The following is a 46,508-nucleotide window of genomic DNA, read 5'->3' as shown; positions in this document are numbered from 1 at the left end:
TTCCCGTGGAGGACATGCCGTTCATGCCCGATGGCACCCCGGTCGACATCATCCTGAACACCCACGGCGTGCCGCGTCGTATGAACATCGGCCAGGTGCTGGAAACCCATCTGGGTTACATCGCCAAGACCGGCTGGCAGGTCGAGGGCGCCCCGGACTGGGCCAAGAATCTCCCCGAGGAGATGCTCGGCCAGGAAGCCGACACCAATATCGCCACCCCGGTGTTCGACGGTGCGCGTGAGGACGAGCTGACCGGTCTGCTGGGTTCCACCCTGCCGAACCGCGACGGCGAGCGGATGATCAACGACGACGGCAAGGCGGTGCTGCTCGACGGCCGCTCCGGCGAGCCGTTCCCGTACCCGGTGGCCGTGGGCTACATGTACATCCTGAAGCTGCACCACCTGGTCGACGACAAGATCCACGCGCGTTCGACCGGCCCGTACTCCATGATCACGCAGCAGCCGCTGGGTGGTAAGGCGCAGTTCGGTGGTCAGCGCTTCGGTGAAATGGAATGTTGGGCCATGCAGGCCTACGGCGCGGCTTACACGCTGCAGGAACTGCTCACCATCAAGTCCGATGACGTGGTCGGCCGCGTGAAGGTCTACGAGGCCATCGTCAAGGGCGAGAACATTCCGGAGCCGGGTATTCCGGAGTCGTTCAAGGTGCTCTTGAAGGAGCTTCAGTCGCTGTGCCTCAACGTGGAGGTGCTGTCCTCGGACGGCGCGGCCATCGAGATGCGCGACGGCGACGACGAAGACCTCGAGCGTGCTGCGGCGAACCTGGGTATCAACCTGTCCCGCAACGAGGCTGCGACGGTCGACGACCTGGCGCAGTAGAGCGATCGGTCCGGGAACGCCGAGGGGCGTTCCCGGGCAACGGATTTAGCGAACTTTTGCTCATACTCAACCCGAACAGGGGAAAGGAAGTTACGTGCTAGACGTCAACTTCTTCGATGAACTCCGGATCGGCCTGGCCACCGCTGAAGACATCCGCAACTGGTCTTTCGGTGAGGTCAAGAAGCCGGAGACCATCAACTACCGCACGCTGAAGCCGGAGAAGGACGGCCTCTTCTGCGAGAAGATCTTCGGTCCCACCCGGGACTGGGAGTGCTACTGCGGTAAGTACAAGCGCGTCCGCTTCAAGGGCATCATCTGTGAGCGCTGTGGCGTCGAGGTGACCCGCGCCAAGGTGCGCCGTGAGCGGATGGGCCACATCGAGCTGGCCGCGCCGGTCACTCACATCTGGTACTTCAAGGGCGTCCCGTCGCGCCTGGGCTACCTGCTCGACCTGGCTCCCAAGGATCTGGAAAAGATCATCTACTTCGCCGCCTACGTGATCGTGGGCGTCGACGACGAGCTGCGCCACAACGAGCTCTCCACTCTCGAGGCCGAGATGGAGGTCGAGAAGAAGCAGGTCGCCGACCAGCGTGACGCCGACCTCGAGGCGCGTGCGCAGAAGCTGGAAGCCGATCTGGCCGAGCTGGAGGCCGAGGGCGCCAAGTCCGACGTGCGCCGCAAGGTCAAGGACGGCGGCGAGCGCGAAATGCGTCAGCTGCGCGACCGCGCCCAGCGCGAGCTGGATCGTCTCGACGAGATCTGGACCACCTTCACCAAGCTGTCGGTGAAGCAGCTCATCGTCGACGAGGTGCTCTACCGCGAGCTGCAGGACCGCTACGGCGAGTACTTCACCGGCGCCATGGGTGCCGAAGCCATCCAGAAGCTCATGGAGAACTTCGACATCGAGGCCGAGGCCGAGAACCTGCGCGAGACCATTCGCACGGGCAAGGGCCAGAAGAAGCTGCGCGCCCTCAAGCGCCTGAAGGTCGTCGCCGCGTTCCAGACCAACGGCAACTCGCCGATGGGCATGGTCCTCGACGCCGTGCCGGTGATCCCGCCGGAGCTGCGCCCGATGGTGCAGCTGGACGGTGGCCGCTTCGCGACCTCCGACCTGAACGACCTGTACCGCCGCGTCATCAACCGCAACAACCGCCTCAAGCGACTGATCGATCTGGGTGCGCCCGAGATCATCGTCAACAACGAGAAGCGGATGCTGCAGGAGTCGGTGGACGCGCTGTTCGACAACGGCCGTCGTGGTCGCCCGGTCACCGGTCCGGGTAACCGCCCGCTGAAGTCGCTGAGCGATCTGCTCAAGGGCAAGCAGGGTCGTTTCCGTCAGAACCTGCTCGGCAAGCGTGTCGACTACTCGGGCCGTTCGGTCATCGTGGTCGGTCCGCAGCTGAAGCTGCACCAGTGCGGTCTGCCCAAGCTGATGGCGCTCGAGCTGTTCAAGCCGTTCGTCATGAAGCGCCTGGTGGATCTCAACCACGCGCAGAACATCAAGTCCGCCAAGCGGATGGTCGAGCGGCAGCGTCCCCAGGTGTGGGATGTCCTCGAAGAGGTCATCGCCGAGCACCCGGTGCTGCTGAACCGCGCGCCCACCCTGCACCGCCTGGGTATCCAGGCCTTCGAGCCGCTGCTGGTCGAAGGCAAGGCCATCCAGCTGCACCCGCTGGTGTGTGAGGCGTTCAACGCCGACTTCGACGGTGACCAGATGGCCGTGCACCTGCCGCTGTCGGCGGAGGCGCAGGCCGAGGCGCGCATTCTCATGCTGTCCTCGAACAACATCCTGTCGCCGGCCTCGGGTCGTCCGCTCGCCATGCCGCGTCTGGACATGGTGACCGGTCTGTACTACCTGACCCGCCTGGAAGAGGGCGCCAAGGGCGAGTACCGCGCGGCCACCAAGGACGAGGCCGAGTTCGGCGTCTACTCCTCGCCCGCCGAGGCGCAGATGGCCGTGGACCGCGGTGAGCTCACCGTGCGTTCGCTGATCAAGGTCCGCCTGACCGATCAGCGCCCGCCCAAGGACGTCGAGGCCGAGCTGTTCCCGAATGGCTGGCAGCGCGGCGATGCGTGGACCACCAAGACCACGCTGGGCCGCGTGCTCTTCAACGATCTGCTCCCCGGTGACTACGCGTTCATCGACGAGCCGATGCCGAAGAAGCGCCAGGCCGCGATCATCAACGATCTCGCCGAGCGCTATCCGATGATCGTCGTCGCGCAGACCGTCGACAAGCTGAAGGACGCGGGCTTCTACTGGGCCACCCGTTCCGGCGTCACCGTCTCCATGTCGGACGTGCTCGTTCCGCCGGAGAAGGCGGAGATCATGGAGCGCTACGAGGCGCAGTCGGATCAGATCGAGAAGAAGTACCAGCGTGGTGCGCTCGATCACCAGGAGCGCAACAACGCCCTGGTCAAGATCTGGCAGGAAGCGACCGAAGAGGTCGGTAAGGCGCTGCGCGCGCACTACCCGGCCGACAACCCGATCATTACGATCGTCGACTCGGGCGCGACCGGTAACTTCACCCAGACTCGTACCCTCGCCGGTATGAAGGGTCTGGTCACCAACCCGAAGGGTGAGTTCATCCCGCGGCCGATCAAGTCCTCCTTCCGTGAGGGCCTGACGGTTCTGGAGTACTTCATCAACACCCACGGTGCGCGAAAGGGTCTGGCCGACACCGCGCTTCGCACCGCCGACTCGGGTTACCTGACCCGTCGTCTGGTGGACGTGTCGCAGGACGTCATCGTGCGCGAGACCGACTGTGGCACCGAGCGTGGCATTGTCGTCCCGATCGCGGAGAAGCTGGCCGACGGCACCATCATTCGTGATGCGCACGTCGAAACCTCCACGTACGCACGTACTCTCGCGGCCGACGCGGTCGACGCGAACGGCAACGTGGTGGTCGAGAAGGGCCACGACCTGGGCGATCCCGCCCTGGAGGCGCTGCTCGACGCCGGCATCACCGAGGTGAAGGTCCGCTCCGTGCTGACCTGCACCACCGGCACCGGCGTCTGCGCCACCTGCTACGGCCGCTCCATGGCGACCGGCAAGCTGGTCGACATCGGTGAGGCCGTCGGTATCGTCGCCGCGCAGTCCATCGGTGAGCCCGGTACCCAGCTGACCATGCGTACCTTCCACCAGGGTGGTGTCGCGGGTGACGACATCACGGGTGGTCTGCCCCGCGTGCAGGAGCTCTTCGAGGCTCGTGTGCCCAAGGGCAAGGCCCCCATCGCCGAGGTGTCGGGTCGCGTGCGCCTGGAAGACGACGATCGCTTCTACAAGATCACGATCATTCCGGACGACGGTTCGGACGAGGTCGTGTACGACAAGCTGTCGAAGCGTCAGCGTCTGCGGGTGTTCAAGCACGAGGACGGTTCCGAGCGTCTGCTCGCCGACGGCGATCACGTGGATGTCGGCCAGCAGCTGCTGGAGGGCTCCGCCGATCCGCACGAGGTGCTGCGCGTCATGGGTCCGCGTCAGGTGCAGATCCACCTGGTCCACGAGGTCCAGGAGGTGTACCGCTCGCAGGGTGTGTCCATCCACGACAAGCACATCGAGGTGATCGTCCGCCAGATGCTGCGCCGGGTCACCATCATCGATTCGGGTGCGACCGAGTTCCTCCCGGGTTCGCTGGTGGAGCGCGCCGAGTTCGAGGGCTCGAACCGTCGCGTGGTGTCCGAGGGCGGCGAGCCGGCCTCGGGTCGCCCGGTCCTCATGGGTATCACCAAGGCGTCGCTCGCGACCGATTCGTGGCTGTCGGCGGCCTCCTTCCAGGAGACCACCCGCGTGCTCACGGACGCCGCGATCAACTGCCGCTCCGACAAGCTGATCGGCCTGAAGGAGAACGTGATCATCGGTAAGCTGATCCCGGCCGGTACCGGTATCAACCGCTACCGCAACATCCAGGTCCAGCCCACCGAGGAAGCCCGCCAGGCCGCGTACGCGGTGCCGTCCTACGACGACACCTACTACACGCCGGACGGCTTCGGCACCACCACCGGTGCCGCGGTGCCGCTCGACGACTACGGCTTCAGCGACTACCGCTAAGCCTTAGCGAAGCAAGAAACATTCGGCCCCCGCTCCTGAACGGAGCGGGGGCCGAATGCTTTTGGGGGAGGGGGTGGCACGGCCGCCGCGGGGTCGAGTGCGGTGGCGGCCGCAGTGGGTGAGTGCGGTGCGGCCGTAACCGGGGTGCGGCGATCCGGCCGTGGCTGGGTGAGTGCGGTAGCGGCTGTGGCTGGGGTGGGGCGGTCCGGCTGTGGCTGGGGTGAGTGGGGTGGCGGCCGTAGTGGCGGAGGGTGTGTTCGGGTGTTGCCGGATCGCCGGACCGGGTGTGGTTGGTGGGTTACGCTCCTGCTATGAACGCAGCTCAGCGGGTGTTCGTGATGGTGGCGTGTGGTCTGGCGGCGGTGGGGTCGGCGACCTTGCCCGCGGCGGCGACACCGGCGGATACCGAGCTGGGCGGGTGTTTTCGCGGTGGCGTGATGACGGCGGAGCGGGTGCCGGGGACCGGGAGTGCGGGGCAGAGCATTCGGCGGACGGCCGAGGTGTGGGAGTGTTCGAGTCCGCTGCTGCCGGGGATTGTCTCGGGGCGGTTCGAAGCCGAATTGCCTTGGCGCGGTGATGTGGTGCTCACGTCGGGGCGGTTCGAGTGGTCGGACGGGAGCGTGAGTTTGGTGACCGGGCTGCCGAATACGTTGTGGGAGATCTATTCCGGCCCGGGGAGTGGGCATGTGTTGCAGTTCGAGCTCGCCATGGCGATGAATGGGAATTGGTATTACTCCGACAACGCCATGGCGATCGACTCGCTGGGGTTCGTGCGCTAGCGCGGCTGGGGTTCCGGGAGGGCTTCGAAGGCCGGGCGGATGGCATTGGCCGCGCCGGGGACGAGGGATTCGGCGTAGGTGAGGGCGGCGTCCACGGCGGGCTGGCCGCCGGACTGCTGGAGGCCGACGAACGCGCCGATGATCGCGCCCACGGTGGTGGTGATCGGGATGGTGATGAAGTCCAGGACGAACAGGCCCGCGGGGAAGCCGAGGACGAAGCCGATCGCGCCGCCGATGGCCGCGCCGGTGAGGACGCCGGGCAGGTTGGCCTGGACGACGTCGAAGAACTGCTGCTGGGCGTTGATGTCGCGCAGCGGGGTCTCGGACTGGTTGGCGGGAGTCAGGGTGAGGCGGCGGCCGCCGTCCTCGATGGCCGGGGCCAGGTCGAGAGTCTTGCCGGCTACCTCGTATTTCAAAGGCAGCGTGGCGACTTCGAGACCGGCGTCGTCGGTGACGAGCACTGCTTCGCCGTCCCAGGTGGCGAGGAAGCGGCCTGCCTGCAGCGTGCTGACGGCGGCGCGCTTGTCCTCGGTCAGCGCCACCTGGTAGGCGATTGCGTGATCGGTGCCCTCGACCTTCAAGGCCGGTTGTTCCGGGGCGGGTGCGGCGGTCGCGGTGCCCGTGGTGATCGCGGCCATCACGCAAAGGAGCGCGGGCGCAATCGTTTTGGTGAATCCCATGCTGGTTTCTCTCCCGTTGCGGGCCTGCGGACCCGTGGTTTGCCGATGAAGGTACCCGTATCCGGGGGAGATCGAAAGTCGCGCGGCGCATATGCGCACCCGGGGACAGCGGCCGGATTGCACCGGTGGCCCGCACGAGACGGCCGGTCCACCCGCACACGGGGGGACCGGCCGCGGGTCACGCGGCGGCGGGGTCGCTGACCGGTGCGGTTTCCGCTGTGGCCGTGGTGGTTTCGGCGGGCTCGCCCAGCTTGACGACCACGACGCCGATGAGAATCAGTGCGCCGCCGAGCAGTTGGATCGGCCGGGGAGTCTGGCCGAGCAGCGCCCAGGCGAAGACGATGGCCGCCAGCACCTCGGTGAGGGCGACGAAGGAGGCCAGACGGGAGCCGAGCCTGCGGGCGCCGGCGATGCCGGTCATGTAGGACAGCGAGGCCGTCACCACGCCCAGTGTGAGCACCGGAACCCACCATTGCGTGGTGAAGCCCTGGAAGCTCACCTCCGCCGCAGCGGTGCGCATGGGCACGACTCCGACCAGTCCGGCCGCCAGGATGGCCAGGCCGCCGATGAGCAGACCGCTGGTGGCCAGCACGGATCCGGGCACCTCGGTGTCGCCGCGGGCGGAGAGGATGAAGTACGCGGAGGCGCCGACCATGGCGCCCAGTGACCAGGCGATGCCGATCCAGCTGGTGTCGACGCCGGAGATCAGGTCCAGCACGAGGATCAGGCCGACGACGGCGATGAGCGCGCCGAGCACGGTGACCCGGCCGGGCCGCTGCTGGTGGCGCAGCCACAACCAGACGATGACCGCGACGGGCGCGGTGTATTCGACGAGCAGCGCGACGCCGACATCCATGTGCGCGACGGCGTTGAAGTAGGCGAGCTGGGCGCCCGCGACGGCGAGCAGGCCGTAGCCGAGCAGCAGGGATACGTTGCGGCGCAGCAGATTCCAGTTGCCGCGCAGCTGGTACAGGGCGATCGGCAGCAGCACGAGCCCGCCGAGCAGGACGCGCACGGTGACCACGGCCGCCGGGCTCCAGCCCGCGTTCATGAGCCCGCGCGCCAGCGGACCGGACAGTCCGAACGACGACGCCGACAGCAGGGCGAAGAGCAGCCCGGCTCGAAGGTGGTTCCGAACCGGCGTGTCATGAGTCATCGTCGTCATGACTAATGACGCTAAGGCCGCCGGGTGTAATATGTCAACATGTCTTTTACCCATGACACCGGTGCGGCGCTGGCCGCCGCGGTGGAGCTGGTGAACTCGGCCGAGGATCCGGACACCATGACCGAAACCGGCCAGCTGAAAGACTTTTTCGTGCGGCACGGCTATACCGGCGCCCGCACCGGCGATGCCGCGGAGCTGGCCGCCGTGCGCGCCCAGCGCGCCCCCATGCGCCGGCTGCTCACCGCCGACCGGGATACCGCGGTCGTCCTGGTGAACGACATCCTGGCCGCGCACCGCGCGGTGCCGCGGCTGGTGCGCCACGACGATCTCGACTATCACATTCACGCGGTCCCGCCGGAGGCCCCGCTGGATGTCCGCATTGCCGTCGAAACCGCCATGGCGATGATCGATTTGATTCGCGCCGACGAGCTCAGCCGCCTGTCCGTCTGTGCGGACAGCGCGTGCGAGGGCATTGTGCTGGACTTGTCCCGCAACCGTTCTCGCCGCTATTGCAGCACCGCCTGCGGTAATCGTAACGCCGTCGCGGCTTATCGCGCCCGCAAGAAGTAGTGCGAAAACTCCTGCCCTACAACGATTTCAGATCCTCGATCCGATCGCTGAACCCGTCCAGCAGAATCGTCAGCCCGAACTCGAAACTGCGGTCGGGCGCGGCGTTGTAGTCGGTGGCCGCCGCACGTTCGATGCGGGTGCGCAGTCGTGGGAACTGCCTGGCGACCGCGGTGGCCTCGGCCATGGCCTCGTTCATCCGCGCCTCGGCATTCGCGCCGTCCCGGCTCAGTTTGCGGTTGAGCGATACGTTCGCCGCCGCGCCCACCGCATTGCCGAGTACGAACATGAAGATGCTCGCGGCCGCCTGATCGGCTTCGATCTCGTCGAATCCCGCGCGTTCGAACAGATCCAGCACCAGATCGTCGTGCCGGGACTTGTTGGGCCCGTAGAGCAGATACCCGGACAGCGCCTGCACGATCCACGGGTGCCGCATGATCATCTCGTACATGCCGTAGGCGACGGCTTCCGCGGCGGTGCGCCATTCCAGGAAGTCGATATCCGGTAGTTCGATCTCCCCCCAGACCTCGTCGGTGGCCAGCCGGACCAGGTTGTCCTTGTTCTTCACATGCCAGTACATGGCGGTCGCCGCCGCGTCCAGGCGCTTGCCCAGGCTGCGCATATTGAGCCCGTCCAGCCCCTCCGCATCGAGCAGCTCGATGGCGGTGCGGACGATCTGTTCCTTGGTCAGGGTATCCCGTGCCATGCCCCCACCATAGGCCCTCACCAGGCACTTTCACAAAGTTCAAGAAATCGCTTGCACTTAGTTCAAGTCATGGGTTACGGTACTTGCACAAAGTTCAAGACGGATCGGGGAGCCCGGGCCGCAGCAGAGAAGAGAATGAAATGAACGCCGTCATCGCCGCCATCGAGATCGCCGCCGCCGCCGCTTTCCTGAGCATGCCGTTCGTCCGCAATCGCTACGGCGCCCACGCCATGGCCGTCGCCGAGGGCGAACTGGCCCGCCAGGGCGTGCGCACCACCGCCCTGCGCGAGAACGGCATGCGCTTCGACGCCAGCGGCCACGAGTGGTGGGCCCCGGGCGGCATCGCCACCCTGCTGGTCGTCTTCGCCGGGCTGAACCTGGCCGGTTTCGACTGGCTGCGCCCGGTGAACTACGCGGTGCTCACGCTGCTGCTCCTGGCCAACTGCGTCATCGTCTACAGCAATCTGACCGCCGTGCAGTCGGTGACCGCGGCCTTCGCCCGCAAGAACGATCCGGAGCTGGCCCGCATCGACGTCCCGACGCTGATCGCGGCGGCCGAGGGCGGCTTCCCGGCCTGGACCTGGACCCTGCAGACCGTCCGCAACACCGTGGTCTTCGCCGGCGCCATCCTCGGCCTGGTGCTGCTGGTCATCGCCTGAACCTTTTGTCCCACACTGCCGTTCGGCCCACCTATCATCCCCGGGAGACTCGAGATGCCCGCCGCCGTCACCGCAGCCGCCGTCCTGCAACTGCTGCTCGCCGCCACCATGATCGTCATCCCCGTGCTCGTCGCCGCCACCGGTCGCCGGGCCCAGCAAGCCGCCGAAGCGGAGGTCTCCAGGCAGGGGCACAACCCGGATGTGCTGGCCCGTCACGGCATTCGATTCAACGAAGCGGTGTGGGAGTTCGCCTTCGCCATGGGCATTGCCGCCGGCCTGGCCGTCATGGCCGCGCTGACCCTCACCGGCACCGCCCGCCCGGTCGTGCTGATCGCCGAAGCGCTGGTGCTGCTGGTGGTCGGCTTCATTACCGCCAGCCAGGTCTTCGCGGTCCGGTACACCCGTGCCGCCCTGGACAAGTCCGCCGATCCGCAGGCTCGCGCCATCGACGCGACCGCGGTGATCGCCGCGGCGAGCGCCGGCTACAGCCGCTGGGTGCGCCCGCTGGTGCTGGTCCGCTTCCCGCTCGCCACCGTCGGCGCCGTGGCCGCCATCGTCCTGCTGCTGACCCCCGCCGCCACCGCCTACTTCGGCTGACCCACCCCGCTCCAGCGAGAGCCCCGCCGGTTATCCGGCGGGGCTCTCGCGGTGTATCGGCGGGGCGGCGCGGGTATCTGGATCCTGTTAGCGTGCCCCTACGCTGTACGAATCCTACGGGGGTCTGAAGAACCATGACGACCAAGACGCAGCCGACCGCGCGGCCCTATGATGTGGCGCTGGTCGGCGGCGGGATTATGAGTGCCACGCTCGGGATTCTGCTCCGGCATCTCGAACCGACCTGGTCGATCGCGGTGTTCGAACGACTGCCCGAAGTGGCGCAGGAGGCTTCGGCGGCCTGGCACAATGCGGGCACCGGACATGCCGGATTGTGTGAGCTCAACTACACCCCGGAAAAGCCGGACGGCGCTATCGATATCGCGAAGGCGATCACCGTCAATGAGCAGTTCCAGTTGAGCCGGCAGTTGTGGGCGACGCTGGTGGAGGCCGGAATCCTGCGCAAGCCGGAGTCTTTCATCAATCCGGTGCCGCACATGACCTTCGTGCAGGGCGCGGAGGAGGTGAACTTTCTGCGCAAGCGGCACGAAACGCTCTCCGCGCACCCCTTGTTCGCGTCCATGCGGTTCAGCGACAAGGTCGAGCGGATCGGGGACTGGGCGCCGCTGCTGACCGAGGAGCGCACGGGCGGCGAGCCCATTGCCGCCACGCACGACATCACCGGCAGTGATATCGATTTCGGGACGCTGACCGATCAGATGATCCACTACCTCGAACGATCCGGTGTCGCGGTGCATCGGCGCAATGAGGTGTGGGGGATGCGCAAGAACAATGACGGCTCCTGGCTGTTGAAGGTTCACCATTGGACGGATCGGGATCGCTTCACCTACAAGGTGGATGCTCGTTTCGTCTTCGCGGGGACCGGCGGCTGGGCGCTGAAGCTGTTGCAGAAGGCGGGGATTCCGGAGGCGCGCGGTTACGGGCTGTTGCCGGTCAGCGGGCGTTTTCTGCGCTGTGATGTTCCGGAGGTGGTGGAACGCCACAATGCCAAGGTCTACGGCAAGGCTCCGGTGGGTGCGCCGCCGATGTCCATGCCGCACTTGGATACTCGTATCGTCGACGGCAAGCGGTCCGTGCTCTTCGGCCCGTACGCCGGAATCAATCCGCGATTCCTGAAGAACGGTTCGCTGCTCGATGCACCGGCCTCGCTGCGCCCGCACAATCTGGGCCCGCTCGCCGGGATGATGAAGGACAATCTCGACCTGATCTGGCTGCTGGCGTCCCAGGTGGCGGCCACGCGCCACAAGAAGCTGGCCACCCTGCGCGAATTCGCGCCGGCCGCGAGCCTCGACGACTGGACCATGATCACCGCCGGTCAGCGCGCCCAGATCGTCAAGCGCGATCCGGCCACCGGTAAGGGCGCGCTGCAATTCGGCACCGAAGTCATTACCGCACAGGACGGTTCGATCGCGGCCGTGCTCGGGGCCTCGCCCGGCGCCTCCACCGCCCCGGCCATCCTGCTGGATCTGCTGGAACGCAGTTTCCCGCACCGCTGGCACTACTGGACCACCATCCTGCGCGAGCTCATCCCGACCTTCGGCCGCCCGCTGGCCGCCGATCCCAAATTCGCGCGCTACACCATGACTCGCACCGCGGAGACGCTCGGCCTGGCCGCACCCGTCTCCGGCTGACCATGGACAAAGCCCTCCCGTAGCCGGTATGAAATTTAGAACACGTTTCAATTTCTCGGGCTGCAGGAGATGCGATGGATAGCGCCACCATGGGTGATCTGGTGATGGCCGGCTTCAAGAAGCTGGGGTTCATCCAGTACACCGGCATCGAGGCGGTGGAGTTCGCCAGCGGCCGCAATCTGGTGAACATCGCTCCGAAGCCGGAGCACCTCAACCACAATGGCGACCTGCACGCCGCGGTGCTCTTCGGCCTCGCCGAGACCGCCGCCATGGGCGCGTCCATCTCCGGCATCGTGGACCTGATGGGCGAGACCTTCATCGTGGCGCGCGACGGCAAGATTGAATACCTGGCGCGCGCCAAGGGCGAGAACGGGCCGTTCCTGGCCACCTCGGAGCTGACGGCGGAGACCATCGCCAAGACCCGCGCGGATATCGAGTCCCGCACCGAGATCGAACTCGTGGTGCCGGTGCGCATTACCGACAACACCGGAAAGGCCGTCGCGGCAGCCGCGTTCACCGCGGTGATCCGCCCCCGCAGAAAGTAGACGACCGGAATGCGGACCCGGTGCGTGGGGAAGCGCACCGGGTCGCTCAGTGCGTTGCGCAGGTGACTGCTGATCTCGTGCCGCCAGGGGTACCTCGCCGGGTACGGCCGAATTCGGCTTGGCGCTCGACCGCCGCTACGCGTACTCGACTCGCTACGGCTCCCGAGCCGTGCGCTGAAGATCCGGGGAGGCGGGGGAGCGCTCGCTGTCGAGCATTGCCATCTGCGCGGTGGCGTAGCGCTCGCCGGCGACCCGGTCCGCGGGCGCGGCGGCCTCGATGGCGGCCAGTTCCGCCTCGGTGAGCCGGATATCCAGTGCGCCAACGGCTTCGGTCCAGCGTTCGGGACGTCGCGCGCCGATGATCGGCACGATGTCCGCGCCCCGCGACAGTGCCCAGGCAATGGCCAGCTGCGCCACGCTGACGCCGTGCCGGGCCGCGATCTCGGCGAGCGCGTCGACGAGTCGCAGGTTGGCGGTGAGGTTCTCGCCTTGGAAGCGCGGGCTGTGGGCGCGGAAATCGTTGGCGGCCAAGGGCTGCCCGGTGCGCAGTGAATCGCTCAGCAGGCCCCGCGAGAGCACGCCGTAGGCGGTGATGCCGATCCCGAGTTCCCGTGCGGCAGGCAGGATCTCGGCTTCGATACCGCGCGAGATGAGCGAGTACTCGATCTGCAGATCGGCGATCGGATGCACGGCGGCGGCCCGCCGCAGCGTCTCCGCGCCGACTTCGGAGAGCCCGATGTGCCGCACGTATCCGGCCTTCACCATCTCGGCGATCGCGCCGACGGTCTCCTCGATGGGCACGGCCGGGTCCAGCCGGGCGGGCCGGTAGATGTCGATGTGGTCCACACCGAGCCGCTGCAGCGAATAGGCGAGGAAGTTGCGCACCGCCTCCGGCCGGGTGTCCACGCCGCCGAAGCTGTCATCGGGTCCGCGCAGCGCCCCGAACTTCACGCTGAGCTGGTAGTCCTCGCGCTCGCGCTGGGCCAGCGCCCGCCGCAGCAGCCATTCGTTGTGGCCCATGCCGTAGAAGTCCCCGGTGTCGATCAGGGTCGCCCCGGAGTCGAGCGCGGCGTGCACGGTGGCGATCGAGACGGCGTCGTCGCTGTCGCCGTACATGCCGGACATGCCCATCGCGCCGAGGCCGATACGGGATACCGCGGGCCCGGTCGCGCCGAGCGCGACGGTGGTGAGGGAGTTGGTCATGGCCTCCACCCTGCGCCGTCCCGATGGGAAATAGCAGGTACAGCCCATCGGGGGATCGCCAATCCCTGGATCGCGGGCCCGCGCTGCGGGACAGTGGAACGGTGAACCGCGACGAACTAGCCGACTTCCTGCGCCGCCGCCGCGAAGCCCTGCAACCGGCCGCCGTGGGCCTGCCGCCCGGGCTGCGCCGCCGCACGCCGGGCCTGCGCCGCGACGAGGTGGCCATGCTCGCCGGCATGTCGACCGACTACTACACGCGCCTGGAACAGGCCCGCGGCCCGCGCCCGTCGACCCAGGTGCTGGCCGCCCTGGCCCGCACCCTGCGCCTGACCGACACCGAACGCGATCACCTCTATCACCTGAGCGGCCAGCAGCCGCCCGCCCACGGGGACACCCATGTCGGGCCCGGCATCCTGCACGTGCTGGCCAAACTCGACGACACCCCGGCCTGCGTCATCTCCGATATGGGCGAGGTCCTGGTGCAGAACCGCATGCACATCCTGCTGTCCGGCGATTTCACCCACGCCCGCGGTCTGGACCGCTGCATCCCCTGGCTCTGGTTCACCAGACCCGAAGGGCGCCTGCGCTTCCCGGAATCCGACCGGGAACTGCTCGCCCACAAGCACGTGGCCGACCTGCGCGCCACCGCCGCCCGCCGCGCCGGCGACGCCGACATCACCGAGCTCGTCGCCCGATTGCGTTCCGCCAGCCCGGAATTCGACGAACTCTGGCAGCGGCACGAGGTCGGCGACCGCACCGGGCTGCACAAGCGCGTGATCCATCCGGAAGTCGGTCTGCTGGAACTGATCTGCGAGCCGCTGCTCACCGCGAGCGCCACCCGCCATCTGCTGGTCTACTACCCGAAGCCCGGTACCGACACCCAGGAGAAGCTCGACCTGCTGCGAGTCATCGGCACCCAATCGCTGACGTCGTAGCCCTGATCGCGACTCCGAACCGCCGGGATGACTAGGTGTTGCGGAGGTCGTTGGAGTTGTTGCTGCTCAGCAGCGCCGTTTGCGCGGCTTCAGGTGGAGGCCCGGCAATGGCGGCGCGGGTATGCGCTGCTCGGGAGTGTGCCCGGCGATATCGGGGAACCGATCGAGATCATGGTTCTCCCAGTCGTTGCGGGCCGCCTCGATCTCCTCGTGGCTGCGGGCCACGAAGTTCCACCACATCACCAGATCCTCGCCGAACGGCTCGCCGCCCAGGAACAGCAGGTGCGCGCCCGCGGCGCTGGTGAGATGGATTTCGGGCCGGTCGCCGCCCAGATAGAGCAGCGACTCGGGCTCGGCGGGCGTGCCGTCGGCGGTGATCGCGCCGTCGACCACCAGCAGGGCGTGCTCGAACTCCGGGTTCAGCGGAATCGATACCGCCGCACCCGCTTCGAGACGCAGGTCCGCGCCGACGATGGGGGTGTAGGCGGTGGCCGGTGACTTCGCCCCGGCCAGTTCGCCGATGAGCACGGTGCCGTGCACACCGGGCAGATCGAAGGTCGGCAGGTCCCGGTGCTGTTCGAAATGCGGTGCCACGTCCCGGCTTTCACCGGGCAGCGCGATCCACAGCTGCAGGCCGCGACCGGACTGGTGCCCTTCGACCCGGTACTCCGAATGCGCGATACCGCGCCCGGAGGTCATGATGTTGAGCTGGCCGGGCCAGATCTCCACATCCGATCCGACGCTGTCGCGGTGCCGGATGCGGCCGTCCAAAGGCCATGTGACGGTCTGCAATCCGATGTGCGGATGCGGATCGATATCGTGCCCTCGGGGTTTGGCGGGGGAGTCGGAGCCGAAGTTGTCCAGGAAGCACCACGCGCCCACCGTGGGCAGATCCCGCTGTGGCAGCGACCGGTGCACGGTCACCCCGCGCACCCCGCCCAGCGGCACCTCGCGCGCCGGGAAGAACACCGTGCGCGGCCCGGGCCTGCCGGAGGATTCGCACAGCGATTCCTCCGGCTTCAGCTCCAGGTCGCTCACCTTTTGATGCCCTTGCCGACGACGTGCTCGTCGAATTCGGGATGCTTGTCCAGCCAGCTCTTGATGAACGGGCAGCGCGGCACGATGGCGCGCCCGCGGGCGATCACATCGGTAATCGCGTCGTGGGCGAGCAGGGAACCGAGTCCTTTTCCGCCGAAGGCATTGTCCACCTCGGTATGGACGAACACGGTGTCGTCATCATCGCGCTCACGATATTCGGCGAAGCCGGCGAGCGAGTTTCCGTACCACACCTCGTATCGGTGTTGCGCGTCGTTACGAACGACGGCGGCCGCCACGGCCTGTTCGCTCATGGTTCAATTCTCCTTCCGCACCCGCACCGGATGTTTGCTCAAAATCGACACGCGATTGAACGCGCCGATCGTGGTCGCGGCCCAGATGAGGACAGACATCTGGTCATCCGACAAGTGTTGCCGCGCAGCAGCATACTCATGCTCGAGGATTCCCTCATCGGGAAGCGCGGTGACGGCTTCGGCCAGAGTCAGCGCCGCCTGTTCCTGTTCGGAATACAGGTTCGGGCTGCGCCGCCAGGCGTCCAGCACGGCCAGTTGCTGCGATGTGACTCCGGCGTCGAGGGCGGCCCGGTGGTGCACATCCAGGCAGAAGGCGCAGCCAGGCAGAAGGCGCAGCCATTCAGCTGGGATACGCGCACATTCACCAGTTCCATCACCGCCCGCCCCAAATCGACTCCGGCGGCGGCAGTGCGTACCGCCAGCGCGACATTGTTGAGCGCGTGGAAGACCTCGGGCGTCTGCTTGTCCAACCAGATCCGGTCGTGCATTACGGTCGACTGCATAGTGGACGCATAGTAAGCCGAGAAAACGAACCGTGCCCTCCGGATTGCGAACAGCGGGGCGGAACGGCTGCTAAACGACCTGCAAAACGATTTTCCCGCGGGCGCGGCCGGTCTCGCCATAGGCGTGCGCCTTCGCCGCCTCGGCCAGCGGCAGCACGGTGTCGATCTCGGCGCGCAGCTCGCCCTTGTCGACCAGATCCGCGATGGCGCGCAGGCCCGCCGAATCGACTTCGACGACCGTCCAGCCGATGTGCACGCCCCGCGCCGCCGCCTGCTCGGCATCGGGCACGTCATCGGCGGTGGGCAGCGACACGAGATGACCGCCGCGGCGCACCAGCGGTAGCGAACGGACGCCGTAGTCACCGCCGATGGCGTCCAGCACCACGTCGACCTGGCCGGCCACCGCGGCGAAATCGGTTGTGCTGTAGTCGATGACCTCATCCGCGCCGAGACTCCGCAGGAACTCGTGCTTCTCGGCGCGGGCGGTGCCGATCACGTGGGCGCCGTGCGCCTTTGCGATCTGCACCGCGAGATGCCCCACGCCGCCCGCCGCGGCATGAATCAGCACACGCTGCCCGTGCCGCAGGCCCGCGGTGTCGATCAAACCCTGCCAGGCGGTGAGCGCCGCCAGCGGCAGCGCGGCCGCCTGCACATGATCGATCCGCTCGGGCTTGGCCGCGAAGTGCCGCGTCGGCGCGGTCACGTACTCGGCGTAACCGCCCGCCTGCTGCGGGAAGCGCGGCATCCCGAACACCTCGTCACCGGGCCGGAACACGGTGACGCCCGGGCCGACGGCGGCGACGGTGCCGGAGACGTCCCAGCCCACGATCGGAATCTCGCCCCAGCCGATGAGCGCTCCGCTGGCACGCGTCTTCCAGTCCACCGGATTCACCCCCGCCGCATGCACCCGCACCAGGATTTCCCCGAAACCGGGCTCGGGCCGCTCGATCTCGGCCAGGGTGAGCGTCTCCGGCCCGCCCCATTCCCGGACGACAATGGCGCGCATGGTTTCTCCGCTGGTCACAGTGGTTTCCTTCCTCCGATGAGCCGGCCCGGTCGGGCGAGCGGAGACCAGATTGCCGTCCGGCGAACCCCGCCGGTACTGACCATTTGGACAACATATGACAGGATCTGGCCATGCCCGTTCTGCCGCATCGCGTCGTCGTGCTCGCGCTCGAAACCTCGCCCGTCTTCGAACTCGGCATTCCGAAGCGGGTTTTCGGGTTCGCCAACGACGACGACCCGCTCTACGAGGTCCAGGTGTGCAGCGTCGACGGGCGGCCGGTGCGCACCTATGACGGGATGCTGGTGGCCGTCGACCACGGCCCCGACATCCTGGCCACCGCGGACACGGTGATCGTGCCGCCCGTCGAGGAACTCGGCGACCTGCAGACCGGCGGTCCGCTGCCCGCGCCGCTCGCCGCGGCGTTCGCCCGCATCCGGCCGGGCACGCGCCTGGTGTCCTTCTGCACCGGCAGCTATGTGCTGGCCGCCGCGGGGCTGCTCGACGGTCTACCGGCCACCACGCATTGGATGCGATCCGAGGAATTCCGCCGGGCCTATCCCCGCGTGCGCCTGGACGAGGATGTGCTGTTCGTGGACAGCGGTGATGTCCTCACCGCCGCCGGGGTCGCGGCGGGCGTGGACCTGTGCCTGTATCTGGTGCGCCGCGATCACGGCACGGCCGTCGCCAACCGCGCCGCCCGCCGCATGGTGGTCCCGCCCTGGCGCGACGGCGGTCAGGCGCAGTTCATCGAACGCCCCGTCCCCGCACCCTCCGCCGCCTCGACGGCCCCCACCCGGGCCTGGGTCCTCGATCGGCTCGAGGAGCCGATCACCTTGGAGGACATGGCATCCCACGCCCGGGTGAGCGTGCGCACCTTCACCCGCCGCTTCCGCGACGAGGTCGGCACCACCCCCGGCCGCTGGCTGACCGCCCAGCGCCTGGACCGCGCCCGCGATCTGCTGGAGAACTCCGATCTGAGCATCGACCTGGTCGCGCATCGTTCCGGCTTCGGCACCGGCAATTCGCTGCGCCAGCACATGCGCGCGGTCCTGGGCACCTCGCCGAATTCCTATCGCCGCACCTTCCGGGTGGCCTGAGTCACCGCGGGACGCCGGTCACAGCGCCGCGGGGGAATAACCGCTCGCACCACCTGGTTCGGTGTTGATCAGTACGGTTCCCTGCGATTCGGAGCAGCCATGAGCCTCTCTTCTGCCGACGCGAGTGTGCGCACCCGCGTGCAGATCCCATTGACCTTCGCCGACGGTTACACGACCACCGCCCGGGCGGTCACCTTCGACGGCCTGGCCGACGGCCGCGAACACCTCGCCCTGATCCTCGGCGATCCCGGCGCGACGCCGCTGGTCCGGCTGCACTCCGAATGTCTGACCGGCGATGTCTTCGGCTCCGCCCGCTGCGATTGCGGCCCGCAGTTGCGCGAGGCCGTGGAACGCATTGCCGAAGCCGGCGGCATCCTGCTCTATCTGCGCCAGGAGGGCCGCGATATCGGGCTCTACAACAAGCTGGACGCGTACGCGCTCCAGGACTCCGGCCTCGACACCTACCAGGCCAATACCGCCCTGGGCCTGCCGGAGGACGCCCGCGACTACACCGCGGCCGCCCAAATGCTCGCGGCCCTGGGCGTTTCCGAGCTGGATCTGCTCACCAACAATCCGGACAAGCCGCGCCAGCTGACCGGGCACGGCCTGACCGTGCGCGACATCGTGCCCACCGGAGTGCATTCCACGCCGGACAACCTGCGCTACCTGCGCGCGAAGGCCGAGCACACCGGCCACACCATCAGCCTGGCCGGTTAGCTTCGTTGCGGCACGGCGCTATTCGCGCCCGGCCTGGGTGAAGTTCATATCGGCGTAGCGGTCGCCGCGCACCTGCGCGGCGATCGGTTCCAGGGTGGCGAGCTCGTCGCCGGTGAGGGTCACGGTCGCCGCCGCGACATTCTCCGCGAGCCGGGTGCGGCTGCGGGTGCCCGGAATCGGCGCCACCGACAGGCCGTGCACCCCGGCGCGGGCGTGCACCCAGGCCAGCGCGACCTGGGCGAGGGTGCGGCCGCGCGCCTCCGCAATGGCGCGCAGCGGCGCCAGCAGTTCGGTGTTGCGGACGGCGTTCTCGCCACTCAGGCGCGGAAAGCCCCGGCGCACATCGCCTTCCGGCGGCACGCTGTCGGCGGTGATGGTTCCGGTGAGGAAGCCGCGGCCGAGCGGGGAGTACGGCACGAAGGTGATGCCGAGCTCCGCGGCGGCCGGGACGACGGTGCGCTCCACATCGCGGGAGAACAGCGACCACTCCGACTGCACCGCCGCGATCGGGTGCACGGCGTGCGCCGCCCGCAGCTCCGCGCCGGTCACCTCGGACAGCCCGAGTTGCCGGACCTTGCCCTGCCGCACCAGTTCCGCCATGACGCCGACGGTCTCCTCGACCGGCACGCCGTCCTGCTTGCGGTGCATGTAGTACAGGTCGATGACGTCGATGCCGAGCCGCGTCAGGCTGGCGTCGACCGCGCGGCGGATGTACTCCGGCGAGTTGTCGATGCCCCGGTAGCGTGGATCCTCCGCCTTGCGCACCAGCCCGAATTTCGTTGCCAGCACCACGTTCTCGCGATTGGCGCGCACGAATTCGCCGAGGAATTCCTCATTGTGCCCGCTGCCGTACATATCCGAGGTGTCGAAGAGCGTGACGCCCAGTTCGAGCGCCTTGTCCAGGGTGGCCCGGCATTCGGTGAGATCGCTGGCCCCGTAGAACTCGCTGATCCCCATTGCCCCGAAGCCTTGCACACCGACGCGGGTGCCGTCCGCGCCCAGCGCGGTGGTGGGCAGAACCTGTGTGGTCGTCATGTCTGAATCCCTTCGCCGGCACGTCTTTTCACCACGGCCCGCCAATCTACCGCCGGATTGCCCTCGTAGTTGGCGATCTTGCAGTCGAGTACGGCCACGGTTTCCTGCAGTTCCTCGATCTGGGCGAGCACCTCGGCGCGGGTCTTGCGGAACATGTCCAGCCGTTGCGGGAAGGTGTGGTCGCCGGCCCGGACCAGTTCCGCGTAGACCACCATGTCGGCCACCGACATGCGGGTCCGGCGCAGTTTCCCGATCAGCTCCAGCCAATCCAGATCCCGGTCGCTGAACCGCCGCTGCCCGGAATGATCCCGGCCGACGTAGTCCATCAACCCGATGCGCTCGTACCAGCGCAGCGTGTCGCGGGTGAGCCCGCACCGATCGGAGACCTCTCCGATCGAATACCGCGGCCGCTCGTACTCCGCCCCCCGCTGCACTGGTGCGTTCACCGATCTCGCCCTTTCTGTGGAACGGCAATGACGCTAGCCACCTGGAGTGCACTCCAAGCAAGACCTATTCTGCCGCCACGACCGCCGGGGCCCGCCGGGCGCGGTCCACGAGCATGAACGGGACGGCCGCCGCGGCCAGGACCGCGCCGATCAGGCACACCGAGGTGAGCGCGGCATCGCGGGTGAGAGCGACGGCCGCCAGCACCGGGGTGATGCTGATCCCCAGCTGGAAGGCCGAAACGGTGGTGGCGCCCGCCAGCATCGGCGCATCGCCCGCGAGGGCGAACACGCGCCCGTAGATCGCCGGGTTCAGCACGAACGCCGCAATGCCGAGCAGGAAGACGACGGGCACCGCGGCCCACGCCGACTCGATCGCGAAAACCAGGACCACGGAAAGGATTACGATCGCCACCGCGCCGGTGATCAGCGCGAAGTGCGGACGTCGATCGGAGATCCGCCCGCCGACGGACAGCCCGGCGAACGCGCCGATGCCGAAGAGCGCGAGCACGGCCGGAATCCAGACCTCGCCCAGGCCGGTGTTGTCGGCGAGCATGGCCGCCAGGAAGTTGAACGTGATCATGTATCCCGCCGTGGTCAGGATGGTGATCGCGTAGACGCCCCAGAGCAGCGGTTTCCGCATGGTGGCGAGCTCCCGCGACACGCTCGGCCGGGCCGCCCGCTCGGCCGCCGGTTCGGCGGCCGGTTCGGCGGCGGGCAGACCCAGGCGGCAGCCGATCATGCCGGCGGCCGTGAGCGCCACCACCGCCCAGAAGCCACCGCGCCAATCGGTGAAATGGCTCAGCAGGGTGCCCGCCGGGCCGCCCGCGACCATGGCGACGCTGAGCCCGCTGACCACCACGCCGGACGCGCGGGCATTGCGATCCGGCGTCACCAGGCCGATCGCCGTCACCGACGCGACCGCGAAGAATCCCGCATAGGCGATCCCCGAGATCACCCGGGTGACCAGCAGGACCCGGTAGTCGCCGAACAGCCCGACCACAATGCTGAGCGCGAAGACGGCCTGGGTCACCACCAGCGCGGTGCGGCGCGGCCAGCGCAGGCTCAGCACCGCGAACGGCGGCCCGCCGAGCACCACGCCCAGCGCGAACGCGGTGATCAGCATCCCGGCCGCGGAGAGCGTGGTGTCCAGATCGGTGGCCACCGCCGGCAGGACGCCGGCCAGCAGGAATTCCGCGCTGCCCATGGCGAACAGGCTGAACCCCAGCAGATACACCCCGATGGGCAGCCGCCCGCCGGGGCCGTTGCGCGCCCTCTCGCTCTCCTGCGCCGCCGGCGCAACTCGATTCACCGCATCCGTTGTCGTCGTGTCCACTCGGATCACCTCCGACCGAAGAATCCGGCCGGGCAACCGATTTCGACAAGCAACGTTGCTGATTCGGCAAACGCGGAATATTCAGTGCGACAACGCGGTTGGAGACGCGGCGCCGATGATCAGAAGCGCTCCGGCAGCTCCTGGACGGCCCACTTGTTGCCGTCCGGATCGGCGAAGTAGGTGAACAGGCCCCAGCCCTCGTCCTTGACGGGGGTGGCTTCGACGCCGGCCGCCACCAGTTGCTGGTAGGCCTGTTCGGCGCTGCCGACGACCATCTGCATGCCCTCCACGCTGCCGGGGGCGGCCTGGGTGATGCCGGTGCCGATACAGATGGAACAACCGGAGCCGGGCGGGGTCAGCTGGACGAAACGAATGCCTTCGCTGGGGGAGGCGTCGTGATCGGCATTGAAGCCGATCTTGGTGTAGAAATCCTTGGCGCGGTCCACATCGGTGACGGGGATGGCGACGAGCTCGATTTTCCAGTCCATCGCCACAGCCTGCCACTCGACACCGACCGGAATGCCCGGTTCGTATCCACATTTCGCGCCTACTCTGGTGTTCATGCCAGGAAAAGACATCGATCGGGTCCGGGCTCGCTCGGCACTCGAGACGGTTCGGGAAAACCCGGTCATCGCCGCCATCGCCGCACTGCCGATTCTCGTGGTGTTCGGGGTCGTGTGGGCGGTCGCCGGTTTCGGCTGGGCCCTGCTGCTGCTCCTGCTGGGCGGCGGCGTGCTCGCGTGGCGGGTGCTGAAGTAGCGTCCGCCGGTTCAGCGCGGCACGTGGAACCGCACCAGGTCGCCCGTGCCCGGATCCGCGTCGGCCCACGGCCGGTCGAATTCGAGCACCGCCAGCGCCGAGGTGGGGAATTTGCGGCTGAGTTCCTCGGCCGCCGTGGAGCCGCGGTTGCTCGCCAGTTCCCATGCCGTCCACGGCATTCCGGGGGAGTGGCCGATGAGCAGCAGCGTCGCCACGGCCGGGTCGGTGAGCTGGACCAGTTCGATGAGGGTGTGCGGTGACGCCTCGTAGATGCCCTTCTCGAAGGTCACCGGTGCGGTGATGCCGGTGGCCGCGAGCGTTTCGCGGGTGCGTGTCGCGGTGGAGCAGAGCACGGCGTCGATCGCCGGCTGGGTCTCGCGCAGCCAGTCGCCCGCCAGTCCGGCCTCGCGCTGTCCGCGCGGCGCCAGCGGCCTGTCGTGGTCCGCCACGCCTTCCGGGTAGCCGGATTTGCCGTGCCGCATCAAGATGAGGGTCCGCACCATAGGTATTACGGTAAGCGTCACATCGATGCCGACAGGAGACCGGCCTCACACTCGAGGCACACTTGAAGAGGGCGGGGCGCCGCAGTACCACCGGTGCGGGACTACCGCTAAATTAGAACGTGTTCTAATCACCCGACTCACGCCCGAGCGGAGTGAGCACCACGCGACTGTTTCGAGGATCTGCGAGATATGGCCTATGTGATCACGCAGCGTTGTTGCAACGACGCCAGCTGCGTACCCGAATGTCCGGTCGATTGCATTCGTCCCACCCCGGAGCAACCGGAGTTCGCGACCACCGAAATGCTCTACATCGATCCGGACACCTGTATCGACTGCGGTGCCTGCGTCGACGCCTGCCCGGTGGACGCCATCTTCTCCGAGGACGACCTGACCGCGTCCCTGGCGAGATTCCGTGACATCAACGCGCAGTACTTCGAGCGCCACCCGCTCGAATCCAACTTCGAGCCGCTGATCGCGCCCAGCCGTGCGCCCAAGGAACTGGGCACCCTGCGCGTCGCCATCGTCGGCGCCGGCCCGGCCGCCTGCTACGCGGCCGAGGAGTTGCTGCGCCGCGCCGATGTGGAGGTGGAGCTGTTCGACCGGCTGCCCACCCCGTACGGCCTGGTGCGCGCCGGCGTCGCCCCCGACCACCCGGGCACCAAATCGGTGGCGGGCCTGTTCGAATCGGCCTTCCGGCGCGAGGCGCTGCAGTACCGGCTCAATGTGGAAGTCGGCAAGCACATCTCGCACGAGGAGCTGCTGGCCCACCACCACGCGGTGCTCTACGCGCACGGCGCCGCCACCGACCGCAAGCTCGATGTGCCCGGTGAAGACCTGCCCGGCAGCTGGTCCGCCACCGAGTTCGTGGCCTGGTACAACGGGCATCCGGACTTCGCCGACCGGCACTTCGACCTCTCCGGCGAGCGCGCCGTCATCGTCGGCAACGGCAATGTGGCGCTGGACGTGGCCCGCGTGCTCACCGTCGATCCCGACGAACTGGCCAAGACCGATATCGCCGACCACGCCCTGGACGCGCTGCGCGCCAGCAATATCCGGGAGGTCGTGGTGCTGGGTCGCCGCGGCCCGCTGCAGGCCGCCTACAGCTCGCCGGAGTTCCTGGCGCTGGCGCACCTGAAGGGCGTGGACGTCGTCATCGATCCCGCCGAGCTGGAGCTCGACGCGGCGAGCCGGGCCGAGCTCGACGATCCCGAGATCGAGCCGTCGCTGCGGCTCAAGTACACCCTCGCGCAGGAATACGCGGCCACCACCCCGACCCCGGGCAACAAGCGAATCGTCTTCCGCTACCTGGTGTCCCCGACCGCGCTCACCGGCGACGGCAAGGTGGAGACCGTCGAGTACGTGCACAACGAGCTCGTCGAGGAGAACGGCCGCACCGTGGCTCGCGCCTCGGACCGCACCGGCACCCTGGAGGCCTCGCTGGTGCTGCGTTCCATCGGCTACCGCGGTGCGGCGCTCGCCGGAATCCCGTTCGACGAGAACCGGGGCGTCATCCCCAATGCCAAGGGCCGGGTCGTCGACGCCGAGGGCGCGCCGGTGCCGGGCGTGTACGTCTCGGGTTGGATCAAGCGCGGTCCGCGCGGTGTGATCGGTTCCAACCGGGTCGATTCGCAGGAGACCGTGGACCAGCTCGTCGAGGACTTCGTGCAGGGCAGGCTGACCGCCCCGCAAGGCAATCGCGCGGCGCTGGACGCCCTGCTCGCCGAGCGGCAGCCGGATATGGTCGGCCGCGAGGGCTGGAAGGCCATCGATCAGGCCGAGCGCACCGCGGGCAAGGCCGCGGGCCGCCCGCGGGTGAAGTTCACCAGCCTGGAGGACCTGCTCAAGGCCGCCAAGGGCTGAGTCGGCGAAAAAGCAGGCGGCCCCATCCGGATTCGGATGGGGCCGCTTCGCGCAGCGGGTCAGTTGGCGAGCAGGTTGATGAGCAGGCCGTCCTTGGCGCACATGGACGGCACCGCGGCATCGGGCTGCGCATTGCACGACCACCCGTCGATGGTGGCCACATCGGTATCGCTGATGGTCTGCACGTATTCCGTTGCGACATTGATGGCTTCGGTGCACCCGACCCGCCCGGTCGGCGTGCCCACCGCGATGACGGTGCGGGTGCCGCCGCCGGCGTCGGTGACCGGACCGCAGTTGACGTCCGCGATCGGTTCCGGCGCGGGCGTGGTCGTCGGCGGTGGGGGCGGTGCGGTGGTGGTCGGCGCCGGCGGGGCGGGCGGTGCGGTGGTGGGCGGCGGCGCGGGCGCCGGGGCGCTGGTGCTCACGGGCGCCGGCGCGCTGGTACCGGTCACCGGCGCGGAACTGCGCGCGGCCGGGGTGGTCGTGCCGCTGGTGGAATCCGAGGAATTGCCGCAGGCGACCAGCCCGGCGATCAGCACGGGCGTTGCCGCGATCAGGGTGATGTGCGCGAGTCTCATTCCGGCGATCTCCTGTTCTCGATCACCGCTTGGTGATCGGCCCGCTGCCGAGTCTGCCAGGCTAATCTCCAGCGAATGTCACATTCGCTGGGAATGTCGATGGAACAGGCGAATTCGATCAACCCGGGGAGTGCCCCGATTCAGCCCGGGAGCGGACCGATCCGCACCGTCGTGGTGGTGATGCCGCCGACCACGAACCACAGCCGCAGCGCGGGGTGCCCGGTGCGGTCGCCCGGCTCGTAGCGGCTGCGCACGCTGATGTGCTGGCGCGCCCACACCGGCGCGATGTACTCGATGACCGCCCGGTGCGGTCCGGCCACCAGCTTCGGATAATCCACCAGGTACTGCTCCACCGCCTGCCAGTAGGCCGCATTGTTGACGTGGTTGTACTGGTCGATATCGGTGGCGCGCACCGGAAACGGGAGATCGGTGTCGTTCTCCGGCGGCGTGTGGTCGGTCAGCCAGGGCCGCCAGCGCAGCCGGTGCTCATCGGTGGTGCGGGCCAGTTCGGCCAGCCCCTCGTCGCTGATCCGGGTCGGCATATTGGTGGATTCGTTGATATTGATCCAGAAGCCCTCGGTCTCGATCAGACCGCCGTCCTCGCTGGTGATTCGCACCCGCATATTCGTCCACCGGGTGGACATGGCCGAACACCAGCGCCGCAGCTCCACCCGATCCGGCCAGTGGATGGGCCGCACCACGTCCACCACGGTGCGGCGCACGATCCACGCGGGATCGGTGCGGTGGAAGAATCCGGAATGCATTTCCTCCCAGGCGATATCCTGCAAATAGCGGGCTATCGCGTCGAAGCGCAGCCGGTGGTAGGGATCCACATCGCCGGCCCGGACGGGCCACGCGGCAGCGAAGCCCATGCCCTCCTGGGGAAGCGGGGCGAGTGGCTGATCGACTGACACTGGTGCTCCTCGCGCTGCACGGTGTGCCGCGTTTCGTGCGGTGCTTGCTGTGACATGACTTTACGGTGCGTACGTCACACACTCGCGTCGAGTCACCTCTACTTCTGTTTGATACTTCCAGGGGCATGACAGTCGCGCTCGCAGGCCCGTAGCCTTTCGGTGTGTGATTCCAGCGCAGGGGAGGCGACATCAGTGAGCGCAGGGGCGCGCGCCGGAACTCGGTTCGGTCAGTACGAATTGCGCCGCCTGATCGGGGTCGGCGGCATGGGCGAGGTGTACGAGGCCTACGACACCGTCCGCGACCGCGTGGTGGCGGTGAAGCTGCTCGATGTCGAATTGGCCCGCTCGCCCGCCTATGTGGAGCGCTTCCGCCGCGAATCCCGCACCGCCGCACGCCTGCAGGAGCCGCACGTCATCCCGGTGCACGACTGGGGCGAGGTGGACGGCGTCCTGTTCATCGATATGCGCCTGGTCCGCGGCCGCGACCTCAAGGCGTACCTGCACGACGAGGGCCCGCTGCCGCCCGCGCACGCGGTCACCGTGGTGGAGCAGATCGCCGCCGCCCTGGACGCCGCGCACGACATCGGCCTGGTGCACCGCGATATCAAGCCCGCCAATATCCTGCTGACCGGCGAATTGTTCGCCTACCTGGTCGATTTCGGCATCGCGCACACCGCCTCGGACGCGCAGCTGACCTCCACCGGCAGCGCCATCGGCTCGTTCGCCTATATGGCCCCCGAACGTTTCGAGCACAGCGCCGGCGTCTCCGCCTCCGCCGATGTCTACGCCCTGGCCTGCGTGCTCTACGAATGCCTCACCGGCGAGGTCCCGTTCCGGACCGACAGCAATCTGGCCACCATTCGCGCCCACATGATGACCCCGCCGCCGCGCCCCAGCGCCCGCCCCGGCGTACCGCACACCCTCGACCAGGTGGTGGCGGTGGGCATGGCCAAGGATCCGCAGCGCCGCTACGCCTCCGCCGGCCAGCTGGCCCGCTCCGCGCGCGCCGCCCTGATGCGCGCCGAACACGGCGAGCAGACCCGCACCACCGTCCCGCCCGCCCCGCCGACCGTGGTGTATCCGCCGGCTTCCCAGCATTTTCCGGCCGGCGACCGCACGCTCCGCCCCGAACACCCCTCCGGCCCCGTCGACTTCACCCCGCCCCCGCACACCCGCGCGCCCGGCTACTCGCAATCGCAGCCCACCTACATCGGCGGCCCGCAGCGCGAACACCCTTCCGCCCCACTGCCCTTGCCGCCGCCGCGCGATCGCAATTCGGTGGGCCTGCTGATCGGTGCGCTGCTCGGCGTCGTCCTCCTGCTGGCCGCCGTCCTCGGCTGGGTCCTGGTGTCCGGCAACGAGTCCGGCGGCGGCGATGCGGGCGGCACCACCTCGCCCATCACCGTCCAGCCGACGATCACCACGGGACCGCGCACCACCCCGAACACCACCGCCGCGACCACCGCACCCCCGATCACCACCCTCCCCCCGCTGACCGGTTCCGTAACCGGCACGGACGCACAGGGTTTCATCGGCGCCGCCGGCGCCCGCTGCAATGCCGACAACCCCGCCATGGCCATCGGCCGCAGCTCCTCCTCCCGCATCGTGGTCTGCCGCACCGGCGTCGGCCGCTACTACTACAAGGGCATCCGCATCAGCGACGGCGCGGGCATAGAACTCGACGACCCGATCCCAGACGGCACCGGCGGTTTCACCGTCACCAACCCCACCGACGGAACCCAATACCGCATCACCGCCGCAGCCCTCACCATCACCAAGGGCGGCAATGTCCTCGCCGACGAACCCATGATCGAGTACGCCTACCGCTGAGCTGATCAGTGCTGGCCAGTGACTCGGTGATCGGTTACGTTCGCTTGGTATCCATTTGTGGATTGATCGGAGTATTGGTGTGCGTGCAGCGGTTGTGAGCAAGCTGGAAGGGCCCGAGGCCATCGAGGTGCTCGAGGTGCCGGAGCCCGCCGGATATCCGGGCGGGGTCGTCATCGATGTGCACGCGGCCGGGATCGCCTTCCCCGACGTGCTCATGACGCGCGGGCTCTACCAGATGAAACCGCAGCTGCCCTACATCGTCGGATGCGAGATCGCGGGCATCGTGCGCGAGGCGCCCGAAGGCGCGCACGTCCGCGCGGGCGACCGGGTGGTGGCGCTGACGCTGCTCGGCAATGCGGTCGCCGACGTGGCCGTGACGCCCGCCGAAATGGTGTTCGAGCTGCCCGACAATGTGTCGCTGGAATCCGGTGCGGGTGTGCTGTTCAACGACCTGACCGTGCACTTCTGCCTGACCAAGCGCGGCCGGCTGGCGCCGGGGGAGACCGTGCTGGTGCACGGGGCCGCCGGCGGTATCGGCACCTCCACGCTGCGGCTGGCGCAGGCGCTGGGCGCGGCCCGGGTGATCGCCGTGGTGAGCACCGAGGAGAAGGCCGAGGTGGCCCGGGCCAACGGGGCCACCGATGTGGTGCTGACCGACGGCTGGCTGGACGCGGTCAAGGAGATCACCGGCGGGCGCGGGGTGGACATCGTCCTCGATCCGGTCGGCGGCGACCGCTTCACCGACAGCGTCCGCTCGCTGGCCTCGGGCGGCCGGCTGCTCGTGGTGGGCTTCACCGCCGGCGAGATCCCCACCGTCAAGGTCAATCGCCTGCTGCTCAAGAACGTCGAGGTGATCGGCGCCGCCTGGGGCGAATGGGCCATGACCCATCCCGGCTATCTGCAGGAACAGTGGGCCGAGGTGGCCCCGCTGCTCGCCGACGGCAAGATCGTCCCGCCGGAACCCGTCCTCTACACCCTCGCGCACACCGCCGAGGCCGTCTCCGCGCTGGACAAGCGCACCGCCACCGGCAAGGTCGTGGTCACCCTCCGCTGAACGCCCGATCCCGGAGGTGGGTGCATCGTGAAGTTGTCCAACCGGGTCCTGAACCGGACCCTGCTCGCCCGCCAGCACTTGCTGGAACGTTGCGCGCTCACCGTGCCGCAACTGTGCGATCACCTGATCGGCCTGCAGGCGCAGGACATGCTGCCGCCGTTCGTCGCCGCGTGGAGCCGGCTCGCGGATTTCGACCCCGAGACCGTCTCCGCCGGACTCGACGATCGCTCGCTGGTGCGAATCACCTTGATGCGCGGCACCATTCACCTGGTGACCCCGCCCGATGCGCTGCGCATCGCCCCGCACATCCAGCCGGAGCTCGAAAAGGTGCCCTTCCGTAAGGGATTCAACTACGGCGCCATGGTCGGCCTGGATCCGGAGGAGGTGCGCGCCAACGGCGAGAAGGTCCTCGGCGACATTCCCACCCCCGCGGCCGAACTGCGCGCCCACGCCGCCGCGCTCTACCCCGACCGCGATCCGGGCGCGGTCCTGCAGACCTGGCTCTACCAGCTGCCGGTCCTGCAGACCCCGCCCCGCGGGCGCTGGGGCGACAGCAGCCGCCCGGTCTGGTCGCGCGTCGAACCCTGGCTCGGCGCACCCCTGGACCCGGACTATCCCCTCGAAGAGCTGCTGCTGCGCTACCTGCGCGCCTTCGGCCCGGCCACCACCATGGACATGCAGACCTGGTCCAAGCTCACCGGCATGAAACCCGCCGTGGACCGCCTCGGCGATCGCGTCCGCACCTATATCGACGATCGCGGCCGCACCCTCTACGACGCCGCCGACGCCGAGCTCGCCGACCCGGACCTCCCGGCCCCGGTGCGCTTGCTGGGCTGGTACGACAATGCGCTGCTGTCCCATCAGGACCGCTCCCGCATCATTGCCGACGGCGCGGCTCCGCCCTTGCGCGCCTTCGCGAATCAGGTCTCGGCCATCCTGGTCGACGGCTATCTCGCCGGCGTCTACAAGGTCTTCCCGAAGGGCGACACCGCGCGGCTGCGCATCAGCCCGCGCACGGCCTGGACCCCGGCCGATCGCGCGGCGGTGGAAGCGGAAGCCCACTCCCTACTCGGTTTCCTGGAGCCAGATCGCACGCCGAGCGTCGAAATCATCGCTCCCGGAGCCGATCTCCGCCCCTGATCTGAAGTCTCCGTCATTCCGGCGCGCTTTTGGCCGGAATCCACCACGTTGTTCGAGATCCCGGCCAAAAGCATGCCGGGATGACGAGGTCCGGCTCGCGCGCTCGGTTCAGTGCGCGTTGCGGTACGCGGGAGCTTTGCTGGAGCCCGACGGCGTCAAGGTGCGCAGCAGCGGCAGCGTGCGGCGCGGCACCACGGTGGACAGCACGATGACGCTGTGCGACCGCACCACCGAGGCGCTGCGATCGATGCTGAGCAGCACGGTCTGCAGGCCGGCGTGCGAATCGGCCCCGATCCGGCACAGCACGTCCCCCGAACCGGTGGTCGCATACGCCTCGAGCACGCCGGGGATGCCCTCCAGATCGGCGGCCACCGCCTCCAGCGCACCCTGGGAGATCTCCAGCGTCACGAAGGCTTCCACATCGAAACCCGCTGCGGTCACGTCGATCTGGGGATCATAGGAAGCGATGACCCCCGCCTCCTCCATGCGCGCGATCCGCGATTGCACGGTGGCCCGGGCGACGCGGGTGCGCCGGGACAACTCCAGGATTCCGGCCTTCTGGAACTCGTGCATGGCGGTCAGGATCGCCAGATCGAGTTCATCCAGTTTGGCGGGCGTGCGGGCCACGGCTGTACCTCCGCTCGGCGGTGCTCTGTTCTATTCAAATTGTCCAGCACTCCGGGGCATAAGGTGGCGTAATTCACCAGGATGTCTAACGAATTTCGGCGATATTGCCCAATGCCTGCCGCGGCGATTTGCTGGATCCATGAGTATCGAGATCACCGGCTCGAGAAGCGATGACACCGTGGTCCGGCAGCCGATCGACCTGCCGGAAAACGAGGAACTACGACGGCTGATCGGCCTCGTCGATCATGACGAGACCACCGACCCCTTCCCCGTCATCGGCTGGGATGCCCTGGTCTGGGCCGTGGGCAATGCCGTGCAGACCGCCCACTTCCTGGAATCCGCCTTCGGCATGCGCCTGGAGGCGTACTCCGGTCCCGAGACCGGCAATCGAGATCACAAGGCGTACGTATTGCGCAGCGGCGGGGCCCGTTTCGTGGTGTGCGGCGCGGTGGACCCGGCGAGTCCGCTTGTCGCGCACCATGATCGGCACGGCGACGGTGTCACCGACATCGCTCTCGAGGTGCCCGACGTGGACCGCTGCATCGAATGGGCCCGCACCCACGGCGCCACCGTCCTGGTCGAACCCCATGATGTGACAGACGAATTCGGCACCGTCCGCACCGCCGCCATCGCCACCTACGGCGAGACCCGCCACACCCTGGTCGACCGCTCCCGCTACGACGGCCCCTATCTGCCCGGCTTCGTCGCCCGCAAGTCCGCCTTCACCCCGCGCGATGGCGCCCCCAAGCGCATCTTCCAGGCGATCGACCACGTGGTCGGCAATGTGGAGCTGGGCCAGATGGACGAATGGGTCGAGTTCTACCGCCGCGTCATGGGTTTCGAGAATATGGCCGAGTTCGTCGGCGACGATATCGCCACCGAGTACTCCGCTCTCATGAGCAAGGTGGTGGCCAGCGGCAACCACCGCGTCAAGTTCCCGCTCAACGAGCCGGCCCCCAGCCGCAAGCGCTCGCAGATCGACGAGTACCTGGAGTTCTATCAGGGCCCGGGCGTGCAGCACATCGCCCTGGCGACCGGCGACATCCTCACCGCGGTGGACGTGCTGCGCCGGGAGGGCATCGAATTCCTCGACACCCCCGACTCCTACTACGAGGACCCGGAACTGCGCGCCCGCATCGGCCACGTGCGCGTCCCGGTGGAGGAATTGCAGAGCCGCGGCATCCTGGTCGACCGCGACGAGGACGGCTACCTGCTGCAGATCTTCTGCAAGCCCATCACCGACCGCCCCACGGTGTTCTTCGAACTCATCGAACGCCACGGCTCCCTGGGCTTCGGCAAGGGCAACTTCAAGGCCCTCTTCCAAGCCATCGAGCGCGAGCAGGAGGCGCGCGGAAACCTCTGAGCAAGGGATGGGGCTCAGCCCTAAGGGGGTTCGGGGGCTCAGCCCCCGCCTCTCATCTCCAGCCTAAGGGGGTTTCGGGGGCTTAGCCCCCGCCTCTCATCCCCGGCCGCATGGGGCAAATCTATTAGGCTCGGCGGCATGCGAATGACGTCGGCGATTGTCACGGGGTCGATCCTCGCGCTGCTGCTGTCGGCGTGTGGGGGGACGGACGATTCGGGAGACACCCCGGGCTTGCGGCCGCCACCGAAGGTGGCGACCCTGGGCCCGTTCGTCGGCGAATGCGGTCACCTCACCGACGACGAGGTACGCGATATCGGCGGGCTCGGCACCGTGAGCGCGGTATTCAAGAATTCGGTCGGCTGCAACTGGCAGGGCGGCGGAATCGGCGGGGCGAGCGTCACTTTCGCGTCCTACCGGGGCAGCCCGATCGATCGCGAGAAGGCGTGGGTGGCCAGCGTCGGCCGCAATCCGGAGACCATCGAGGTGGGCGGCCGCACCGGCTTCCAGGCCCTGGACCCGTCCAACCGGGTGTGCGATCTGGCCGTCCAGCTCGACGACGACTTCTTCGAGTGGTCCATGTCCTACGGCATCTTCGGCGGCGACAATCTCGGCAATCCGTGCGATCGCACCCGCAAGATGGCCGAGCTGACCGTGCAGCGGCTCGGATGAGGAGGATGCGCGATATGCGAAAGAGCGCTGTCGTGCTCGCCGTGCTGGCCGTCACGGCCGCGCTGGGCGGCTGCGGCAAGACCGTCGACGGCACCGCCCTGCCCGCCGGCGGCACCACCTCCGAGGGCGGCGGCCGCATCAACACCAACTTCGACAAGCTGCTGCGCGAGTGCGAGGTGGTCTCGCTCGAGGACATCGGCAAGGTGGTCGGCGAGGGCACCTATGTGAGTCCGTCGTTCAACGGCGCGGTGTGCATGTGGGATCTGGAGGGCGGCACCGCCGGCAGCGGCATGGCGACCCTCAGTTGGTACGAGGAGGGTTCGCTCGCCAACGAGAAGACGAATAACGATCGGCTCGGCTATGTGACCAATGACATAAACGTGCAAGGCCGGCGTTCGCTGGAGGTGCGCCGCCCCAATGACGCCGATTCGTGCGGTGTGTTCGCACCGGCCGCGGACGCGGGAATCGTTGGCTGGTGGGTGAATTACCGTTCCGGCTCCTCGCACGGCGACCCGTGCGCGGCCGCCGGGAAGCTGGTCGAGCTGACCTTGAACCTGGCCCGATAGCCCCTCTACCAGCCGCGCTCGAGGGACCCCTTTTTGCCCCCCGAAAAAGGTCCGGGTATCGTGGACCGCTGTGCCCGGAAGCATGCGGGCAGGTTTGTGCGCAGTACGTAGGCCAGCGAGAGCGGCTGACCGTTCCAGCGTGCCCGGATTCCGGGCTACGCGCTGAGCACGACACGCCCGACCTCGTGGCAAGGAAATGCCGTGAGAACTGGGCGGAAAGCTCGAATGACAAAGACATGAAGTTCCAGACACCTGGTTACTAAAAGGAAAGCCGGTCTATGCCAACCATCAACCAGCTGGTCCGCAAGGGTCGCCGCGACAAGGTCGCGAAGACCAAGACTGCGGCCCTCAAGGGGAGCCCGCAGCGTCGTGGCGTGTGCACCCGCGTGTACACCACGACCCCGAAGAAGCCGAACTCCGCGCTGCGTAAGGTCGCGCGTGTTCGCCTGACCAGCGCGGTCGAGGTCACGGCCTACATCCCCGGTGAGGGTCACAACCTGCAGGAGCACTCGATGGTGCTCGTCCGCGGCGGTCGTGTGAAGGACCTCCCGGGTGTGCGCTACAAGATCATCCGCGGCTCCCTCGACACCCAGGGTGTCAAGAACCGCAAGCAGGCCCGCAGCCGCTACGGCGCCAAGAAGGAGAAGAGCTAATGCCGCGCAAGGGCCCCGCTCCCAAGCGTCCCCTGATCAATGACCCGGTCTACGGCTCGCCCCTGGTGACGCAGCTGGTCAACAAGATCCTGCTGGACGGCAAGAAGTCCACCGCCGAGCGCATCGTCTACGGTGCCCTCGAGCAGGCCCGCGAGAAGACCGGCACCGATCCGGTCGTCACGCTGAAGCGCGCGCTGGACAACGTCAAGCCCTCCCTCGAGGTGAAGCCCCGCCGCGTCGGTGGCGCCACCTACCAGGTGCCGGTCGAGGTCCGTCCGGGCCGCGCCAACACCCTCGCGCTGCGCTGGCTGGTGAACTTCTCCCGCGCGCGTCGTGAGAAGACCATGGTCGAGCGTCTGGCGAACGAGCTGCTGGATGCCAGCAACGGCCTGGGCGCTTCGGTGAAGCGTCGCGAGGACACCCACAAGATGGCCGAGTCCAACCGGGCGTTCGCGCACTACCGCTGGTGATTCGTGCTCCCGGCCCTTCGTTCCGCGGAGGGTCCGGGAGCCGAGTCACAGTCCGGCGCGGCACGCGCCGCGCCGGGCGTCGACACAGTGATGACCGCTGGAGAAGCCAGGGTCGTTCCCGAAGATCCCACTAGCTAAGAGCGGGGAAGATTTCCGTGGCACAGGACGTGCTCACCGACCTGAACAAGGTCCGCAACATCGGCATCATGGCCCACATCGATGCCGGTAAGACGACCACCACCGAACGCATCCTCTTCTACACCGGTATCACTTACAAGATCGGTGAAGTCCACGATGGCGCCGCCACCATGGACTGGATGGAGCAGGAGCAGGAGCGCGGCATCACCATCACGTCTGCCGCGACGACCACCTTCTGGAAAGACAACCAGATCAACATCATCGACACCCCCGGGCACGTCGACTTCACCGTCGAGGTGGAGCGGTCGCTGCGCGTGCTCGATGGCGCCGTCGCGGTGTTCGACGGTAAAGAGGGTGTCGAGCCGCAGTCCGAGCAGGTGTGGCGTCAGGCCGACAAGTACGACGTGCCGCGCATCTGCTTCGTCAACAAGATGGACAAGCTCGGCGCGGACTTCTACTTCACCGTGCAGACCATCAAGGATCGCCTGGGCGCGCGCCCGCTGGTCATCCAGCTGCCGATCGGCGCCGAGGACACCTTCGAGGGCATCGTCGACCTGGTCGAGAACAATGCCAAGGTGTGGCGTGGCGAGACCAAGCTCGGTGAGTCCTACGAGGTCATCGAGATCCCCGAGGATCTGAAGGACCAGGCCGAGATCTACCGGCAGGAGCTGCTGGAGACCGTCGCCGAGTCCGACGAGGCGCTGCTGGAGAAGTTCTTCGGCGGTGAGGAGCTCTCGATCGAGGAGATCAAGGGCGCCATCCGCAAGATGACCGTCAACTCCGAGCTGTACCCGATCCTGTGTGGTTCGGCGTTCAAGAACAAGGGCGTGCAGCCCATGCTCGACGCCGTCATCGACTACCTGCCGTCCCCGCTGGACGACGGTGGCGCCGATGGCCACGTGCCGGGCAAGGAAGACGAGACCATCCACCGCAACCCGGATGTCAACGAGCCGTTCGCGGCCCTGGCGTTCAAGATCGCGGCGCATCCGTTCTTCGGCAAGCTGACCTACGTCCGCGTGTACTCCGGCAAGGTCGACTCCGGCGCTCAGGTCATCAACTCGACCAAGGGCAAGAAGGAGCGTCTGGGCAAGCTGTTCCAGATGCACTCCAACAAGGAGAACCCGGTTTCCGAGGTTCAGGCCGGCCACATCTACGCGGTCATCGGCCTGAAGGACACCACCACCGGCGACACCCTCTGCGATCCGCAGAACCAGGTCGTGCTGGAGTCCATGACCTTCCCGGATCCGGTCATCCAGGTCTCGATCGAGCCCAAGACCAAGTCCGACCAGGAGAAGCTGGGCACCGCGATCCAGAAGCTGGCCGAAGAGGATCCGACCTTCTCGGTGAAGCTGGACGAGGAGACCGGCCAGACCGTCATCGGCGGCATGGGCGAGCTGCACCTCGACATCCTGGTCGACCGCATGAAGCGCGAGTTCAAGGTCGAGGCCAATGTCGGCAAGCCGCAGGTGGCCTACCGCGAGACCATCACCAAGCCGGTCGAGAAGCTCGAGTACACCCACAAGAAGCAGACCGGTGGTTCGGGTCAGTTCGCCCGCGTCATCATCGGCCTGGCTCCGCTGGTGGACGCCGAGGACGGCGCGACCTACGAGTTCGAGAACAAGGTCACCGGTGGCCGCGTTCCGCGCGAGTACATCCCGTCGGTCGACGCCGGTATCCAGGACGCCATGCAGTACGGCGTGCTCGCCGGTTACCCGCTGGTCAATGTGAAGGCTTCGCTGCTCGACGGCGCCTACCACGAGGTCGACTCCTCGGAAATGGCGTTCAAGATCGCCGGCGCGATGGCCCTCAAGGAAGCGGCCCGCAAGGCCGGTCCGGTGATCCTCGAGCCGCTCATGGCGGTCGAGGTCATCACGCCCGAGGAGTACATGGGCGATGTGATCGGCGACCTCAACTCCCGCCGTGGCCAGATCCAGGCCATGGAGGAACGCAGTGGTGCCCGTGTCGTCAAGGCGCTGGTTCCGCTCTCGGAGATGTTCGGCTACATCGGTGACCTGCGGTCCAAGACCCAGGGCCGGGCGAACTACTCCATGGTGTTCGCTTCGTACGCAGAGGTTCCGGCCAATGTGTCGAAGGAGATCATCGCCAAGGCAACCGGCGAGTAGTCACTCATGGGGCAGGGTGCGTCTCCTGCGGGAGACAAAGCCTGCCCCGGCCGGGAGTCCTGAACGACACCCAGTTATAAAAACCGCACTGCTGCAAAAATGCACGCACCAAACTAGTCCAGGAGGACAACAGTGGCGAAGGCGAAGTTCGAGCGGACGAAGCCCCACGTCAACATCGGCACCATTGGTCACGTCGACCACGGCAAGACCACGCTGACCGCGGCGATCACCAAGGTGCTGGCTGACAAGTACCCGGACCTGAACGCGGCCTTCGCGTTCGACCAGATCGACAAGGCGCCGGAGGAGAAGGCTCGTGGTATCACGATCAACATCTCCCACGTCGAGTACCAGACCGAGAAGCGCCACTACGCGCACGTCGACGCCCCGGGTCACGCGGACTACATCAAGAACATGATCACCGGTGCCGCCCAGATGGACGGCGCGATCCTGGTCGTGGCCGCCACCGACGGCCCGATGCCGCAGACCCGTGAGCACGTGCTGCTCGCCCGCCAGGTCGGCGTGCCCTACATCCTGGTCGCCCTGAACAAGGCCGACATGGTCGACGACGAGGAAATCCTCGAGCTCGTCGAGATGGAGGTCCGCGAGCTGCTGGCTTCGCAGGAGTTCGACGAGGACGCCCCGGTCGTGCGCGTGTCCGGCCTGAAGGCCCTCGAGGGTGACGAGAAGTGGGCGCAGTCCGTTCTCGACCTGATGAACGCCGTCGACGAGTCGATCCCGGACCCGGTCCGTGAGACCGACAAGCCGTTCCTGATGCCGATCGAGGACGTCTTCACGATCACCGGTCGTGGCACCGTCGTCACCGGTCGTATCGAGCGCGGTGTGATCAACGTGAACGAGGAAGTCGAGATCGTCGGCATCCGCGAGAAGGTCACCAAGACCACCATCACGGGCATCGAGATGTTCCGCAAGCTGCTCGACAACGGCCAGGCGGGCGACAACGTCGGCCTGCTGGTCCGTGGCATCAAGCGCGAGGACGTGGAGCGCGGCCAGGTCGTCATCAAGCCGGGCACCACCACCCCGCACACCGAGTTCGAGGGCCAGGCGTACATCCTGTCGAAGGACGAGGGCGGCCGCCACACCCCGTTCTTCAACAACTACCGTCCGCAGTTCTACTTCCGCACCACGGACGTGACCGGCGTCGTGACCCTCCCCGAGGGCACCGAGATGGTCATGCCGGGCGACAACACCGAGATGAGCGTCAAGCTCATCCAGCCGGTCGCCATGGACGAGGGCCTGCGTTTCGCGATCCGTGAGGGTGGCCGCACCGTCGGTGCCGGTCGCGTCACCAAGATCATCAAGTAAGACTCGCTCTTACTGAGAAGGGCCGTTCCCCCAGGGGAGCGGCCCTTTTCGCGTCTGCCCGAATTCCGGGGCAACCCGCACGGACACCGGTAGCCTGGAAGCATCGGTACGTGCGGGGGGCCGCATCATGGTTGGACGATTACGAAAATCGCTGGGCGCAGCCGTCATTGCGTCGGCATGTCTGCTCACGGGTTGTCTCGGTGCGCGCGGTACGCCGGTGCCGGGTGAAATCGATGTCCGCACTTTCGATATCGGGTCCTATCAGGTGTCGAAGCACCGATACGAGGGCACCGCGGGCACGGACGGCGCACTCGCGGAGGGCATCCGGATGGCGGAGGCGGTGGTGCTGACCTCGCGCATCGATGCCGCGCTGGCGATCGGCTACAACGCCAAGGTGCTGCTGACTCCGCTCGAGGTGGAGGAGTTCGGGATGGTCGCCGGGGCGTCGACCTCGGTCCTGGAACGCCACCGCATGCTGGTGGGCTACGGCGTGAGCGGCGGGGACGAGCCGGATACCGAGGAGGGCATCTCGCCCACGGCGACCGTCGTGAGCAGCGCGCTGCTGCGTTTCCCGTCCGCGGCCGCCGCGGCGGCGGCCGCGGTCGAACTCGAGAGCACCGACTTCAATGTGGCCGCCGATCAGAATCGCACACTGCATCTCGCCGAATACCCGGCGGCATATATCCATTGGCGTCCCGGTATCGCGAATATCGGCGTCTTCCTCGCACATGAGGAATTCGTCCTGTCGCTGCTCGTCGAGCGTCCGGCCGCCGATGAAGCCGACCTGCTCGCGTGGGTGCGCAAGACGCTCGACGCACAGCTTCCGGTGCTCGAAAAGTTCCGTCCGACTGCGGAATCCGAGTTCGACGACCTGCCGCTCGACCCGGGGGGCCTGCTGGCCAGAACGGTCACGCGCGATCGGAGCGTGCGCGTGCCGGAGGTGAACACCTTCGCCGTGTACGGCATCAACGACTTCGTGCACCGCGCCGGCGATCAGGCGAGATGGGCCTCGCTGTTCGGGCGCAGCGGCACGGACGCCATCGCCTACCTGAACGACGACACGCTCCTGCGCGCCCGCGACCCGGACGCGGCGCAGACCCTCGCCGCCGGTCTCACGGCGCTCTTCCGCGACAACTACATCCGCATCGACGGGCCGTCCGGTGTTCCCGACGTGATCTGCATGAGCGTCGAGGACGCCGCCAACCCCGAGAACTACTGGGTGAACAAGTGTTTCGTGGTCTACCGCCGCTACGTCGCCATGCTCAACGGCGATGATCGCGGTGACCTGCTCCAGCGCGCGGCGGCCCAGTACGCCCTACTCGCGAACAGTTTCTGAGTCGTTTTCCCGGGCCCGCCGTTCGGCGCGTTCGGGGTCCGGATTGCCGTCCTCGTCGATCCAGTCGGCGACCGCGGTGCCGGAGACCATGCCGTCGGAGCCGGGCATGACGGTGGACGGGCGTTCGTCCTTGTAGGACTCGGCCATGCGGGCGGCCTGTTCCCGGTGCTTGTCCTCGACCTCCGGCTCGGGGATCATCGGCCGGTCATCCTGTTTCGCGGATTCCGCGTGCGGTTGCTGTTCTTTTTCGCTCATGCGGCAGACCTGCCCGGTACCGCGCCGGTCAAACCGAAGGCGCTGGGCGCTCAGGGAATCGGCGCGGGGATGGCTCCGAGCACGCGGCCGGAATCGAAAGCGGCTGCGGCGGCGGGGAGTTCGCCGGGGCGCCCGCTGGTCAGGACCCGGACCGCGCCGGTGCCGGCGGTGGGGCGGCCGAGCGCGTCCATGCGGCGTAGCGTCTGTCCGGCAACCGCTTCGGCGCTGTCGAAGATGCGGACGCCCCGCGGGAGGGCGGCGAGGATGGCGTCGAGGACCAGGGGGTAGTGGGTGCAGCCCAGGACTATGCCTTCGGTGCCGGCGGGGGTGCGGGCGGCGGCGCTGGCGATGGCCTCGGTGATGGCGGGGAGGTCGCCGCGGTCGATGGAATCGGCCAGGCCGTGGCAGGCCACGCCGATGACCTCGGCGTCGCCGCCGAAGCGGGCGATGAGGTCGGCTTGGTAGGCGCTGGCGGTGGTGGCGGCGGTCGCCCAGACGGCTATCTTCCGGCAGGCGGCCGCGGCGGGTTTGATGGCCGGGACGGTGCCGATCACGGGAACGCCGGGTCCGACTTCGGCGCGGACGTGTTCGAGTGCGGTGACGCTGGCCGTATTGCAGGGCAGCACAATGACTTCCGCGCCCTCGCGCAGCGAGGTGCGGGCGGTGTCGAGCACGCGGTCCACCACCCACTGCTCGGGTTTGGGCCCCCAGGGCGCGCCCTCGGGATCCATTTGCAGCAGCAGATCGATATCGGGCCGCAGCTTCCGCAACCACGCCCCGGTGGGCAGCATCCCCAGGCCGGAATCAATGAGCGCGACGATCACACCCGCAACGGTAGTGAACGCCTGCCCCGAATCGCGAACCGTGGTCGCCCTACCGGCCGGAACAGGCCGCTGACCGGGGCGGATCGCGACCGTTCAGACCGTGGCCCGAGCTCCGGCGAGTTGGGCGCGCATCTTCATGACCTTGCCGGTCATGCCCGCACCGACCACCGCGACCAGAGTGCCGGCGCGGTAGCAGTGGGCGAGGAACTTGCGGCCCTTGTCCTCGACGATCCGGACCTCGTCGGCGCGGGACGGGGTGCCGAGGACCTGGATCTTCATGTCGTACTGGTCGCTCCAGACGTATGGGACCTGGACGGCGGCGGGGGCTGCCATGCCGAGCAGGGCGCAGGCCAGCAGCCGGGCCTGTTCACCGGCATTGGTCCAGTGTTCGACGCGCTTGTTGCGGCCGGTGTCGAGCAGCCAGGCGGCGACGTCGCCCACGGCCCAGACGCCGGGGATGGAGGTGCGGCCGGTCTCGTCGGTGAGGATGCCGCCGCCGGCGGCGGGTGCGGCGAGGGGGATGCCGGAGTCGGCGAGCCAGTCGGTGACCGGGATCGAGCCGACGCCGATCACCACCAGGTCGGCCTCGAGGTCGGTGCCATCGCTCAGTCGCACGCCGCGCACGGTGTCGTTCTCGGTCAGCAGCGCTTCGACGCCTGTGCCGCAGCGGAGGTCGACGCCTTCGTCGAGGTGCAGCCGGGCCACCAGCGCCCCGATCTCCGCGCCCAGCGCCGCGGCCAGGGGAGTGGGCTGCGGTTCGACGAGCGCCACGTCGAGGCCGCGGGCGCGGAAGCTCGCGGCGAGTTCGCAGCCGATGAACCCCGCGCCGACCACGACGGCGCGCCGAGCCGTGCCGAGTTCCGCGCGCAGGCGGACGGCGTCGGCGTGCGAGCGCAGGACGTGCACGCCCCGCGCTTCCGGGAAGCCGGGAATGCGGCGCGGGCGCAAACCGGTGGCTATGACCAGCTGGTCGTAGCCGATCGCGCTGCCATCGCTCAGAGTGACCCGCCGGGCGGTGGTGTCGACTCCGGTGGCCGCCGCGCCGAGCCGCAGCCCGATGCGCTGCTCGGCGAAGAATTCGGCGGGCCGCAGCGTGGTGTCGTCGGTTTCGCCGCGCACGAACTGTTTGGACAGCGGCGGCCGGTCGTAGGGCGCGCGATCCTCATCCCCGATGAGCGTCAGTTCACCCTCGTAGCCTGCGCGGCGCAGTTCCTCGGCGGTGCGCAGTCCCGCCAGCCCCGCACCGACTATTAGAACGTGTTCTACCGACTCCGACATAGGCCAAACCATATCTGTGAATCGCGTCGGCGCCGCTGTGTCGCGCACCACACCCGAGCTGCCGCTGAATCGTAGCCGGACATTTATTGATCGGGCGGTCAATCAGGAATATACCGGGTGGTAGGACATACCCTCGGCCTTAAGGAGGCTTACATGTTCACCGAGAGCCGCGCACAGGACATGGTGGCCGTCGTACTCGGCGCCATCGCCGCGTTGTCGCCCCTGTTCGTCGACACGAACAATCGCGCCATGTGGACTCTCGTCGTACTCGGCGTGTGCATCGCACTCACCGGCCTTGGCCAGCTCATGAAGATGGTCAGCGCCACCGCCGATTACGCCATGGCCGCACTCGGCGTGCTGTTGTTCATCTCCCCGTGGGTGATGAATTTCGATGCCTACAGCGGTGCTTCGTGGACCGCGTGGATCGTGGGCGTGCTGACCGTGGTCGTCGCGGTCGCCGCATTGCCCGCCGTGTCGGCCCGGATGCATACTGCGACACATCACTGAGACCGACACAGTACTGAGAATTCAAGCGCCCATGCAGATGCATCGACCCGGAGCGGGGCGTCGCCGCAGCAAGAAAGTCGACGGCGACGCCCGTCAGCTCATCCTGGACGCCGCGGAAAACCTGTTCGCGGCACAGGGATTCGATGCGACTCCGACCGCCGCCCTGGCGGCGGCGGCCGGCGTCCCCAAGGGCCTGGTCTTCTACTATTTCCCCACCAAGGACGCCATTCTGTCGGCGCTCATGGCCGAACGCGTCCCGCGTAATCCCATCGACGACATCGCTTCGGTGGTGGCCCCGGGCGATCCGGTGAAGAGCCTGATCAATCTGGATGCCGCGCTCAATATTCGTGATCACCATTCCTCGGTGCTGCGCGTCATCATGTGGCGCGAGGCCGACACTCATCCCGATGTGCGGAAACAACTGCGCCACATGCGTGATCAGCTGCTGGACGTGACGGCCCGGGTGCTCCAGGCCAGCGCTCCGGCCCCGGTGCAGCCCGGTACGCTGCGCGCTTGCGCCGCCGCCTGGGTCTCGGCCATGTTCGCCATTGCCAGCACCGACCGGTTGCACACCCTGGACGGCCTCACCCTCCCGTCCGCCGAGGAAATCCTGAACGTGGCCCAGGTGGTGGCCGCCGGAATGACGCAGCTCGGTTGACCCGAATTTGCTGCTATTCCGTGTAAATCCCCCAATACCATTGCTTGGTAATGGCTTTCACCGGCCCGAGTCGCCGCGGGTTCCCGGGCAGGGTAAGAATGTCGCCCATGGATGCCGAATACACCGCCAAACTCGGGGAGCCCCTGAACTCGCGTCAGCCGCGTCTGACCAACCCGGACCTCTTCGCCTCGGGCAACTCCCAGAACGGTGCACTGACCGGCATCGACACCGGCTCGCACGGCACGATCGGCCGCAATGGCATCGATCAAGCCGAGCAGCAGGTGCAGTGGTCCTCCCCGATCACCCGGCACACCGCCGATCCGGAGCCGGCGCCGCGCGCGCTCAGCGAGCCGGAATCCCCCTCGCGCCGGTCCATGTCCGAGGCCGAGACGGCCCCGCGCCACCCCGAGCCCGCGCCCTGGCGTTCCCCGCTCGACAGCGAGCCGCGCCCCGCCTTTCCGGAGAGCGAGTCGCCGGGACGCCGCAGCCTGCCGGACTCGGCCCCGCACCCGGTCTTTCAGGAGGCGGAGCTCTCCGGACGCCGGAGCCTCCCCGAGCCGGAGCCGCACCCGGCCTTTCCGGAGACCGAGGTGTCCGGCCGCCGCAGCCTGCCCGACGCCGAGCCGAGCCCGCGCCGTGCCGCGTCCGATAACGAGCCCGCTCCTCGCCTCATCGCACCGGAACCCGGGCCCTCCGGGCGTCGTGCTGTCCCGGAGCCCCAGCCGGCCTCGCGTCGCGCCGCCCCGGAACCCGAACCGGCGCAGGCCGTCTCGCGCGGCGACAGCCCGACCATCGATCTGCATCAGATCATGCGCCTGCTGGTGACCAGTCACGATCTCGATGCGGCGGCGCTCAAGGCGGAGGCGGGTGAGATCACCGTCTCCGAGTTGGCCCGCGCGGCCCGTCGAACCCGTTCGGCCGCTGTCGATCTGATCGCCGCGTGGTACGGCGGCCCGGCGGAGATGCGCAAATTCGGCGAGGTGCTGTTACAGGCCGCGGCTGAAACCGCTTGATCGAAAACGAGGTTCAGCGCTCGGCGGTGGGCCTCCCGGCCGAATTCGGCGCGGCGACGATATCGCCCACCGCGATCTGATCCTTGCGCACGCCGTCGAGCAATAACCCGAGCGTATTCGGCCGCTCCTGCGGATCGGTGCGCGGACGGCAGACGAAGTCGATGCCGCGGATCCGCGCGAGCAGAATGTCCGCCGCCCCGATGATCTCGACATCGTCCCCGACGCTCACCGCGCCCTGCTCGACGGTCCCGGCGACGATGGTGCCGCGCCCGGTGATGGTGAAGACGCCCTCGATCGTCATGCGGAAGGGTGCGGCCGCCGCGCTCTCGGTCATGGACCAATCGTGGCGTACCGGACGATTCGGCGTGGGTCCTGATTCGTGTCGGTGCGGTGTCCGATCATGAGGCGGGGGCCGAGCGAGGCGGGAGTGGCGATGGGCGAGTCCGAGTTGACGGCGGCCGCGGTGCGGGCGGAGCTGGCGAAGGTGGCCGATGCGGCGGATGCGATTCATCTGCAGCGGTTCTTCAAGACCGGCCCGGGGGAGTACGGCGAGGGCGACGTCTTCATCGGGGTGCGGGTTCCGCAGACCCGCAAGGTCGCGAAAGCGTTTGCGGGGATAGCGCTTCCGGAGATCGACGAACTGCTCGACAGCGAGGTGCACGAGCATCGGCTGGCCGGGCTGGTGCTGCTCAACGACCGGATGGCGAAGGCCTCGCGCAAGCGCGGCGCGGATGTCGAACTGCAGCGGCGGATCGTGGAGCTGTATCTGGCGGCCGTGCGGCGCGGGCGGGTGAACAACTGGGATCTGGTGGATGCCTCGGCCGAGTTCGTGCTCGGGCCGTGGTATCTGGACCGGCCGCGCGATCTGCTGTTCGAGCTGGCGGCGCAGGAGTCGCTGTGGGAGCGGCGGGTGGCTCTGCTGACCACCTTCGCGTTCATCAAGGCCGGGGATCCGGCGACCACCCTGGAGTTGTGCGAGCGGCTGCTGGTGGATCGGCGGGATCTGATCCAGAAGGCGGTGGGCTGGATGCTGCGGGAGATCGGCAAGCGGGTGGACGCCGCGATCCTCACCGGCTTCCTGGATGCGCACGCCGCCGGGATGGGCCGCACGGCGCTCAGCTACGCCACCGAGCATCTGACGCCGGAGCAGCGGGCGCACTATCGCGCGCAACGATGAGGCAATCGAGCTGTGACGCACTGCTCAGTGATTGCCGAGAATCTCGTTTCGGGCTGAGGATCGCCCGGTCATGGCCAGATGATCTTGTCTGAGGATTTGCCTGCAGATCATCAGCACCGATTGTTCATCTCTAGTTCAGTTTACGTTAACTTAGCGCAACCATTCTGTGATCAGCCGTCGACAGGCCGGAATGGTGATCCCGCGGGTTGTGTGCCCGAATCCCGTTCTCCCCCAATGCCGATCACAACCCATACAGCGTAACGACGTGCGCCGGAACGGCGTTCGCCGTGGATAGCGCTGTGCCCACATCGCTATGCCTTTGAAAAAACTGTTCCCCCTGTGTCTTTCCTCCCTGGCACTCGCGCTCTGCGCCACCGGTCAGGCCGCCGCCACCGAGACCATCGCCGGTGTGCCGCCGGAGTTCCAGCAGCCCGCCCAGCAGGTGCAGCAGCAGGCCGGTGACCTGGTCCGGACTCTGCCCGAGCCGCAGCAGGATCAGGCGCGGGGATTCGTGCAGACCCTGCCCGCGCCGTTCTCCGAACTGCTGCCGCCGGTGTTCACCAATGATCTCGACGGGTGGATCAAGGAATCGCTCTACATCATGGGCAAGCGCGGAATTCCCGGTAGTTACGAGGGCATTCACCGCAACATCATGCGCGAGTCCGGTGGTAACCCCCAGGCCATCAATCTCTACGACTCCAATGCCGCGGCGGGAATCCCGTCCAAGGGCCTGCTGCAGACCATCGACCCGACCTTCCACGCCTATCACGTGGAAGGCACGTCCTGGGATGTCTACGACCCGGTCGCGAATATCACCGCGGCCTGCAACTACGCGGCACAGCGCTACGGCTCGATCGACAACGTGTACGGGGCTTACTGACAACTCTCGTGGCTCTCAGGGGCAAGCCCCTGAAACCCCGACCGAATGGGGCCGCCGCGTCTACTGAAACGGGGGCCCCACGGGTATTGCCCAGGAGAGACAAACGAATAGTGAGGTGGGCGGTTGCAGGGCCCGCCCGGCCGACGAGGGTGTCG

47 protein-coding genes and 2 pseudogenes are annotated in these 46,508 nt (G+C 67.8%); 29 read left to right on the top strand and 20 right to left on the bottom strand.

Annotated features, from left to right (window positions below; translation table 11 throughout):
* The 3 genes and pseudogenes from ACFVIV_RS16180 to ACFVIV_RS16170 form a co-directional block, all read left to right on the top strand.
* A pseudogene (locus ACFVIV_RS16180) lies at positions 1 to 836 on the top strand (DNA-directed RNA polymerase subunit beta); the annotation flags it as partial.
* A 94-nt stretch (positions 837 to 930) separates the two neighbouring features.
* A complete protein-coding gene (locus ACFVIV_RS16175; protein WP_379196851.1) occupies positions 931 to 4,884 on the top strand; it encodes a DNA-directed RNA polymerase subunit beta' in 3,954 nt (1,317 codons plus the stop codon).
* Between the two features lie 311 nt (positions 4,885 to 5,195).
* On the top strand, positions 5,196 to 5,663 hold the full coding sequence (locus ACFVIV_RS16170) for a hypothetical protein (RefSeq protein ID WP_379196849.1): 468 nt from the start codon (positions 5,196 to 5,198) through the stop codon (positions 5,661 to 5,663).
* On the opposite strand, the gene ACFVIV_RS16165 is transcribed toward ACFVIV_RS16170, so the two are convergent.
* Together ACFVIV_RS16165 and ACFVIV_RS16160 are read right to left on the bottom strand one after the other, a co-directional pair.
* Positions 5,660 to 6,343: a hypothetical protein gene (locus ACFVIV_RS16165; protein WP_379196847.1), complete on the bottom strand. Its 684-nt coding sequence runs from the start codon at positions 6,341 to 6,343 to the stop codon at positions 5,660 to 5,662. The two genes, ACFVIV_RS16170 and ACFVIV_RS16165, sit on opposite strands and share 4 nt — an antisense overlap.
* Positions 6,344 to 6,521: 178 nt before the next feature.
* A complete protein-coding gene (locus ACFVIV_RS16160; RefSeq protein WP_379196846.1) occupies positions 6,522 to 7,508 on the bottom strand; it encodes a DMT family transporter in 987 nt (328 codons plus the stop codon).
* 39 nt (positions 7,509 to 7,547) lie between these two features.
* Between ACFVIV_RS16160 and ACFVIV_RS16155 the strand changes: the two genes are divergently transcribed.
* Complete coding sequence (locus ACFVIV_RS16155) at positions 7,548 to 8,078, top strand: CGNR zinc finger domain-containing protein (RefSeq protein WP_379196844.1); 531 nt, start codon at positions 7,548 to 7,550, stop codon at positions 8,076 to 8,078.
* A 16-nt stretch (positions 8,079 to 8,094) separates the two neighbouring features.
* Here the strand turns inward: ACFVIV_RS16155 and ACFVIV_RS16150 are convergent, their stop codons facing one another.
* A complete protein-coding gene (locus ACFVIV_RS16150) occupies positions 8,095 to 8,781 on the bottom strand; it encodes a TetR/AcrR family transcriptional regulator (RefSeq protein WP_379196842.1) in 687 nt (228 codons plus the stop codon).
* 140 nt (positions 8,782 to 8,921) lie between these two features.
* Here ACFVIV_RS16150 and ACFVIV_RS16145 point away from each other — a divergent pair, with 140 nt between their 5' ends.
* The 4 genes from ACFVIV_RS16145 (at position 8,922) to ACFVIV_RS16130 (ending at position 12,231) form a co-directional block, all read left to right on the top strand.
* Positions 8,922 to 9,440 (top strand): hypothetical protein, encoded by a 519-nt coding sequence (locus ACFVIV_RS16145; RefSeq protein ID WP_379196840.1) that lies wholly within the window; start codon positions 8,922 to 8,924, stop codon positions 9,438 to 9,440.
* A 54-nt stretch (positions 9,441 to 9,494) separates the two neighbouring features.
* Complete coding sequence (locus tag ACFVIV_RS16140) at positions 9,495 to 10,037, top strand: hypothetical protein (RefSeq protein WP_379196838.1); 543 nt, start codon at positions 9,495 to 9,497, stop codon at positions 10,035 to 10,037.
* Positions 10,038 to 10,171: 134 nt separating this feature from the next.
* Positions 10,172 to 11,686 carry a malate dehydrogenase (quinone) gene (gene mqo, locus ACFVIV_RS16135; RefSeq protein ID WP_379196836.1) on the top strand — a complete coding sequence of 505 codons (1,515 nt, stop codon included), beginning with the start codon at positions 10,172 to 10,174 and terminating at the stop codon, positions 11,684 to 11,686.
* Positions 11,687 to 11,760: 74 nt separating this feature from the next.
* Positions 11,761 to 12,231 (top strand): PaaI family thioesterase, encoded by a 471-nt coding sequence (locus tag ACFVIV_RS16130; RefSeq protein WP_379196834.1) that lies wholly within the window; start codon positions 11,761 to 11,763, stop codon positions 12,229 to 12,231.
* 153 nt (positions 12,232 to 12,384) lie between these two features.
* Here ACFVIV_RS16130 and ACFVIV_RS16125 read toward each other — a convergent pair whose 3' ends face one another.
* On the bottom strand, positions 12,385 to 13,434 hold the full coding sequence (locus ACFVIV_RS16125) for an aldo/keto reductase (RefSeq protein ID WP_379196833.1): 1,050 nt from the start codon (positions 13,432 to 13,434) through the stop codon (positions 12,385 to 12,387).
* A gap of 101 nt (positions 13,435 to 13,535) precedes the next feature.
* Here ACFVIV_RS16125 and ACFVIV_RS16120 point away from each other — a divergent pair, with 101 nt between their 5' ends.
* Entirely contained in the window at positions 13,536 to 14,369 is an 834-nt protein-coding gene (locus ACFVIV_RS16120; protein WP_379196831.1) for a helix-turn-helix transcriptional regulator, read from the top strand.
* A 66-nt stretch (positions 14,370 to 14,435) separates the two neighbouring features.
* On the opposite strand, the gene ACFVIV_RS16115 is transcribed toward ACFVIV_RS16120, so the two are convergent.
* From ACFVIV_RS16115 to ACFVIV_RS16100, 4 genes and pseudogenes are all read right to left on the bottom strand, one after another.
* Positions 14,436 to 15,407, bottom strand: coding sequence for a pirin family protein (locus ACFVIV_RS16115; protein WP_379196829.1), 972 nt, complete (start codon positions 15,405 to 15,407; stop codon positions 14,436 to 14,438).
* The gene (locus ACFVIV_RS16110; protein WP_379196827.1) at positions 15,404 to 15,718 is read right to left on the bottom strand and encodes a GNAT family N-acetyltransferase; all 315 of its coding nucleotides are present in this window, start codon (positions 15,716 to 15,718) and stop codon (positions 15,404 to 15,406) included. The genes ACFVIV_RS16115 and ACFVIV_RS16110 overlap by 4 nt, the downstream gene beginning before the upstream one ends.
* A gap of 3 nt (positions 15,719 to 15,721) precedes the next feature.
* Positions 15,722 to 16,206, bottom strand: a pseudogene (locus tag ACFVIV_RS16105) (carboxymuconolactone decarboxylase family protein).
* 85 nt (positions 16,207 to 16,291) lie between these two features.
* Positions 16,292 to 17,245 carry an NADP-dependent oxidoreductase gene (locus ACFVIV_RS16100; RefSeq protein WP_379196825.1) on the bottom strand — a complete coding sequence of 318 codons (954 nt, stop codon included), beginning with the start codon at positions 17,243 to 17,245 and terminating at the stop codon, positions 16,292 to 16,294.
* A gap of 113 nt (positions 17,246 to 17,358) precedes the next feature.
* On the opposite strand from ACFVIV_RS16100, the gene ACFVIV_RS16095 reads away from it, so the two are divergent.
* Positions 17,359 to 18,324, top strand: a complete 966-nt coding sequence (locus ACFVIV_RS16095) for a GlxA family transcriptional regulator (protein WP_379196823.1) — start codon at positions 17,359 to 17,361, stop codon at positions 18,322 to 18,324.
* 99 nt (positions 18,325 to 18,423) lie between these two features.
* Complete coding sequence (gene ribA / locus ACFVIV_RS16090; RefSeq protein WP_379196821.1) at positions 18,424 to 19,041, top strand: GTP cyclohydrolase II; 618 nt, start codon at positions 18,424 to 18,426, stop codon at positions 19,039 to 19,041.
* 18 nt (positions 19,042 to 19,059) lie between these two features.
* Here ribA and ACFVIV_RS16085 read toward each other — a convergent pair whose 3' ends face one another.
* The 4 genes from ACFVIV_RS16085 to ACFVIV_RS16070 all read right to left on the bottom strand — a co-directional run bounded on the left by ACFVIV_RS16085 (position 19,060) and on the right by ACFVIV_RS16070 (position 22,343).
* Positions 19,060 to 20,076: an aldo/keto reductase gene (locus tag ACFVIV_RS16085; protein ID WP_379196819.1), complete on the bottom strand. Its 1,017-nt coding sequence runs from the start codon at positions 20,074 to 20,076 to the stop codon at positions 19,060 to 19,062.
* Complete coding sequence (locus tag ACFVIV_RS16080) at positions 20,073 to 20,522, bottom strand: MerR family transcriptional regulator (protein ID WP_379196817.1); 450 nt, start codon at positions 20,520 to 20,522, stop codon at positions 20,073 to 20,075. Before ACFVIV_RS16080 ends, ACFVIV_RS16085 begins: the two co-directional genes overlap by 4 nt.
* 64 nt (positions 20,523 to 20,586) lie before the next feature.
* Positions 20,587 to 21,855, bottom strand: a complete 1,269-nt coding sequence (locus tag ACFVIV_RS16075) for an MFS transporter (protein WP_379196815.1) — start codon at positions 21,853 to 21,855, stop codon at positions 20,587 to 20,589.
* A gap of 119 nt (positions 21,856 to 21,974) precedes the next feature.
* Entirely contained in the window at positions 21,975 to 22,343 is a 369-nt protein-coding gene (locus ACFVIV_RS16070) for a VOC family protein (protein WP_379196813.1), read from the bottom strand.
* A gap of 73 nt (positions 22,344 to 22,416) precedes the next feature.
* Between ACFVIV_RS16070 and ACFVIV_RS16065 the strand changes: the two genes are divergently transcribed.
* The gene (locus ACFVIV_RS16065) at positions 22,417 to 22,614 is read left to right on the top strand and encodes a hypothetical protein (RefSeq protein WP_379196812.1); all 198 of its coding nucleotides are present in this window, start codon (positions 22,417 to 22,419) and stop codon (positions 22,612 to 22,614) included.
* A gap of 11 nt (positions 22,615 to 22,625) precedes the next feature.
* Here ACFVIV_RS16065 and ACFVIV_RS16060 read toward each other — a convergent pair whose 3' ends face one another.
* Positions 22,626 to 23,117: a SixA phosphatase family protein gene (locus ACFVIV_RS16060; protein ID WP_379196810.1), complete on the bottom strand. Its 492-nt coding sequence runs from the start codon at positions 23,115 to 23,117 to the stop codon at positions 22,626 to 22,628.
* A 189-nt stretch (positions 23,118 to 23,306) separates the two neighbouring features.
* On the opposite strand from ACFVIV_RS16060, the gene ACFVIV_RS16055 reads away from it, so the two are divergent.
* Entirely contained in the window at positions 23,307 to 24,977 is a 1,671-nt protein-coding gene (locus ACFVIV_RS16055) for an FAD-dependent oxidoreductase (RefSeq protein WP_379196808.1), read from the top strand.
* 59 nt (positions 24,978 to 25,036) lie between these two features.
* Here the strand turns inward: ACFVIV_RS16055 and ACFVIV_RS16050 are convergent, their stop codons facing one another.
* Both ACFVIV_RS16050 and ACFVIV_RS16045 read right to left on the bottom strand, forming a co-directional pair.
* The gene (locus tag ACFVIV_RS16050; protein ID WP_379196806.1) at positions 25,037 to 25,555 is read right to left on the bottom strand and encodes a hypothetical protein; all 519 of its coding nucleotides are present in this window, start codon (positions 25,553 to 25,555) and stop codon (positions 25,037 to 25,039) included.
* 140 nt (positions 25,556 to 25,695) lie between these two features.
* Positions 25,696 to 26,469 carry an acyl-[acyl-carrier-protein] thioesterase gene (locus tag ACFVIV_RS16045; protein ID WP_379196804.1) on the bottom strand — a complete coding sequence of 258 codons (774 nt, stop codon included), beginning with the start codon at positions 26,467 to 26,469 and terminating at the stop codon, positions 25,696 to 25,698.
* A 192-nt stretch (positions 26,470 to 26,661) separates the two neighbouring features.
* Between ACFVIV_RS16045 and ACFVIV_RS16040 the strand changes: the two genes are divergently transcribed.
* From ACFVIV_RS16040 to ACFVIV_RS16030, 3 genes are all read left to right on the top strand, one after another.
* Positions 26,662 to 28,299 carry a serine/threonine-protein kinase gene (locus tag ACFVIV_RS16040; protein ID WP_379196802.1) on the top strand — a complete coding sequence of 546 codons (1,638 nt, stop codon included), beginning with the start codon at positions 26,662 to 26,664 and terminating at the stop codon, positions 28,297 to 28,299.
* A gap of 79 nt (positions 28,300 to 28,378) precedes the next feature.
* The gene (locus ACFVIV_RS16035) at positions 28,379 to 29,353 is read left to right on the top strand and encodes an NADPH:quinone oxidoreductase family protein (RefSeq protein ID WP_379196801.1); all 975 of its coding nucleotides are present in this window, start codon (positions 28,379 to 28,381) and stop codon (positions 29,351 to 29,353) included.
* A gap of 27 nt (positions 29,354 to 29,380) precedes the next feature.
* Positions 29,381 to 30,493, top strand: coding sequence for a winged helix DNA-binding domain-containing protein (locus ACFVIV_RS16030; protein WP_379196799.1), 1,113 nt, complete (start codon positions 29,381 to 29,383; stop codon positions 30,491 to 30,493).
* A 108-nt stretch (positions 30,494 to 30,601) separates the two neighbouring features.
* Here the strand turns inward: ACFVIV_RS16030 and ACFVIV_RS16025 are convergent, their stop codons facing one another.
* On the bottom strand, positions 30,602 to 31,120 hold the full coding sequence (locus tag ACFVIV_RS16025; RefSeq protein ID WP_379196797.1) for an Lrp/AsnC family transcriptional regulator: 519 nt from the start codon (positions 31,118 to 31,120) through the stop codon (positions 30,602 to 30,604).
* Between the two features lie 139 nt (positions 31,121 to 31,259).
* Between ACFVIV_RS16025 and hppD the strand changes: the two genes are divergently transcribed.
* From hppD to ACFVIV_RS15985, 8 genes are all read left to right on the top strand, one after another.
* On the top strand, positions 31,260 to 32,483 hold the full coding sequence (gene hppD, locus ACFVIV_RS16020) for a 4-hydroxyphenylpyruvate dioxygenase (protein ID WP_379196795.1): 1,224 nt from the start codon (positions 31,260 to 31,262) through the stop codon (positions 32,481 to 32,483).
* Positions 32,484 to 32,621: 138 nt separating this feature from the next.
* Positions 32,622 to 33,152 (top strand): DUF3558 domain-containing protein, encoded by a 531-nt coding sequence (locus tag ACFVIV_RS16015; protein ID WP_379196794.1) that lies wholly within the window; start codon positions 32,622 to 32,624, stop codon positions 33,150 to 33,152.
* 14 nt (positions 33,153 to 33,166) lie between these two features.
* Entirely contained in the window at positions 33,167 to 33,718 is a 552-nt protein-coding gene (locus tag ACFVIV_RS16010; protein WP_379196792.1) for a DUF3558 domain-containing protein, read from the top strand.
* Between the two features lie 278 nt (positions 33,719 to 33,996).
* Positions 33,997 to 34,371 carry a 30S ribosomal protein S12 gene (gene rpsL, locus ACFVIV_RS16005; protein WP_014353064.1) on the top strand — a complete coding sequence of 125 codons (375 nt, stop codon included), beginning with the start codon at positions 33,997 to 33,999 and terminating at the stop codon, positions 34,369 to 34,371.
* Positions 34,371 to 34,841: a 30S ribosomal protein S7 gene (gene rpsG / locus ACFVIV_RS16000; RefSeq protein ID WP_014353063.1), complete on the top strand. Its 471-nt coding sequence runs from the start codon at positions 34,371 to 34,373 to the stop codon at positions 34,839 to 34,841. Before rpsL ends, rpsG begins: the two co-directional genes overlap by 1 nt.
* Before the next feature lie 155 nt (positions 34,842 to 34,996).
* Positions 34,997 to 37,102, top strand: coding sequence for an elongation factor G (gene fusA, locus ACFVIV_RS15995; protein ID WP_379196790.1), 2,106 nt, complete (start codon positions 34,997 to 34,999; stop codon positions 37,100 to 37,102).
* A 132-nt stretch (positions 37,103 to 37,234) separates the two neighbouring features.
* On the top strand, positions 37,235 to 38,425 hold the full coding sequence (gene tuf / locus ACFVIV_RS15990) for an elongation factor Tu (protein WP_379196788.1): 1,191 nt from the start codon (positions 37,235 to 37,237) through the stop codon (positions 38,423 to 38,425).
* A gap of 217 nt (positions 38,426 to 38,642) precedes the next feature.
* Positions 38,643 to 39,761: a hypothetical protein gene (locus ACFVIV_RS15985; protein WP_379196786.1), complete on the top strand. Its 1,119-nt coding sequence runs from the start codon at positions 38,643 to 38,645 to the stop codon at positions 39,759 to 39,761.
* Here the strand turns inward: ACFVIV_RS15985 and ACFVIV_RS15980 are convergent.
* The 3 genes from ACFVIV_RS15980 to ACFVIV_RS15970 form a co-directional block, all read right to left on the bottom strand.
* Positions 39,741 to 40,016 (bottom strand): hypothetical protein, encoded by a 276-nt coding sequence (locus tag ACFVIV_RS15980; protein WP_379196784.1) that lies wholly within the window; start codon positions 40,014 to 40,016, stop codon positions 39,741 to 39,743. The two genes, ACFVIV_RS15985 and ACFVIV_RS15980, sit on opposite strands and share 21 nt — an antisense overlap.
* 50 nt (positions 40,017 to 40,066) lie before the next feature.
* The gene (locus ACFVIV_RS15975) at positions 40,067 to 40,840 is read right to left on the bottom strand and encodes a glutamate racemase (protein ID WP_379196782.1); all 774 of its coding nucleotides are present in this window, start codon (positions 40,838 to 40,840) and stop codon (positions 40,067 to 40,069) included.
* 93 nt (positions 40,841 to 40,933) lie between these two features.
* Positions 40,934 to 42,118, bottom strand: coding sequence for an NAD(P)/FAD-dependent oxidoreductase (locus ACFVIV_RS15970; RefSeq protein ID WP_379196780.1), 1,185 nt, complete (start codon positions 42,116 to 42,118; stop codon positions 40,934 to 40,936).
* A 153-nt stretch (positions 42,119 to 42,271) separates the two neighbouring features.
* Between ACFVIV_RS15970 and ACFVIV_RS15965 the strand changes: the two genes are divergently transcribed.
* The 3 genes from ACFVIV_RS15965 to ACFVIV_RS15955 all read left to right on the top strand — a co-directional run bounded on the left by ACFVIV_RS15965 (position 42,272) and on the right by ACFVIV_RS15955 (position 44,296).
* Positions 42,272 to 42,625, top strand: coding sequence for an SPW repeat protein (locus tag ACFVIV_RS15965; RefSeq protein WP_379196778.1), 354 nt, complete (start codon positions 42,272 to 42,274; stop codon positions 42,623 to 42,625).
* Positions 42,626 to 42,662: 37 nt separating this feature from the next.
* Positions 42,663 to 43,283: a TetR/AcrR family transcriptional regulator gene (locus tag ACFVIV_RS15960; RefSeq protein ID WP_379196885.1), complete on the top strand. Its 621-nt coding sequence runs from the start codon at positions 42,663 to 42,665 to the stop codon at positions 43,281 to 43,283.
* Between the two features lie 107 nt (positions 43,284 to 43,390).
* A complete protein-coding gene (locus ACFVIV_RS15955) occupies positions 43,391 to 44,296 on the top strand; it encodes a hypothetical protein (RefSeq protein ID WP_379196776.1) in 906 nt (301 codons plus the stop codon).
* A gap of 13 nt (positions 44,297 to 44,309) precedes the next feature.
* Here ACFVIV_RS15955 and ACFVIV_RS15950 read toward each other — a convergent pair whose 3' ends face one another.
* Complete coding sequence (locus ACFVIV_RS15950) at positions 44,310 to 44,630, bottom strand: hypothetical protein (protein ID WP_379196774.1); 321 nt, start codon at positions 44,628 to 44,630, stop codon at positions 44,310 to 44,312.
* A gap of 99 nt (positions 44,631 to 44,729) precedes the next feature.
* Between ACFVIV_RS15950 and ACFVIV_RS15945 the strand changes: the two genes are divergently transcribed.
* Positions 44,730 to 45,473: a DNA alkylation repair protein gene (locus ACFVIV_RS15945; protein WP_379196772.1), complete on the top strand. Its 744-nt coding sequence runs from the start codon at positions 44,730 to 44,732 to the stop codon at positions 45,471 to 45,473.
* A gap of 313 nt (positions 45,474 to 45,786) precedes the next feature.
* Complete coding sequence (locus ACFVIV_RS15940) at positions 45,787 to 46,353, top strand: transglycosylase SLT domain-containing protein (RefSeq protein ID WP_379196770.1); 567 nt, start codon at positions 45,787 to 45,789, stop codon at positions 46,351 to 46,353.
* Positions 46,354 to 46,508 lie beyond the last annotated feature (155 nt).

The organism is Nocardia sp. NPDC127526 (assembly GCF_042672265.1).
Lineage (GTDB): Bacteria > Actinomycetota > Actinomycetes > Mycobacteriales > Mycobacteriaceae > Nocardia.
Note: the sequence above shows the minus strand (reverse complement) of the source record. Positions and strands in the feature narration are given on the sequence as shown.

Bases quoted from the DNA above. Each gene is read 5' to 3' on its own strand.
- ACFVIV_RS16165 (WP_379196847.1), bottom strand. From the start codon at position 6,343: ATGGGATTCACCAAAACGATTGCGCCCGCGCTCCTTTGCGTGATGGCC.
- ACFVIV_RS16110 (WP_379196827.1), bottom strand. From the start codon at position 15,718: ATGAGCGAACAGGCCGTGGCGGCCGCCGTCGTTCGTAACGACGCGCAA.
- mqo (WP_379196836.1), top strand. From the start codon at position 10,172: ATGACGACCAAGACGCAGCCGACCGCGCGGCCCTATGATGTGGCGCTG.
- ACFVIV_RS15955 (WP_379196776.1), top strand. From the start codon at position 43,391: ATGGATGCCGAATACACCGCCAAACTCGGGGAGCCCCTGAACTCGCGT.
- ACFVIV_RS16150 (WP_379196842.1), bottom strand. From the start codon at position 8,781: ATGGCACGGGATACCCTGACCAAGGAACAGATCGTCCGCACCGCCATC.
- ACFVIV_RS16085 (WP_379196819.1), bottom strand. From the start codon at position 20,076: ATGACGACCACACAGGTTCTGCCCACCACCGCGCTGGGCGCGGACGGC.
- rpsG (WP_014353063.1), top strand. From the start codon at position 34,371: ATGCCGCGCAAGGGCCCCGCTCCCAAGCGTCCCCTGATCAATGACCCG.
- ACFVIV_RS16145 (WP_379196840.1), top strand. From the start codon at position 8,922: ATGAACGCCGTCATCGCCGCCATCGAGATCGCCGCCGCCGCCGCTTTC.
- ACFVIV_RS15945 (WP_379196772.1), top strand. From the start codon at position 44,730: ATGGGCGAGTCCGAGTTGACGGCGGCCGCGGTGCGGGCGGAGCTGGCG.
- ACFVIV_RS15965 (WP_379196778.1), top strand. From the start codon at position 42,272: ATGTTCACCGAGAGCCGCGCACAGGACATGGTGGCCGTCGTACTCGGC.
- ACFVIV_RS16170 (WP_379196849.1), top strand. From the start codon at position 5,196: ATGAACGCAGCTCAGCGGGTGTTCGTGATGGTGGCGTGTGGTCTGGCG.
- ACFVIV_RS16050 (WP_379196806.1), bottom strand. From the start codon at position 25,555: ATGAGACTCGCGCACATCACCCTGATCGCGGCAACGCCCGTGCTGATC.
- rpsL (WP_014353064.1), top strand. From the start codon at position 33,997: ATGCCAACCATCAACCAGCTGGTCCGCAAGGGTCGCCGCGACAAGGTC.
- ACFVIV_RS16065 (WP_379196812.1), top strand. From the start codon at position 22,417: ATGCCAGGAAAAGACATCGATCGGGTCCGGGCTCGCTCGGCACTCGAG.
- ACFVIV_RS16095 (WP_379196823.1), top strand. From the start codon at position 17,359: ATGCCCGTTCTGCCGCATCGCGTCGTCGTGCTCGCGCTCGAAACCTCG.
- ACFVIV_RS16010 (WP_379196792.1), top strand. From the start codon at position 33,167: ATGCGAAAGAGCGCTGTCGTGCTCGCCGTGCTGGCCGTCACGGCCGCG.
- ACFVIV_RS16060 (WP_379196810.1), bottom strand. From the start codon at position 23,117: ATGGTGCGGACCCTCATCTTGATGCGGCACGGCAAATCCGGCTACCCG.
- ACFVIV_RS16140 (WP_379196838.1), top strand. From the start codon at position 9,495: ATGCCCGCCGCCGTCACCGCAGCCGCCGTCCTGCAACTGCTGCTCGCC.
- ribA (WP_379196821.1), top strand. From the start codon at position 18,424: ATGAGCCTCTCTTCTGCCGACGCGAGTGTGCGCACCCGCGTGCAGATC.
- ACFVIV_RS16160 (WP_379196846.1), bottom strand. From the start codon at position 7,508: ATGACGACGATGACTCATGACACGCCGGTTCGGAACCACCTTCGAGCC.
- ACFVIV_RS16055 (WP_379196808.1), top strand. From the start codon at position 23,307: ATGGCCTATGTGATCACGCAGCGTTGTTGCAACGACGCCAGCTGCGTA.
- ACFVIV_RS16125 (WP_379196833.1), bottom strand. From the start codon at position 13,434: ATGACCAACTCCCTCACCACCGTCGCGCTCGGCGCGACCGGGCCCGCG.
- ACFVIV_RS15980 (WP_379196784.1), bottom strand. From the start codon at position 40,016: ATGAGCGAAAAAGAACAGCAACCGCACGCGGAATCCGCGAAACAGGAT.
- ACFVIV_RS16070 (WP_379196813.1), bottom strand. From the start codon at position 22,343: ATGGACTGGAAAATCGAGCTCGTCGCCATCCCCGTCACCGATGTGGAC.
- ACFVIV_RS15960 (WP_379196885.1), top strand. From the start codon at position 42,663: ATGCATCGACCCGGAGCGGGGCGTCGCCGCAGCAAGAAAGTCGACGGC.
- ACFVIV_RS15950 (WP_379196774.1), bottom strand. From the start codon at position 44,630: ATGACCGAGAGCGCGGCGGCCGCACCCTTCCGCATGACGATCGAGGGC.
- ACFVIV_RS16155 (WP_379196844.1), top strand. From the start codon at position 7,548: ATGTCTTTTACCCATGACACCGGTGCGGCGCTGGCCGCCGCGGTGGAG.
- ACFVIV_RS15970 (WP_379196780.1), bottom strand. From the start codon at position 42,118: ATGTCGGAGTCGGTAGAACACGTTCTAATAGTCGGTGCGGGGCTGGCG.
- ACFVIV_RS16015 (WP_379196794.1), top strand. From the start codon at position 32,622: ATGCGAATGACGTCGGCGATTGTCACGGGGTCGATCCTCGCGCTGCTG.
- ACFVIV_RS16130 (WP_379196834.1), top strand. From the start codon at position 11,761: ATGGATAGCGCCACCATGGGTGATCTGGTGATGGCCGGCTTCAAGAAG.
- ACFVIV_RS15940 (WP_379196770.1), top strand. From the start codon at position 45,787: ATGCCTTTGAAAAAACTGTTCCCCCTGTGTCTTTCCTCCCTGGCACTC.
- hppD (WP_379196795.1), top strand. From the start codon at position 31,260: ATGAGTATCGAGATCACCGGCTCGAGAAGCGATGACACCGTGGTCCGG.